44 protein-coding genes, 1 tRNA gene and 2 pseudogenes (1 of these 47 running past the window's edge) are annotated in these 57,671 nt (G+C 53.5%); 21 read left to right on the top strand and 26 right to left on the bottom strand.

Annotated features, from left to right (window positions below):
• The 3 genes from JJL52_RS10310 to JJL52_RS10300 all read left to right on the top strand — a co-directional run.
• Nucleotides 1-163 carry the end of a YsnF/AvaK domain-containing protein gene (locus JJL52_RS10310; protein WP_202052331.1) on the top strand. Its footprint begins 821 nt before the window's first position, so only the last 163 of its 984 coding nucleotides appear in the window; the start codon falls outside the window, past its left edge; the stop codon is at nt 161-163.
• 514 nt (nt 164-677) lie between these two features.
• A complete protein-coding gene (locus JJL52_RS21790) occupies nt 678-836 on the top strand; it encodes a PEP-CTERM sorting domain-containing protein (RefSeq protein WP_202052330.1) in 159 nt (52 codons plus the stop codon).
• 29 nt (nt 837-865) lie between these two features.
• Nucleotides 866-1,351 (top strand): DUF192 domain-containing protein, encoded by a 486-nt coding sequence (locus JJL52_RS10300; protein ID WP_202052329.1) that lies wholly within the window; start codon nt 866-868, stop codon nt 1,349-1,351.
• Nucleotides 1,352-1,533: 182 nt separating this feature from the next.
• Here JJL52_RS10300 and JJL52_RS10295 read toward each other — a convergent pair.
• A tRNA-Ser gene (locus JJL52_RS10295) sits at nt 1,534-1,624 on the bottom strand.
• A 370-nt stretch (nt 1,625-1,994) separates the two neighbouring features.
• On the opposite strand from JJL52_RS10295, the gene JJL52_RS10290 reads away from it, so the two are divergent.
• The 3 genes from JJL52_RS10290 to JJL52_RS10280 are packed head-to-tail and all read left to right on the top strand — an operon-like array spanning nt 1,995 to nt 5,586.
• Nucleotides 1,995-4,145: an adenosylcobalamin-dependent ribonucleoside-diphosphate reductase gene (locus JJL52_RS10290; RefSeq protein WP_202052328.1), complete on the top strand. Its 2,151-nt coding sequence runs from the start codon at nt 1,995-1,997 to the stop codon at nt 4,143-4,145.
• A gap of 14 nt (nt 4,146-4,159) precedes the next feature.
• The gene (locus tag JJL52_RS10285; RefSeq protein ID WP_202052327.1) at nt 4,160-4,849 is read left to right on the top strand and encodes a TSCPD domain-containing protein; all 690 of its coding nucleotides are present in this window, start codon (nt 4,160-4,162) and stop codon (nt 4,847-4,849) included.
• Nucleotides 4,850-4,896: 47 nt separating this feature from the next.
• Nucleotides 4,897-5,586, top strand: coding sequence for a DUF4062 domain-containing protein (locus tag JJL52_RS10280; RefSeq protein WP_202052326.1), 690 nt, complete (start codon nt 4,897-4,899; stop codon nt 5,584-5,586).
• Between the two features lie 23 nt (nt 5,587-5,609).
• On the opposite strand, the pseudogene JJL52_RS21355 reads toward JJL52_RS10280, so the two are convergent.
• Together JJL52_RS21355 and JJL52_RS10275 are read right to left on the bottom strand one after the other, a co-directional pair.
• Nucleotides 5,610-5,732 (bottom strand): annotated as a pseudogene (locus tag JJL52_RS21355) (IS110 family transposase); the annotation flags it as partial.
• Nucleotides 5,733-5,819: 87 nt separating this feature from the next.
• A complete protein-coding gene (locus JJL52_RS10275) occupies nt 5,820-5,969 on the bottom strand; it encodes a hypothetical protein (RefSeq protein WP_202052325.1) in 150 nt (49 codons plus the stop codon).
• A 1-nt stretch (nt 5,970) separates the two neighbouring features.
• Here JJL52_RS10275 and JJL52_RS10270 point away from each other — a divergent pair, with 1 nt between their 5' ends.
• Nucleotides 5,971-6,444, top strand: a complete 474-nt coding sequence (locus tag JJL52_RS10270; RefSeq protein ID WP_202052324.1) for a YaiI/YqxD family protein — start codon at nt 5,971-5,973, stop codon at nt 6,442-6,444.
• Between the two features lie 103 nt (nt 6,445-6,547).
• On the opposite strand, the pseudogene JJL52_RS21785 reads toward JJL52_RS10270, so the two are convergent.
• Nucleotides 6,548-7,078 (bottom strand): annotated as a pseudogene (locus tag JJL52_RS21785) (REP-associated tyrosine transposase).
• Between the two features lie 156 nt (nt 7,079-7,234).
• On the opposite strand from JJL52_RS21785, the gene JJL52_RS10260 reads away from it, so the two are divergent.
• From JJL52_RS10260 to JJL52_RS10240, 5 genes are all read left to right on the top strand, one after another.
• Nucleotides 7,235-7,558 (top strand): transposase, encoded by a 324-nt coding sequence (locus JJL52_RS10260; protein ID WP_202052323.1) that lies wholly within the window; start codon nt 7,235-7,237, stop codon nt 7,556-7,558.
• A 75-nt stretch (nt 7,559-7,633) separates the two neighbouring features.
• Complete coding sequence (locus JJL52_RS10255; protein WP_202052322.1) at nt 7,634-8,203, top strand: hypothetical protein; 570 nt, start codon at nt 7,634-7,636, stop codon at nt 8,201-8,203.
• Between the two features lie 72 nt (nt 8,204-8,275).
• Nucleotides 8,276-8,650 (top strand): hypothetical protein, encoded by a 375-nt coding sequence (locus JJL52_RS10250; protein WP_202052321.1) that lies wholly within the window; start codon nt 8,276-8,278, stop codon nt 8,648-8,650.
• A gap of 101 nt (nt 8,651-8,751) precedes the next feature.
• Entirely contained in the window at nt 8,752-9,594 is an 843-nt protein-coding gene (locus tag JJL52_RS10245) for an alpha/beta hydrolase (protein ID WP_202052320.1), read from the top strand.
• 327 nt (nt 9,595-9,921) lie between these two features.
• Nucleotides 9,922-12,090, top strand: coding sequence for a hypothetical protein (locus JJL52_RS10240; RefSeq protein WP_202052319.1), 2,169 nt, complete (start codon nt 9,922-9,924; stop codon nt 12,088-12,090).
• 115 nt (nt 12,091-12,205) lie between these two features.
• On the opposite strand, the gene JJL52_RS10235 is transcribed toward JJL52_RS10240, so the two are convergent.
• Nucleotides 12,206-12,559, bottom strand: a complete 354-nt coding sequence (locus JJL52_RS10235; RefSeq protein WP_202052318.1) for a YceK/YidQ family lipoprotein — start codon at nt 12,557-12,559, stop codon at nt 12,206-12,208.
• A 201-nt stretch (nt 12,560-12,760) separates the two neighbouring features.
• Nucleotides 12,761-13,228 carry a CreA family protein gene (locus JJL52_RS10230; RefSeq protein WP_202052317.1) on the bottom strand — a complete coding sequence of 156 codons (468 nt, stop codon included), beginning with the start codon at nt 13,226-13,228 and terminating at the stop codon, nt 12,761-12,763.
• Nucleotides 13,229-14,139: 911 nt separating this feature from the next.
• On the opposite strand from JJL52_RS10230, the gene JJL52_RS10225 reads away from it, so the two are divergent.
• On the top strand, nt 14,140-15,870 hold the full coding sequence (locus JJL52_RS10225) for a peroxidase family protein (RefSeq protein ID WP_202052316.1): 1,731 nt from the start codon (nt 14,140-14,142) through the stop codon (nt 15,868-15,870).
• A 374-nt stretch (nt 15,871-16,244) separates the two neighbouring features.
• On the opposite strand, the gene JJL52_RS10220 is transcribed toward JJL52_RS10225, so the two are convergent.
• Nucleotides 16,245-17,507: a dicarboxylate/amino acid:cation symporter gene (locus JJL52_RS10220; protein ID WP_202052315.1), complete on the bottom strand. Its 1,263-nt coding sequence runs from the start codon at nt 17,505-17,507 to the stop codon at nt 16,245-16,247.
• 540 nt (nt 17,508-18,047) lie between these two features.
• Between JJL52_RS10220 and JJL52_RS10215 the strand changes: the two genes are divergently transcribed.
• Nucleotides 18,048-18,773, top strand: a complete 726-nt coding sequence (locus tag JJL52_RS10215; RefSeq protein WP_202052314.1) for a YidB family protein — start codon at nt 18,048-18,050, stop codon at nt 18,771-18,773.
• Nucleotides 18,774-18,795: 22 nt separating this feature from the next.
• Nucleotides 18,796-19,659, top strand: a complete 864-nt coding sequence (ypfJ, locus tag JJL52_RS10210) for a KPN_02809 family neutral zinc metallopeptidase (protein WP_202052313.1) — start codon at nt 18,796-18,798, stop codon at nt 19,657-19,659.
• 146 nt (nt 19,660-19,805) lie between these two features.
• Here the strand turns inward: ypfJ and JJL52_RS10205 are convergent, their stop codons facing one another.
• Nucleotides 19,806-20,450, bottom strand: coding sequence for a DUF2959 domain-containing protein (locus tag JJL52_RS10205; RefSeq protein ID WP_202052312.1), 645 nt, complete (start codon nt 20,448-20,450; stop codon nt 19,806-19,808).
• 52 nt (nt 20,451-20,502) lie between these two features.
• A complete protein-coding gene (locus tag JJL52_RS10200) occupies nt 20,503-20,727 on the bottom strand; it encodes a hypothetical protein (RefSeq protein ID WP_236994183.1) in 225 nt (74 codons plus the stop codon).
• A gap of 418 nt (nt 20,728-21,145) precedes the next feature.
• Here JJL52_RS10200 and JJL52_RS10195 point away from each other — a divergent pair, with 418 nt between their 5' ends.
• Together JJL52_RS10195 and JJL52_RS10190 are read left to right on the top strand one after the other, a co-directional pair.
• The gene (locus tag JJL52_RS10195) at nt 21,146-22,348 is read left to right on the top strand and encodes a glutaredoxin family protein (protein WP_236994182.1); all 1,203 of its coding nucleotides are present in this window, start codon (nt 21,146-21,148) and stop codon (nt 22,346-22,348) included.
• A gap of 324 nt (nt 22,349-22,672) precedes the next feature.
• Complete coding sequence (locus JJL52_RS10190) at nt 22,673-24,208, top strand: hypothetical protein (protein WP_202052310.1); 1,536 nt, start codon at nt 22,673-22,675, stop codon at nt 24,206-24,208.
• A gap of 174 nt (nt 24,209-24,382) precedes the next feature.
• On the opposite strand, the gene JJL52_RS10185 is transcribed toward JJL52_RS10190, so the two are convergent.
• The 5 genes from JJL52_RS10185 to JJL52_RS10165 all read right to left on the bottom strand — a co-directional run bounded on the left by JJL52_RS10185 (nt 24,383) and on the right by JJL52_RS10165 (nt 33,223).
• Nucleotides 24,383-25,831, bottom strand: coding sequence for a TolC family protein (locus tag JJL52_RS10185; protein ID WP_202052309.1), 1,449 nt, complete (start codon nt 25,829-25,831; stop codon nt 24,383-24,385).
• Nucleotides 25,818-28,994 carry an efflux RND transporter permease subunit gene (locus tag JJL52_RS10180; protein ID WP_202052308.1) on the bottom strand — a complete coding sequence of 1,059 codons (3,177 nt, stop codon included), beginning with the start codon at nt 28,992-28,994 and terminating at the stop codon, nt 25,818-25,820. The genes JJL52_RS10185 and JJL52_RS10180 overlap by 14 nt, the downstream gene beginning before the upstream one ends.
• Nucleotides 28,995-29,016: 22 nt before the next feature.
• The gene (locus JJL52_RS10175; RefSeq protein WP_202052307.1) at nt 29,017-30,102 is read right to left on the bottom strand and encodes an efflux RND transporter periplasmic adaptor subunit; all 1,086 of its coding nucleotides are present in this window, start codon (nt 30,100-30,102) and stop codon (nt 29,017-29,019) included.
• Nucleotides 30,103-30,578: 476 nt separating this feature from the next.
• The gene (locus tag JJL52_RS10170; RefSeq protein ID WP_202052306.1) at nt 30,579-30,716 is read right to left on the bottom strand and encodes a hypothetical protein; all 138 of its coding nucleotides are present in this window, start codon (nt 30,714-30,716) and stop codon (nt 30,579-30,581) included.
• A gap of 386 nt (nt 30,717-31,102) precedes the next feature.
• Nucleotides 31,103-33,223: a molybdopterin-containing oxidoreductase family protein gene (locus tag JJL52_RS10165; protein ID WP_202052305.1), complete on the bottom strand. Its 2,121-nt coding sequence runs from the start codon at nt 33,221-33,223 to the stop codon at nt 31,103-31,105.
• Nucleotides 33,224-33,554: 331 nt separating this feature from the next.
• On the opposite strand from JJL52_RS10165, the gene JJL52_RS10160 reads away from it, so the two are divergent.
• Nucleotides 33,555-34,955, top strand: a complete 1,401-nt coding sequence (locus JJL52_RS10160; RefSeq protein WP_202052304.1) for a hypothetical protein — start codon at nt 33,555-33,557, stop codon at nt 34,953-34,955.
• 499 nt (nt 34,956-35,454) lie between these two features.
• Nucleotides 35,455-36,330 carry an EamA family transporter gene (locus JJL52_RS10155; RefSeq protein ID WP_202052303.1) on the top strand — a complete coding sequence of 292 codons (876 nt, stop codon included), beginning with the start codon at nt 35,455-35,457 and terminating at the stop codon, nt 36,328-36,330.
• 82 nt (nt 36,331-36,412) lie between these two features.
• Here JJL52_RS10155 and htpG read toward each other — a convergent pair whose 3' ends face one another.
• The 3 genes from htpG to JJL52_RS10140 all read right to left on the bottom strand — a co-directional run bounded on the left by htpG (nt 36,413) and on the right by JJL52_RS10140 (nt 39,623).
• Entirely contained in the window at nt 36,413-38,341 is a 1,929-nt protein-coding gene (gene htpG, locus JJL52_RS10150) for a molecular chaperone HtpG (protein ID WP_202052302.1), read from the bottom strand.
• A gap of 340 nt (nt 38,342-38,681) precedes the next feature.
• The gene (locus tag JJL52_RS10145) at nt 38,682-38,909 is read right to left on the bottom strand and encodes a type II toxin-antitoxin system HicB family antitoxin (RefSeq protein ID WP_202052301.1); all 228 of its coding nucleotides are present in this window, start codon (nt 38,907-38,909) and stop codon (nt 38,682-38,684) included.
• Between the two features lie 477 nt (nt 38,910-39,386).
• A complete protein-coding gene (locus tag JJL52_RS10140; protein WP_202052300.1) occupies nt 39,387-39,623 on the bottom strand; it encodes a type II toxin-antitoxin system HicB family antitoxin in 237 nt (78 codons plus the stop codon).
• A 359-nt stretch (nt 39,624-39,982) separates the two neighbouring features.
• Between JJL52_RS10140 and JJL52_RS10135 the strand changes: the two genes are divergently transcribed.
• Nucleotides 39,983-40,660, top strand: coding sequence for an SOS response-associated peptidase (locus JJL52_RS10135; RefSeq protein WP_202052299.1), 678 nt, complete (start codon nt 39,983-39,985; stop codon nt 40,658-40,660).
• 74 nt (nt 40,661-40,734) lie between these two features.
• On the opposite strand, the gene JJL52_RS10130 is transcribed toward JJL52_RS10135, so the two are convergent.
• From JJL52_RS10130 to JJL52_RS10095, 8 genes are all read right to left on the bottom strand, one after another.
• On the bottom strand, nt 40,735-42,543 hold the full coding sequence (locus tag JJL52_RS10130; protein ID WP_202052298.1) for a hybrid sensor histidine kinase/response regulator: 1,809 nt from the start codon (nt 42,541-42,543) through the stop codon (nt 40,735-40,737).
• 15 nt (nt 42,544-42,558) lie between these two features.
• Entirely contained in the window at nt 42,559-43,260 is a 702-nt protein-coding gene (locus tag JJL52_RS10125) for a response regulator (protein WP_202052297.1), read from the bottom strand.
• A 35-nt stretch (nt 43,261-43,295) separates the two neighbouring features.
• Nucleotides 43,296-48,488 (bottom strand): trifunctional serine/threonine-protein kinase/ATP-binding protein/sensor histidine kinase, encoded by a 5,193-nt coding sequence (locus JJL52_RS10120; RefSeq protein ID WP_236994181.1) that lies wholly within the window; start codon nt 48,486-48,488, stop codon nt 43,296-43,298.
• Nucleotides 48,489-49,029: 541 nt separating this feature from the next.
• Nucleotides 49,030-49,641, bottom strand: a complete 612-nt coding sequence (locus JJL52_RS10115) for a hypothetical protein (RefSeq protein ID WP_202052296.1) — start codon at nt 49,639-49,641, stop codon at nt 49,030-49,032.
• Nucleotides 49,642-49,843: 202 nt separating this feature from the next.
• Nucleotides 49,844-50,149, bottom strand: a complete 306-nt coding sequence (locus JJL52_RS10110) for a hypothetical protein (protein WP_236994180.1) — start codon at nt 50,147-50,149, stop codon at nt 49,844-49,846.
• A complete protein-coding gene (locus JJL52_RS10105) occupies nt 50,149-50,367 on the bottom strand; it encodes a type II toxin-antitoxin system HicB family antitoxin (RefSeq protein WP_202052295.1) in 219 nt (72 codons plus the stop codon). The genes JJL52_RS10110 and JJL52_RS10105 overlap by 1 nt, the downstream gene beginning before the upstream one ends.
• Before the next feature lie 412 nt (nt 50,368-50,779).
• Nucleotides 50,780-51,406, bottom strand: coding sequence for a response regulator transcription factor (locus tag JJL52_RS10100; protein WP_202052294.1), 627 nt, complete (start codon nt 51,404-51,406; stop codon nt 50,780-50,782).
• Nucleotides 51,403-53,790, bottom strand: a complete 2,388-nt coding sequence (locus JJL52_RS10095; protein ID WP_202052293.1) for a PAS domain-containing sensor histidine kinase — start codon at nt 53,788-53,790, stop codon at nt 51,403-51,405. Before JJL52_RS10095 ends, JJL52_RS10100 begins: the two co-directional genes overlap by 4 nt.
• Before the next feature lie 608 nt (nt 53,791-54,398).
• On the opposite strand from JJL52_RS10095, the gene JJL52_RS10090 reads away from it, so the two are divergent.
• A complete protein-coding gene (locus tag JJL52_RS10090; protein ID WP_202052292.1) occupies nt 54,399-54,824 on the top strand; it encodes an OsmC family protein in 426 nt (141 codons plus the stop codon).
• A 573-nt stretch (nt 54,825-55,397) separates the two neighbouring features.
• Here JJL52_RS10090 and JJL52_RS10085 read toward each other — a convergent pair.
• Entirely contained in the window at nt 55,398-57,395 is a 1,998-nt protein-coding gene (locus tag JJL52_RS10085; protein WP_202052291.1) for a beta-propeller domain-containing protein, read from the bottom strand.
• Between the last annotated feature and the right edge of the window lie 276 nt (nt 57,396-57,671).

Genomic DNA, 57,671 nt, shown 5'->3' with positions numbered 1-57,671 from the left:
ATTGACCGAACATGCTGAAGTGCCGGTAGTGAGTAAAGAAGCCCGCGTCGTGGAGGAAGTGAAAATAGGAAAAGAAATAGAAGAACGAGAAGAAGTCATCCGAGAAAAGCTGAGAAAAACCCAAGTTGATGTAGAAAGCGGAAAAAGGCCTTCTAATAGGTAATTGCTTTTGTAAAAAAGCGGGAAAAAGCAACCGCAACTTAGATAATCGGCTTGCAAAATTTTCCAAGATTATGGGGAGGAAACAAATTTGAAAAGTTTTCTCCCTCAATTATTCAATAGCCGGTTTTTTGTCGAAGAATTCTAGTGCAGCATCATCCCCCCCCTGTCGGCGCTATAAAAGTAGGCAGGATGACCGGACAAGACGATGAGAAGGCAATGGTGGACAAGTTTTATCGAGTGATATTGACAGATGCGGAGCAGTGTACTCACCCTCATTAACCGAGGTAAAGGTAAGGCACGGAAATTTGATAATGCGCGGATTCTCTTGCAGGCCGACTTGGCGACCCCAAACGAATCACTCCGTTCAACCCAATAGAAACTTTTCAATTCTGATTGATAACGACCACTCCTGATTTTTAGTTGTAGATACTTCGTAATGGGAGTATAAGTAGATCGGGCATGTGCAGCGCGCCCGGCGTTTTGGCACCGCCATTTGTTGCCATTTGGGAGCATTTATGATGACCGTAAAAAAAATCGCCGCACTGGCTTTAACCCTACTTCCCGCTTTTCCCGCTTTGGCTCAGACGGTTCCAGTCCCCGAACCCGAAATCCTACCGCTTTTTCTGGTGGGAACGGCAGCGTTTATTCTGACTCGAAGGAGTAAAAAAAGGTAGAAGAGTAATAAACAAAGGCAAGGAATCGAATGGATCGCTTATTGAGGGCCAGGGATGGCCGGATTTCTATTAAACGGCTTTTCGGCGTTGCCTCCATGGCGATAATAAGCCTTGTCGTCACAGGGTGGGCTTTTCTTGTTTTCTCGCCCGAATTTAAAGAACGGACATTAAATATAGGCTTCAGCCGACTTCAGGTTGAAGTAGCCGATAACGAGACGACTCGAACACGCGGAATGATGTTCCGTCTGGTGCCGAACCCCAGTCAGGGCATGCTTTTTGTTTTTCCTACCGTCCAACCTGTCTGTATGTGGATGAAGTACACTCTTGTCCCCCTGTCCGTCGCGTTCATTCGGGATAACGGGAGTATCGCGAATATAGCCGATATGAACCCTCTTCAATTGGAAAGACACTGCGCTCGCGAACCGGTGAGGTTTGCCTTAGAAGTTTCGCAAGGATGGTTTGCCGCAACTACAGTAGATACCCGCACTCAAATCACCGGCCTTCCTCGTTTTTGAAAATCAAAAAGAAATTAGTTTATTCCGGCATGGAATATATAGAACTTGCATCCAGAGTAATCGGCAACGATTGCAATCGGATTATCCCGTGCTATCCGCATCAATACAGGCTTTGCTGGGTGGGTAAAGCGGAGGGCAAAAACCTAAAAATCAATACAAGTTATTGATTTTTATAGAGTGAATGGCGGAGAGACAGAGATTCGAACTCTGGGTGGGCTACAAACCCACGACGGTTTTCAAGACCGCTGCCTTAAACCACTCAGCCATCTCTCCGTGAGCCCAGTATAATAACCTATCCAGATATTATTGCAAGTACTCTGCTCTATTTTTTTTACTGTCCCGAGCGCAGCCGGTGCGGTCTTTTTTCGGCTTTACCGGATCCGTCTTAAGTCTTTTTCGTTCGCCTTTTCCGAACTTATTCAATTCCCTCTTTGATTCTAAAAGTCTTTTTTCAAGGAGATTTTTTTTCCGTTCCGGGGATCGCGAACTTTCCTTTTCACCCTCTTTCAAACACAATATATTGTGGTAATATAAATATAAATATCCACATATAGACATTTTTCAGCATATCTTTTGTTCTTCTAACTTGCTGATTTAATGTCATTTATTATTCTTCACCCACGGACTTAACAGAGAGATCGCCATGACAGCACTTCTTCATGTCATCCCCAACAACGTGACCGATATTCCTTTTCAGGATGCCTCGCTCGATATCTGGGACACTAAATATCGCCTGAAAACCAAAGAAGGCACGGCAATCGATGCGACGATGGACGAGACGTATCAACGGGTCGCGAAGGCGCTCTCCGAAGTCGAAATCGGCAAGCCGAAACAGGAAAAATATTACAAGGAATTCCTGTGGGCGCTGCGCCAGGGCGCGATTCCGGCCGGGCGAATCGTTTCGAACGCGGGTGCGCTGGAGCACAAGCCGGCGACCTCGACGATCAACTGCACCGTCTCCGGCATGATCGCGGACTCGATGGACGACATCCTGGCGAAAGTGCACGAGGCCGGATTGACCCTGAAAGCCGGCTGCGGCATCGGCTACGAATTTTCGACCCTGCGTCCGAAGAACGCCTATGTGTCCGGTGCCGGTGCTTATACCTCGGGACCGCTGTCGTTCATGGACATCTATGACAAGATGTGCTTTACGGTCTCCTCCGCGGGCGGTCGGCGCGGCGCGCAAATGGCAACGTTCGACGTCGGCCATCCGGATGTGGTCGAGTTTATCCGGGCCAAGCGCGAAGACGGGCGGCTGCGCCAGTTCAACCTGTCGCTGCTGATCACGAAGGAATTCGTCGAAGCGGTCAAGAACGACCAGCCCTGGGCGCTGTCGTTTCCGGTCACCGAGAAGGAAGTTAAATCCGACAAACTGGACCTCAGCGACAGCAAGTTGATCATCTGGCGCGACCTGCCCGGCAAGGAAGGCTATATCGTGAACAATGACGGCCTGGTCGCCTGCCGGATCAGCAAGACGATGCCCGCGCGCCGCCTGTGGGACATCATCATGAGCTCGACTTACGATTATGCGGAACCCGGCTTCATTCTGATCGACAAGGTCAACGAGATGAACAACAACTGGTTCTGCGAAAACATCCGCGCAACCAACCCGTGCGGCGAACAGCCCCTGCCCCCTTACGGCAGCTGTCTGCTCGGCTCGATCAACCTGACTCGCTTCGTGGTCAAGCCGTTCACCGCCGAAGCGCATTTCGACTGGGATACCTACCGCAAGACGGTGCGCATTTTCACCCGGATGCTCGACAACGTGGTCGAAATCAACGGCCTGCCGCTGTCTAAGCAGCGCGACGAGATCTTCAGCAAGCGCCGCCACGGCATGGGCTACCTTGGCCTCGGCTCGACGGTGACCCTGCTCGGCATGAAATACGGCGACGCCGAATCGCTGCGCTTTACCGAAGAAGTGACCAAGGTGCTCGCGGTTGAAGGCTGGAAGGAAGGCTTGGCATTGGCGAAGGAAAAAGGTGCTGCGCCGATCATGGAGCAGCTGTTCACGGTGACCGGCGAAATGCTGCACAAACGACCGGAAATGATCGCGGACGGCTACAAGCTCGGCGACCAGATCCTCGGCAAGGTGCTGCACGCGAAATACAGCCGCTACATGCAGCAATTGGCCGACGCCGAACCCGGCTTGGTCGCCGAGCTGGCGCAGACCGGCGCGCGCTTTACGCACCACAGTTCGATCGCGCCGACCGGCACGATATCGCTGTCGCTCGCGAACAATGCCAGCAACGGCATCGAGCCGAGCTTCGCGCATCACTATTCGCGCAACGTGATCCGCGCCGGCAAAAAATCGAAGGAAAAGGTCGACGTGTATTCGTTCGAACTGCTCGCTTACCGGGAAATGGTTAATCCGAACGCGATGCCGTACAGCGACGATCCGGGCCATAAGTTGCCGGATTATTTCATCGCCGCCGACGATATCACGCCGAAGCAGCATGTCGACATCCAGGCCGCGGCGCAAAAATGGATCGACTCGTCGATCTCGAAGACCGCGAACGTGCCGACCGACTACCCTTACGAGGATTTCAAGTCGATTTACGAATATGCCTACGAAAAAGGCCTGAAAGGCTGCACGACCTTCCGCTTCAATCCGGAAGTGTTCCAGGGCGTCCTGGTCAAGGAAAAGGATCTCGAAAACACCACCTACCAGTTCACGCTCGAAGACGGCCACGTCGTCGAATTCAAGGGCAACGAAGAGGTCGAATACGACGGCGAAATCCATACCGCCGCGAACCTGTTCGATGCCTTGAAAGAAGGCTACTACGGCAAGTTTTGATTGAGGATACCGCCATGACTTTACACAAAATCAGCAAAAAAATCGTCGGCTACAAAGTGCTGACCCAGGAAGACAAAGCCGCCGCCGAACAGGCCGCTACGGAAGCGAAGCAGCGCGACGTCGAGCGTATGCACGAAAACCTCGAGCGCCCGGAAGTGCTGGTCGGCTCGACTTACAAGATCAAGACCCCGCAGTCCGAGCACGCGCTGTACATCACGATCAACGACATCATCCTGAACCAGGGTACCGAGCACGAAGAGCGCCGCCCCTACGAAATCTTCATCAACTCGAAGAACATGGAGCATTTCCAGTGGGTCTTGGCGTTGACGCGGGTCATCTCGGCTGTATTCCGGAAAGGCGGCGACGCCACATTTTTGGTGGAAGAGCTGAAGGCGGTATTCGACCCGCGCGGCGGCTATTTCAAGAAAGGCGGGGTGTTCATGCCTTCACTGGTCGCCGAAATCGGCTACGCGATCGAATCCCATATGAAACACATCGGCATGATCAAGCCGGAAGGCTTGAGCGATCATCAGAAAAAACTGATCGACGAGAAACGCCGCGAGTTCGAAGCGCTGCACGGCGCCTCTGAAGGCCAGGCGTTTCCCGAAAAGGCCGTGCTCTGCACTAAGTGCAGCACCAAGGCGATGGTGTTAATGGATGGGTGTATGACTTGCTTGAATTGCGGGGAGAGTAAGTGTGGGTGATGTTTAGCATTCAGCTAAAAAATTATTTATCATATTGGAGAGACTGAATGAACATAAACCGTAATACCTCACATCCATCAGCCTTTATAAGCTCTACATTTCTTGATTTTAAAGAAGAACGGAAAGCTGTTGCTGGGATACTGCAAGAGTATAATTTAAACGTTAATGCTTTAGATATAAAGCCAGCATCTAATAATAACTCTAAAAAAGAGATTTTGAAGGGCATAAACGAAAGTGATTTTATTATATTAATTGTTGGTCATCGCTATGGATCAATAATTCCTGAAATTACAGGTTCAAAAAATCACAGTATTACAAAATGGGAATATTTACAGGCTAGGCTAATGCGAAAAGATATTCTTGTTTTCTTTAAAGAGCAAACTAGGGAAAATCTTGTTGATAATAAAGTATTATTGGATGAGTTTAAAAATAATCTTTCAAGAACCCATAATCCGAAATATTTTTCTACAGTTTCAGAGCTCGAGGATGAAGTAAGAAAAGCGCTAATTCCCGTTTATAGAGCTGGTGTTGCCTCGTTATTATCAAAGCAAGATCAGCTTAAAAGTGAAAACACTCGATTAAGTCAAGAAAACCAGAAATTAATCGAAGAATATTCTAAAAAGCCAGATTCAGGTGGAATTTCAAATATTAATAGAGCTCTTGGTTTATTTAATATTAGCCCACATGCTCCGACAGGATTATTAGGTCAATCAATTGGTAGAAAGATAGACCTATAGACCCATAGATACTGTTATCCGCGTCAAGCGTTATGAAGAGCCGGATCGAAGGCTTTTCCCGATTTCAAGACGCCGAAGGCGACATGGACGAGCTTGCGCATCATCGCACCGATGATCAGCTGGGGCGGTTTGCCGGCATCGGCTAGACCTATAGGATGGGCTGAGGTACGAAGCCCATCAATCGCGAACGATGGGCTTCCTTCGTCAGCCCATCGTATTGAAATCGCGCTTGATTATTCGCCGACGTCCAAATCAATCTCGCCGTTATAGCCCCATGCCGCGGGATACACGCCAAGCCTTACATAATGGTGAAAACTTGAATAAGGCCAATCCACAGACAAAGAAAATAATCCATTCCCTAAATCTTTCAATTTCAGACTCATCATGCAAATCTGGGTAGATGCCGATGCCTGTCCCAAGGCGATCAAGGATATTTTGTTTCGAGCGGCGGAACGGTGTCGGATAACGACGACGCTGGTGGCGAATCAATCGCTGCCGGTGCCACCTTCGCGTTACATTCGCATGCTGCGCGTCAGCGGCGGCTTCGATGTGGCGGATAACGAGATCGTTAAGCGCATGGCGGCTGGCGACTTGGTGGTAACCGGCGACATTCCGCTTGCCGCGGAAGCCATCGCCAAAGGCGGGCATGTCATCAATACCCGCGGCGAATCCTATAGCCAGAACAATATCGGCGAGCGCCTGGCGATGCGCGACTTTATGGACGGCCTGCGATCCAGCGGCATCGAAACCGGCGGGCCGGCGGCGTTGAGTTCGCGGGAGATTCAAAACTTTGCCAACCGATTGGATCGATTTTTAACGCATTCCCAGCCGGCGGATGGGAAGACCATAGGACCATAGGATGGGCTGAGGTACGAAGCCCATTCAATCGCGAACGATGGGCTTCCTTCGTCAGCCCATCCTATAACAATTTCTTACACGGTATCAAAATCAAAGAACAATTTTATTCTCCGGCATCAAAATCAAACTCGCCGGCATAGCCCCATGTCGAGGGGTAAACGCCGAGTCTTACATAATGATGAAAACTGGAATAAGGCCACTCCGCTACTTGTCTGGCCTTGCCGTGTTTTACCGGATTCCAATGGATATAATCGGCATGCCGGTTGAAATCTCCTTAATCGGTGATCAGGTGGGCCCAAAACCGACGTTGCCATATTCCCCGCTCTCTTTTGCCGATACGGCTTGCCGAAACCCGTTCGCCTTTTTCGACAGAGCGGGAGAATTGCCCCTTGAGCAAATTCCACCGGGTCGAAAAATCTGCATCGTCCTCGGGCAATGTCCAGAGGCAATGCAAATGGTTGGGCAACACCACAATCGCATCGATATGAAATGGATGTCTTTGTTTAACGTGACGAAATGCCTGACGCAGCGGTTCTATCTTATCGATCAATAAAGCATTATCGCGCCGTTGCGCAAGATTAACCGTAAAAAACCATGTGGCGCCCGGCGTTTAAAATCGACGATAACGGGTCATATTGTTTTTTCTGTTGAATAATGGTTTTTCAGCTCGTAGGATGCGCTGAGGAACGAAGCGCATCGGTCGAGTGAATCCCCATCGATGCGCCTCCTACGTTGGAACATCCTACTCAGCCATGCGCCCTACGGTTGAATTCATTTTTTGGAGGTCGGTTTGCTCAATTATCGCCGATATTATGTTTCGGGCGGATCGTTTTTCTTTACCGTAATGAGGGAACGGCGGGCGGGGATTCTGGCGAACGAACGGGCGCGGGATTGTTTGCGGGAGGTGATCGGGTATTGCCTCGGTCGCTTGCCGTTTCATGTGGATGCCTTGGTCATTCTGCCCGACCATGTGCACACGATCTGGACGATGCCCCCGAATGACGGCGGCTATTCAAAACGTTGGGGCATTAGTAAATATCCGCCCGGCAAAGCCGGCGGATATTTACTCAAAACACAATCCCATTGCACACCGCCTTTCGGGATAACGGCTTAACTGCAGTGGCATCCGCCATGCTTATGCGTTAGGATAGGAGCCGGTGAATCGATGAAATCAATCAGGATCGGTAGCATGCAAATGAAAAATCGCCGTTTCCGCTTGCCGAATTACCGCCGGCCGCTAATCGGTTTATTGACAAGTGCTCTGGCCGCGGGCTGTACGTCGATGGAGTCCCGGTTATCCATCGAGCCCTACACCAAAAACAAATCGGCGCGGAACTCGCTCGAAGATCTCGCGGAAGCCTATTGCCGGGAAAAACGCGCCGCTGCTCCTACGCAGCCCGATTTCATTTTCACGACCGACGGCTGCTCGCGTTGGCCGGACGAAACCTGGGCTGCCTGCTGCATTGCGCATGACATCGCGTATTGGTGCGGCGGCAGCGGCCGGGACCGGGATTACGCGGACCGGGAATTGATGCGTTGCGTGAACGCGAAGGCCAACGGACTCGGGAACATCGTCTATGCCGGCGTCCGGCTGGGCGGGATGCCCTGGCTGCCGACGCCCTGGCGCTGGGGGTACGGCTGGGATAATTGGCCGGCCGGTTACGAAACCCTGCCGCCTTCTCTGCCGGTGCAGCAACTTTTCGAAAAATTTAACGTATATGAATCGATCGAGCGGCACCTGAACGGAAGCGCGCATTGAGACGGGTGCATATCGCTTGATTTCCGCCAATCCTCGCCGAGATGTCGGCGCTAATCGACTGGAGTAAAACCGATGAACAACGATGCTCCCGGAATGCGAATGGTTTATGAAGGACCATTACAGATCGGCATTTATGCCTTTATTTTTTTCGGCCTGTTCGCGGTGGCCGTCACGCTGTGGATACTGTATAAACAGGACACCTTGAGATCCAAGTATCTCTTGCTGGTCGCCTGGGGCATCCTGCCGCCCGTCTGGTTTGTCGTGGAGTATTTCTTTATCTTCTTACCGTACGGTGCGCCGGGCTCGTTCGGTTTTTTTCAATACGGCCAGGACATCGCCTCGAAGCTGTGGGCCGGGGTATTCGCGCTGATTTCGATCGACCTTTACAAGGCCAGCGAAAAAGCGAAAGAGGCCCGAAAACGCGAGACTTCGGAGGATTATGGCTAACCGCTTTTGCCGTTCCTGCGGCCCGGCAATTCCCGCCGGGCCTCGCTGCATACCGCTTCCTTAAATCCAGCGCAGCTCGCTTCCACGGAAACTTCGTAAAAATGGGATTTTTTCAGACCCGGGACCGCCTGTCCCTTTTTTATACGGCCCGCCCGGCGGCTTCGCCGAAAGCGTCGATCGTGTTTCTGCATGGCGTGGGCGAGCACATCGGCCGCTACGAGCCGGCTTTTCAGGCATTCGCAGCCCACGGATACTACTGCTACGGCTTCGATCAACGCGGCTTCGGCCGCTCCGAAGGCAAACGCGGGCATGTCGATGCCTTTCAGGACTACGTCGACGATGCAGCAGAGTTCATCGCGCAGGTCGCCGCCGAAGAAGCGGCCCGTCCGCTCTTTCTGTTCGGGCACAGCATGGGTTCGATCGTGATGCTGAACTATGTGCTGCAGTACCCGCAAGCCATCCGAGGAGTGCTGGTGTTTTCCTGCCCGCTGCACTTGGTCGGCCGGCTTGCCGATTACGGCGGCGCTTTAGCCAAAAAATGCTCGAAATACGCGCCGCGGCTCAGGATTCCTTCCCTGATCGACCTTAACGAACTGACCGATAATCCCCGCGTAATCGACGACTTCAAGCACGACCCCTACCGCCTCTCTACCGTCACGCTCGGCTGGCTGAATCAGTTCACCCTGGCCCGCGAGCAGATCGGGCGCCACGCCGGCCGTATTGCATCGCCCGCTTTGATTTGCCACGGCGGCAAAGACCGGATCGCCGCCCTTTCCGGCGCAAAGGCCTTGTACGCGCGGCTGGGGAGCGAGGATAAATCGTTAGTCGTTTATCCCGGTTTCAAGCACGAACTGCTCAATCATCGGCCGGCCGAATCGGCGCAGGTATTGGAGGAAACCGTCGCTTGGCTGGACAAGCGCCTGACGGCCTTCCCGAAGATCTAAAGATTTGGCCGATATTAACTTCCGGGTATGGGTGGTAGACCTGCCGGGTTTTTAAAACCTGGCAGCTTGGGCGGAGAAGTGATTTGGAGCCGAATCCTAACCTAATTCTCCGCGGATCAGGAAAGATATATCGAAAATCTTTATTTCCAACTTTTCGCCCTCAGGCTAAAACGGGACTTTCGGCGCTTCCTTTCGCCCTCTTCCTAAATCCTTATTTTTGCCGATTTGCCAAAAGTCGTCCCGAACCTCAAAAAAACGGCAACGCCATCCGCCATTCTACTGTCATATGACTGAAACCGGTTTTGGTTTTGGAATTAAGGAGAATGCATGGACTCGCCTTTCCGACTCGCCCTGGTCATAAACTGCTGTATGGTGCTGCTGCTGTCGCTTACGGGGTGCGCAGAAAAACATCTGCCGCCCTACGAGCCGCATAAAAAAGAATCTTACACGGTGCGCGGGCACAATTATACGTTCGCCATTTACAACGGCGACCACCGCCTGTTGACCCATCCGGTCGAGGATCTATTGGCCGAGTTGAAATGGCGAAAGGCGGTGAACAAACCTTTGATCAGCGACATTTATCTGATCTCGCACGGCTGGGATTATACTCTGCCGCTGGCAATCGCCAATTATCACAATTACCTGGAGCGGATCGATCAATTCATCCGGGATAAAAAACCGCCTTCGACCTTCCAGCCGTATTTCATCTTCGTCACCTGGACTTCGACGACCCGGCCCACCACCAATATGGTCAAGGCGATCCTGCCTTTCGGGATGGATTCGGCCGCGGAACCCTTTACCAACCTGATCGACAAAGTCCCCCTACATTTTCTCAGTGCCTGGAAGCAAAGCCTGAATGCCTCGCAAAACGCATTGGGCCCGCATTATCCCAACGATTACCTGGGCGTGGATTGGAAAGAAAACGCTTACGGCTATTTCAACACCGGCCTGATTCGAGACGCGGATGCCATCATGGGCGAGGATGTTCCGGTGTCGGCGCTGCTCTACCGTTTGATTAAACAGAAGCAAATCCCGCCGGACGCTCCTGTTCAAGCGGGAAAAGACTGCCAGATGCCGGATCCGCTCGATCCGGGCGACGATGTCTGCGTTTCGATGGCGAAAACCCGCCTGCATCTGGTCGGGCACAGCTATGGCGCCAAACTGGTCACGATAGCCGGAATGGAAGCCATCAGACGATGGATGTTGGAATCGATCGCCGCCCACCCGGAACAATTTCTGGCCGGTTGCGGTAAGAATGGGAGCGCTCCGGACGAACGGCTTAAAAGCCTGGCAATCTGCGATCTCACGGGGCACCGCAAGCCGTTCGAAGAACTCGAAGTTGCATTCGAGGGCCTGGATAAGCCGCCTTTGTTAAAGGCATGGTACGAGCAGACTGCCGAAACGCCGATCGATTCGCTGGTGCTGTTCAACCCGGCCTTCCATCCGGGCGAATTATCCTATCCGGTCGATATCGTCCATTTCGCGCCGACGCAGACGCTCCGGTTCATTCCGCGCAAGGCGATCGTTTATAGCGCGAGCGACTACGCGAACGGCGCGTTATTCAGCCTGCGCGAGGCGATTTTGAATAGCCAAATCACTCAAATGGGAAACCAGGCCAGTAAAAAGTTGGATCAATTCTATTTTCAAAATGATAACCGGTGGCTCAAGCTGCCGACCTACCTGTTGCAGTGGGCGATCGGCCCTCTGGATCTCGCCTATAGCCTCGCTTATACGCAGGTTGGCCAGGCATTTTACAGTCTGATCAACCTACCCTGGGATTTCTGGCATCATGTCCAGACCGGTACGTTGGGCGGCCTCTACGAATCGCCGTCCGTTTCGGGCTTCGGTTGGCAGAGCATCGCCAAAGGGATGGCGAATACGGTGGATTTTTTCCTGCCGACCAATATGCTGTATCGAAACGAATCCGGGCAGGGGCTGTTTCGGCTGAACAAGCCGGGTCTCGGCAAGACCGGCCTGAACCATTTGGCGGCCGGGCGCTGGATTGGCGCGAACTTATGGGGACTGGAAGACTACTACTCATCAAGAAAGCCGTTCGGCAACCCTGCCTGTTCTAACGACAACGGGTGCCGGAAAATGCTTGCCGACTTAAACGGCCTGCAAAGACCGCCATTTGCCCCGAATATCGGTCCTTACACTTTCAGCCGCTTCAGCGCCGAGCCCTTTGTGGCGGACATGGACTCGGATTTCGGTCCCAGCGAAATATTATGGCAACGCGAGAAATTTTATTCGTTCGATGCCGGGCAGGTTTACGACACCCGCCTCTCGCTTACGGGATCGCATAGCGACCTGCGCAAACCCGAGAGGCCGGATAAAAAGGTTTGCATGGAGGAGTTCTACGATTGCAAGGAACCGGGAAAACGCGACGCGACTTTTAATTTCGTACTCAACTTTACCAAAACCCATTTTGAACGCAAATTTTGCGAATTGAATCCGCAGGAAATTCAGGAATTCGGGGTTAATTGCCGATCCAGGTGAAACGATTGGCCTTCCCTGCTATCGCCGGATAATCGTCCCTGATACAAAGGACTTGGGACTCCGCTTCATGCTCTGGGACTCGCCCTGTGCCTCTATCGCTACCTTAGAAAGCACGTCATTTATCGGTCGAGGCACGGTCGTTTTTACGGAACGCTTCCGGATTGTAAATGCGATAGAGGTCATAAGGCACCACAACCGTATCGAAAACGGTCGAAAAAGGCAGATCGAAAGCCAGAATGAAGCCGACAATCCCGTTGATCCATCCCGGCTGCACACCTTCCTCATCGGTTTTCAAAGGCTGGCCTTTCATTAGTGTTCCGAAATCGTTCACATCCTGCCGAACGCCGGGATAAACCCGCCATTTATCGTCTTGATCAACAATGTCGGTTCTAGCCCGTATGCTCGAACAGCCGAGCATCAGCAAACTCAGGAGAATCACCGTAGCCCATCTTCCAGTATTGAACTTCATCGCTCTTTCCTACCCTGCAATGGAAGCGTTCCCGTTCCGGAAAAATCCATCGGGGAAAACAACCCGAACGTCGTCAACCGGCTGCCGTCCGCGAAGCGGTTTGCGCTGCCGCGCCGCAAGCCTGTCACCTGTTTTATCAGACCCGCAAGTCCTTCCGCAGGTTCGATACGATCCCCCCGAACCGCTTCATCGCGTCCGAATTTAGCGCCAGGCTTGAATCGGTACGGCGGAAACGCTGTTTTTCGGCGAGCCCTTCAATACCCGGTCGCTGTAGACCATATAAACCAGGGTATTGCGGGTTTTGTCGAAAAATCTGACTACCTGCATCGACTTGAACACCAGCGAGGTGCGTTTTTTGAACACGTTCTCGCCGTCGCGATCGCCCGATTTGATCTTAGGGTCGAGATTGATCGCGCCGGTCTGGTGGCAGGACAGCGACGCATCGGAAGTATCTTCAGCGACGCCGACGGCCCCGGAAACTCCGCCCGTTTTCGCCCGGCTGATGTAACAAGTCACTCCGGCGACTTCCGGATCGTCAAATGCCTCGATCACGATCTTGTTGTCGGGGCCGATCAGCTTGAATTCGGTATCTACGGAGCCGATCGTGTCGGCCAGCGCGGTTGTGCCCCAAGCGATCAATAACAGACTGACGATGCTTCGTTTTTTCATAGTGGTCTTCCCGAAATGGTTAAGGTAAAACAAAAAGTAATCCGCTTATTCTCTATTAAACCGGAACCCTGACATTTTTCAAGCTTTTCGACGGCATTTACGGATGCCGGTGATGCGGATAGTTTTTGTTAAAGTCGCGTCAGCCTGGGCGAAGCAGAAGGCGATCCGCGAAATCATCGAATAGGCTCTGGGCATCAGGTTCTCCCATGCTGCAAAACACCTTCGACGACGCCAGGGTCGGAAGTTGCTATTCACTCGATCTTAAAATGCTCTAGTCCGCACGCGATCGCTCCAATTTATATAACAGCTATTCCATATCAGTTAATCGATTCCCTCGCCTCGGCTTCCGTTAAGTAACTATTATAAATATTCAGCCTTTGTAATATAGGTAAATTACTTGTCGTGATTAAATAGATCATAGACAAAGGAAAAAATAAATACATTATATCCCCATTTTTTATCTGTTCTATATCATTCTTTATGAGTATCATTCTAGAGACATTCGCTATAAACTCTGCCTCATCAAAGTCTAAGGTATTTTTTCATTAAAATTCATCTTTCGTGATCTCCCAAATAAGGAAACAACAGCAGATGATTTTGGGAAAGAATTTTTGGAAAGAAAGATCTATATCTCCAAAAAAACAACCTTCCTTATTTAAGCTTATAAGCAACTGAACATGTACGTTTTAAAGTAAAAGTATAGTTTGAGCCATATGCCAACGATGAGCGCGTTCTAAATAACATTGCCACCTGAGTTTGAGCGGCAGTCTTAGTTATTTATTGAATCGCAGCATAGTAATCTCTCATACCGCGAAATGGCTGCAGCAGCTTTTTCGTCCACGTTTCGCTTTATGTATGGGTAACCTCAATACAAGCAGGATCGATTTTTAATTTAGAAAAGGAGGATTTTTATGAAGACTTTACCCGGTAAGAAAAACTCATCGCACGGCGCTGTCCGCGGAGCCGATTTTGATCGCCGCTCTTCCCAGGCAGAAGGACGTTTCGGGCGTATATTCCGTAATTTGCCCGCCGCCGAGTGGCCGGAAGAGGCGCTGCGCCAACTTGCCGGCAATGGACATGACGAAGGAGGAATGGCTTCAGATCCAGAATTGGCAGAAGGGACAAACCTTCCTTTCGCACCGAGCGAAGAAAATCAGTCGACCCGCCTGCACGATGATGAGGAGAACAGCGGTATCGATGCCGGTTATACTTATCTCGGGCAATTTATCGATCACGACCTTACCTTCGATCCCGCTAGCAGTCTGCAGAAACGCAATGATGTCGATGCTCTGGTGGACTTCCGTACTCCGCGTTTCGATCTTGATTGCCTTTACGGCCGGGGGCCGGATGATCAACCTTATATGTACGAGGGTAATGGGCGCAAGTTTCAACTCGGCCGTGAATTATTGGAAGGACCAAACGGCAAAGCCATTGCACATGATTTGCCTCGTCATCGCTGGGTTGATCCAGACGGTACAGTACATAATCGCGCGTTGATCGGCGATAAGCGCAACGATGAAAATGTGATTGTCAGCCAATTACATTCGGTTTTCTTGCAGTTTCACAACCGGCTAGCCGACGATAATTCACGCATTGGCTTCAGTGAAATTCAGCGGTTGGTCCGTTGGCATTACCAATATGTCGTACTGCACGATTTCCTCTATAAAGTCGCCCGCCGAGACATTATCGAAAGCGTATTGCCGCATTTGGCTAGTGGGCGATCCATTTTTGAAGATAAGCCGCGGCTCTTGTTTTATAAACCGAAGAACGAAGCCTTTATGCCGATCGAATTTTCGGCAGCCGCTTACCGTTTCGGGCATTCGATGGTGCGTCCGATCTACCGTTTGAATACTCAACTAAGCGGAGGTAATCATCCCGATGATACTCAACCTAATGAACGTGAACGAGGTATTGACGGTCGGCAATTCATTTTTGCCGGCCTCAAGCAGCGCGGTTTGAACGGCTTTGATGAATTTCCGAAGGAATGGGGTATCGACTGGAACTTGTTCTTTGACCTCACCGGCAACAAAGACAGTCGTATCGGCAAGGATCGCACGCAACCCGCATATAAAATCGATACTTCACTGGTGAATCCGTTAGCTTTCTTGGCGGAGTTTTCCAAGATCGACATGTCGACGCCAGCGCCGCCGTTAACCGATATTGCGCAGCTTCAGCCTAAACCTTTGGATGGTAAAGAGATACCGAATTTGGCTTTACGTAATCTCTTGCGCGGCATGGCGATGGGGTTGCCTTCCGGCCAGGATGTTGCGCGGGCGATGGGACTTGAGGCGCTCCCAGACCACGTATTGAAAATCGGCAAGGCGACTAACGCCGATGATTATAAAAAGCTCGATAGCATGGACGATCTCGCACGCAAGTTTCCGAGTTTCGTCGGCAAGGCGCCTTTATGGTACTACGTACTCGCCGAATCGCAACACGACTGGTTTGAGAAAGGCGGCGAAGAGGATACACCGGTGCAACTCGGTCGAGTAGGCAGCCGTATTATCGTTGAAACTTTCGTCGGTTTAATGCTGAATGACGGTCATTCTCTGCTTCGGCAAGCACCGGCGTGGTATCCCACTATAGGCAAAAGAAAAGACTTCGATATGCCCGACTTCGTTAATTATGCATTGGGAAATTAATTTTGACGTTCCATCTAATGCGGTAATCGTGTCAACGATGCACAATACGATTTCTGTATACGATGCCGATAAAAAGCCGACAAAGCCTCAATCCCAAGATGCATTGATCCGGGCGCAGTGGCTGGGCGAACCCCCAACCCGAGAATCCTTCTTTCGACAGTCGGCACACGAATTTCCCTGAATACGGAATCCTAAACACCCCGGTGAGTAAATATCCCCCGGCTTTGCCGGGGGATATTTACTAGACCTTTACCTAAGTATTCTCGGTTGAACAAAAGCCATTTTTAAGACACAACCGGCTTAGCGTACTCTGTGATCCGAATTCTGAGACGCCCCCTCTCCATGCGGTGCGGCTGCCTACTTTCTACTCACTTTTAGCGCAGCGCCTTTTCCCAGCGGCTCACCACGGCCGCCGCGATGCTGTTACCCAGCACGTTCGTCGTACTGCGCCCCATGTCCAGGACCTGATCGATGCCGAGCAACAGCAACAGGCCTGCCTCCGGAATGTGGAACATTGACAAAGTCGCGGCGATGATGATCAGCGACGCGCGCGGTACGCCGGCCACGCCTTTGCTTGTGAACAACAATACCAGTAACATCAAGAGCTGTTCCGAGAGCGGCATGTCGATGCCGTAGGCCTGGGCGATGAACAGCGACGCAAAGGTCATGTACATCATGCTGCCATCGAGGTTGAATGAATAGCCCAGGGGCAACACCAAACCGCAGACCTTTTCATCGCAGCCGAAACGTTCGAGCTGCTGTAAAAGTTTGGGATAGGCGCTCTCGCTGCTGGCGGTGCCGAAAGCGAGCAGCATCGGTTCGCGGATGTGACGAAGCAGTGACGGCAGGCGGCGTCCTAAAAACACCCAACCGATACCGGCGAGCAGGCCGCCGAGCAGCAACAACGCGAAATAAAATTCGCCGATGAATTTGCCGTAAGAGAGCAATACCGTCATGCCGTTTTGCGCGACTACCGACGCGATCGCCGAGAACACGGCCACCGGCGCGTAATGCATCACGTAGCTGGTGATTTTCAGCATGATGTGCGCCAGCGAGTCGAGGAGCAGCACCATCGGGTGGGCCAGATCGCCCAATGCGGCCGAGGCTACGCCGAAGAAGATCGAAAACACGACGATCTGCAATATTTCATTGGCGGCCATCGCCTCGAAGATGCTTTTCGGAAACACGTGCGCTACGAAATTCTGCAAGGTCGGCTCGACCTCCGGTAGGCCGGTGGAGGCGCCTTCTGGCGGAAACGGGATGTGCAGCGAAGTGCCGGGCTGAAACAGATTCACGAGCAGCATGCCGAGCAATAGGCTAAAGATCGACGCCGAAAAAAACCACAGCATCGCTTTAATGCCGATGCGCCCAATGACCTGGATGTCGCCCATTTTCGCCATGCCGACTACCAGCGTCGCGAACACCAGCGGCGCAATGATCATCTTGATCAGACGCAAAAAAATATCGGTCAGCACCGTCAATACTGCCACGACCTGCTGTAAGGCTGGGCTCGGCTCGGGGCCGGCAAAGGCCAAATTCAAAAGCTCGCCGGCTACAATGCCGAGAATCAGCGCGGCCGCGACATACAAGGTCTGGCGATTGGGTTTTTGTTCGTGGTGATGCGTGTGAGGCGGCATTGGTATGTCCTTAATAGTTAATCTTTGCTTGGGCGGGGCTTTGCGCCGGTCTATGGAGGCGCTTCAACGTTATCAACAACGGGTATTTTAGGCTCTTAATCTATTAACTGTACCTAAACAGGGCGGGAGCGTAAATTGAGAACCTGACCGAGTCGTACAGGGAGCAGAATCGCATAAGAGGCAAGGACAGGTAAAGATTATCTTGATATTGGGGGCTTTGCGAGGACGGGAGGGTCAATGACCGGATTTCTGACTCGAACTGCGGGATTGGGATGGCTTTATTGCATATTTTCGTTTTGTGAGCTGACTCTGCCATTTAAACCAATTCGATAGATTGAACCGGACGCGATTATTCCGCCACTCTGAACCCTCGATTGCATTCATTGCTCTTAAATGTTATTCCCGATGCAATCGGGCCTTAAGTCCGGTATCGGCAATGGCAGGTTTACGGATTTTTGAATCGTCCTGAAGCAAAAATCGCCTGTAATTGATCCGCAACCGCGTTTTCGATTTTTTCATCCGGTTATCGAGGAGGTCGTGATGAGTTTATTTAACGAAATCGTCAAATCCGCTATCGGCGCAAATAACGACGAGGAAGCCGAACCCAAGACCCAAAATCTGGTAAACGGCACCCTGGGCATGCTGGAGTCGATGGGAGGCATCGGCGGGCTGGTCCGGAAATTCCAGCAATCCGGACTCGGAGAGGTGGCCTCGTCGTGGGTCGGCACGGAAAAAAACCAAAACGTACAGCCGGACCAATTGAAACAGGTATTGGGTGAGGACCAAATCAGAAACCTGGCCCAACGTGCGGGTATTCCCGAATCCGCAGCGCCCTCTGTGCTCTCGAAGATCCTGCCCGATATGGTCGACAGATTGACGCCGGAAGGCAAGGAGCCTGAATCGGGCAATCTGGCGACATGGGGCAAGATGGTTCTGGGCGGGGCGGGCATCGCCGCAGCAGCGGCTGCAGCGGGCGTCTATTTCGGACGCCAGGACAAAGAAGAGGAGCAGTTCTCGATCAAACCCGAGCAACCCACGCCATCGCCGACTGCCACGGGAATCAAAGCCGACGCGCCGGCCGCTCCGGCATCCCCTGCCCCGCAGCCGCCGCGCACTTATAAAGTCGCGAGCGGCGACACGCTTTCGGGAATCGCGAAGCAGTTTTACCATGACCCGAACCAGTGGCCACGCATTTACGAGGCGAACCGCGACATTCTGAACAACCCGGACCGGATATCCCCGGGCCAAAGTTTGCGCATCCCCTAACGATACCACACAGGTAAGCGGTATGTTGTGGAAGAAAGGCAGACGGAGCGAAAATGTCGAGGACGTGCGCCACGCCCGTTTCGGCGGACCGAGAATAAAGCTTAGCGCCGGGATGCTGGCGGTCGTAATGCTGATCGCTTTCGCGCTGGGGGAAAATCCGCTGGAACTGCTGGCCTTGCTGACGCGAGGCGGCGGCAGCGCCGGATTAACGGAGGAGTCCCCGCGCCCGCCCGCCCCTGTTGACGATGAAACTGCCCAGTTCGTTTCCGCGATCCTCGCGGACACCGAAGACACTTGGCATGCGATTTTCCCGCGTCTCGGCAGGCGTTATCAGGAACCCAAGCTGGTCCTGTTCACCGATCAGGTCGCATCCGCGTGCGGCTTTACCTCTTCCGCCACCGGACCGTTTTACTGTCCCGGTGACCGGAAAGTGTACCTGGATCTCGGATTCTTCAGGGAGCTGGGCCGCCTGGGCGCGCCGGGCGATTTCGCCCAGGCTTATGTGATCGGCCACGAAGTCGGGCATCATGTGCAGAATCTGCTGGGCGTTTCGGGACAGGTGCATGACCTGCAACGCCGCGGCGCGCCGGCGCAGGCCAAGGCTCTCTCGGTCTTGCTCGAATTGCAGGCCGACTGTTTTGCCGGCGTCTGGGCGCACCATGCCGATAAATACCGCCAGATGCTGGAACCGGGCGATGTCGACGAAGGTTTGAATGCCGCCTCGGCGATCGGCGACGATCGGTTGGCGCACCAGGCCGGGAGAAGCATCAGTCCCGATTCGTTTACACACGGTTCATCGCAGCAGCGCGCTTACTGGCTGCGCAGAGGCATGGAAAGCGGCGAAATCACCGCCTGCGACACCTTTTCCGCCTCTGCAAAACAATAGGTGCCCGATGCCAAGAGTCCGCTTCGATAGCGTAAGAGCGCCGAAGCATCAGGAAGAATGATAAAAACGAAATGGGATAGACGATGGCGCTCAGCGTCCGCCGGGTTTCCCTGCTTCCTGCCGGCTAGCCTGATAAAGACGGTCCGTTATTTGTTTTCCATCGTGCGGATAAACGCATTGGCCTCGTTGATCGACCGCTCCATGGCGGCGATCAGGTTCGAGACGTCGTTATTGATCGAGCCCAATTCGGTTTTCAGCGAGGCGATCGCCTGAGCGTTCAAATTATGCTTCAAAAACATCACCTGATCCCTGAACACCGTCAGCACCGGTTCGATTTTCGCCTCGGCGTTTTTCATCGCGTTAATCAATTGACGGTACTGGGTTTTCGTGTCCCGAAGCTTGGCCTGGCTGCTGCGCTTGAGCGACGCATTGCTGTATTGGGTGATTTCGTTTTTCCACTCGTTGAACAACGCGTCCGAGACATCCTCGATCTCCCGGATCCGGTACCTGACCTCTTCCGCTTTTTTAGCGCTGGCTTCATACTCGCCGTTCAGTCTGTCATAGGTCGCTTCCAGATCGCCGCCCTGGAAGCGCGTTACCGCCCGGAACTGGTCCAGCGCGGACTTAAACTGCTCTTTCGTCTCTTCCTGGGTATCACGCGCTTTCTCGACACGGTGGACCATCACCTCCCGCTTCGGGATGCCGATTTTTTCCAAGCCGCTGTAATATAGGCCGGAACAGGCACTCAGGCTGAAAAGCAAAGGAAAAAGCAGACGCGGCAAACGGTTCATCGATCTCTCCATAAGTGATTTTCGGGCATTATAGAAGATCATTCCTTGAAACTCAGCCCCTCAACGTCTTTTCCAATTTTTTCGCCTGGCCGGCGTCCAGCCACCGCTCGCACCAGGCATTCAAGGAACCGGCGCTTCTTTTCATCAGCTCGAACTCCCGCTTGGCTTCTCCCGGTTGCTCCTTGGGCCACCAGCTGTGCGCGATAAACTGGCCGGCGATATAATCGCGGGCTTTGGATAATTCGGCGTCCGTGATGTGGATTTTTTTCGAGGTCATCGGGTTCACCAACCTGAATTGAAGAATAGTGGGACGGGTAAAGTTGTAATACTCCGACCTTATTTTTCGGCAATAGTTGATTATTAAGATGACGGAAATGACAGGCGAACGCATCTTTGGTCTTGAATTGCCCGCTGTACCCATATCCCTCATACATAAGAAGGACGAGATAGATCGCGTCGGGAACACGCGATCTACCTCGCCCTTCCTTGGGCTCGTACCTCTGTCCATAGACCACCCTTTAGTGCTGGCATCCATGCAGTCGTGGATTCCGGCACACATCTGTCTGGAACAGATTTGCCTGGCCCCGAAGGGTGCTAAGTTTTCCTGTCTGGCATCCTTCGGGTCCATGTCGGAATGACGAATTGGTGTATAAAGGCATGCAATGAAAAAGCTCAGATTTTTACTTGTCCGTTCAATGCTGATCGTCCTTGCCTTGCTGGTCGGATTTGCCGCCTCGGTCGGCGCAGCGCCTCCAGCGGCCGCGCCTGAAGCCGAATCCGATCGGATCGCGGCGCAGAAGGACATCGCTGTCGAAGTGTTCATTCGCAAAGGCTGTCCCCATTGCGAGAAAGCTAAATCATTCCTGACCGCTTTGGCGGCCGAGCGGCCGGAGATGCGGATTTTGCTGCGCGATGTCGGCCAAGACGCGGCAGCGCTTGAGCGCTTGAGAGAGTTGGCGAATGCGCAAGGCATCAGCAAACCCGGCGTGCCGGCTTTTTATATCAACCAGCGGCTGATGATCGGATTCTCGGATGAGGCAAACGCCGGAAAACAGCTCCTGAGTGCACTGGCTGATGCAAAACGGCCGCAACCGGCTACCCCTCCGGAAAGCTGTACCGTCGATCAAACCCAGGTTTGCGAAAAACCGTCAGAGCCTGCCGGCTTCGAAGTCTCGCTGTTCGGCCATACGCTCGGCCTGGATCGAACCGGCTTGCCGCTGTTCACGCTGGCGATGGGCCTGCTTGACGGCTTCAACCCCTGCTCGATGTGGGTACTGATCCTGATGATTTCGCTGTTGGCGCCGATGCGGGACCGCTGGCGCATGTTCGCGGTCGCTGGAACCTTCATCGCGGTCGAAGGGCTGGCCTATCTGGTTTTCATGGCGGCCTGGCTAAATCTGTTCTTGCTGGCGGGATTCTCGCGGGTCTCGCAGCTCATCATCGCGGCGCTGGCGATAGGCGCCGGGGCGATTCATATCAAGGATGGGCTGGCCTTCGGCCATGGGATTTCGCTGTCGATACCGCAACAGTCCAAACCCGGCATCTACGCGCAAATCCGCCGAATCCTTCAGGCTGAAAATCTGCTCGGCGCGCTTCTCGCCGCCGCGGCGCTGGCCGTTTTGGTGCAGATCGTCGAGTTCCTCTGTACCTCAGGCTTTCCGGCGCTTTATACCCGAATTCTGACCCTCCAGCAGCTGGGTCCCTGGAGTTACTACGGCTACCTGCTGCTATACAACGCGGCTTACATGTTTGACGACGCGCTCGTACTCGGGGTCGGCATTTTCACACTCAGCCAAAGGCGGCTCCAGGAAAAGGAAGGCCGCTGGCTTAAGCTGATTAGCGGCGGCGTGATGATCATTCTCGGCGTCTATTTATTGGCGGCACGGCATTCGGGTTGAGCGAAATCATGCCTCGACTGAACCGGCGGCATGTCAATCGCTCTGTACTGCCTATGAAAGCTATGTTCCGAAACGGCATGGCTATTGCGGAACCAGCCGCGTTCGCAACTCCCGCTCCGCAGCGTGCGGCTAATGACACCAAGAGCCAGCTGATTCAGGAGCTTGTAGGCATTTCTTCGTCGTTCATGGCATCATTAACGGCAGTTGGTAAAAATTCATAGCAAAAGTTCAATCATTTCCTATCGGCGCGCTTATAATTCTTCAAAACCGTATGATCTTTTCCTATTCGACATCTTCTAAAAAGTACCCAGGAGCAGTTACGCGATGACGGCCGAACTCCTCATTCTCTCGGCGGTGCAGTTGCTTGGAATCGGGGCTGCCTTCCTTCTGGCCTATCGGTCCTTCGAAAAACGCCGCATCAAGCTGGGCGCCGAACCGACGCTGCCGCAATACTTTATCGACCGGAACACTTACACGGCCGGAATCGCCTTTTATTGCACGCTGATGGCGACGTTCTACGGCCTGTTGACGTGGCAATGGCTGCCTCTCGAGCCCCTGGTGACGCTGACCGTCAAGAGCCTTCGTGCCGGAGATTGGGTAACCCTTTTGAACGGCTTGGGCGGCAGCACATTGGTCCCGTTGATCATCGCTGCACTGCTGCTGTTTTTCATTGCCTGGGAAAGCAAGTTCAATCCCCTGCTGATATTGCGCGACAGCATCCACGACGCCTTCGCGATTCCGACCAAGGCGGTCGAGGTCTACAATGCGCTGGTAACCTCAAGATTGTCCGCGATCGACGACCGTTTGAAAGAGAAAATCGCCGCTCGTCTGTTGGTACCGAGCATCGATCCCGGCGATTTCCAAAAATCCGATGCCACCGTCGAGTATAAATGGGCGCACAATTGCCTGCTTTTCGATGAAATCCAAAACTACGCCGAGCAAACGTCCTTTCGCCGGTTTTTCAACGAACCGTCGCTGAAATGGGGAGAAATCTGCATCTCCTACAACGCCATGTCGGAAAGAGTCGCCGTCTGGAAAGAAGCGGAGCCGCACTATACCAAGACGGTCAAATTGCTGAAGGATCTGGACCACTTGACCGGCCTGCTCTGCCGCCTGCTCGCGTCCCTGATCGTGTTCGGCAGCGCCAATGAGAACGACATTTGGTCCGCTGTGAAGCGGCTCGGCGGCAACGTGCGCGAAGCTCGGCTGGAACACACCTATAGATACATCCTGCTGTTTACCGCCGCCGCCGCAATTGGAGTAATGCTGGGACGGGAAATCTCGGTCTTGCTGCACAATACCTTCCTGTTTCCGGAAAGGCCGCTTGCGCACTTCGACTACACCACCCTGCGCTGGGTTGCCTATGCGATTCCGATGTATGTGCTGCCGATCGCGCTGGTCTTCGTTTCGCGGACGTTCGTTTTCAGGCAGCATCGCGGGCAATCCGACCGATACTACGGTTTTTATATGTCGGTGATGATATTGGGCTTCATCGTCAGCACCGCGGTATCGGCACTGGTGCTCGAATTGACCTTCTACCGCAGGGAGCATTTCAATTTTCTGGAAAGCTTCATCCAACACATGCGTTGGGGAATTCTACCGGCGCTCGTGTGCGGCTTCGTGGCGTATCAGATGGACAGCCCCGCCAGCGCATCGGAATCGGTCGGCCGACAGGTTTTGGCCGCCCTACTGCGGTTTTTCGGCTGGGGGGCGGTCGCCGTGATTATCATGTTGTATGCAACGGACGACCTGCCGGTCGAAGTATCGAACCTGCGCTTCACCTTGGTCGGCACCGCGTTCTTTATGATCGGCCTGTTGGGTGCGGCTGCTTACTTCCAAACGCCGAGGGCTGATGATTAATCCGCCTCATATTCACTATCCAGGTGCCAGCCTGTAGGTCGGGCACGCTTTTTGTGCCCGACAATATCGATACTTCAATCGGGTAATGGTTTTGAGTTATTCGTCCTATTGGGGCATGGCTCTCGGCCAAACGTCGGGCAACGGTGAAGCTGTTGCCCGACCTACTCACTACAATTACACATTCTGCCACCCACCCCCAAGCGCCTTATACAAATCCACCATCGCGCCCATTTGCTTCTGTTTCGTTTCGATCAGCTCTTTTTTGGCGTCCAGGGCATCTCGTTGCGTCAATAAAACCTCCAGATAATCGGCGCGGGCCGAGAGGAACAACTGGTTGGCCACGTCGATCGATTGGACGAGCGAGTCCACCTGGTTGCTCTTGAAGCGATAGTTTTTGTCCAGGTTATCGATGTTCGAAATTTGATTGGCGACTTCCATATAGGCTTTGATGATGCTTTGCTCGTACTCGTAGGCCGCCTGAATCTGCTTGGCGTTGGCGTTTTTGTATTCGGCGATGATCGCGCTTTTGTTCACCAGCGGCGCGACCATTTCGCCGGCGATGGTCGCCGCCAGCGATTCCGGCGTGTTGATCAGGTATTTGAGCGCGAACGCCTGAAAGCCGATGCCGGCTTTGATGCCGAAGGTCGGGTAGAAATTTGCTCTCGCCACTTTGATGCTCAAATCGGCCGCCGCTAGCTCCAGTTCCGCTTGCTTGATATCGGGCCGGTTTTGCAGCAGTTGCGAGGGTATCCCCGCCTGGAGCATTTTCGGTTTGATGTCCATGAAGCCGGTCGAGCGGCGCTTGATCGGCCCGGACGTTCGGCCCAATAAAAAATTGATGCGGTTTTCAATGACGCTGATCTGCTGTTTGATCTCGTATTTTTTGCTCTCGTTTTTGGTCACTTCCGCGGCGTAACGTTTGACCGCGAGCGCATTGGATCTGGCATAAATCTGCAATTGCTTGACCATCTCCAGGCCGTTTTGCAGAATGGCGATGTATTGTTCCAGGTTCTCGAGCTGGTTGTCCAACGCGAGCAGTTCGTAATACGAATGCGCGACCTCGGCGACCAGATTGGTCACTAAAAAGTGCCGGCCTTCGATCGAGGCCATGTAATCCAGCACGGCCACCTGTTTCTCGTTTCTGAGCTTTTTCCAAACGTCGATCTCCCAGGTCGAAAACAGCCCGAATTGATAATCGCCGAGCAAGGTCGGAAACGATTCGCCCGGCCGTATCTCCAGATTTTCTTCGACCGCGCCGCTGCGCGTAAACTGTCCGACCTTGTCCGCGCCGGCGCCCGCGCCGATGCTCACAAAAGGCAGATAGGCGCCTTTACGCCGTTGAATTTCATTTTCCGCCACGCTGATGCGCTGCAGCATGATATTCACTTCCTTGTTGTTCGCGATCGCCGATTTGATCAAAGCGATCAAATCGGGATCTTCGAAAAAGTCGGCCCAATTCGCGGTCGCGGTATTTTTCTGTGCCGAAACACCCGGCGTATTCTTGAAATGGCCCGGCAGCGCGGTGTCGGCCTTTTTCGCGGTCATGGCCGGAATCCCGCAGCCTTGCAGCGTCAGCACCAGGCATCCCCATGCCAGCGTATGATAAATCTTACTCTTTGACATCGTGCGTACCGTACTGATAGGTTTCGGTTAATGGATTGAAGTCTTCATCCCGGATCAAGCGCTTGCCCTCGATCATCTTGGCGAAGACGTAAAAGAGCCCCGGAATCAGGACCACGCCGAACATGGTGCCGAACAGCATTCCGCCCAGCGCGGAGGTGCCGATCGTGCGGTTGCCGACCGCCCCTGCCCCGGTTGCGATCGCCAGCGGAATCAGGCCGGCGATGAACGCGAACGAAGTCATCAGGATCGGCCGGAAACGCGCTTTGGCACCTTCGATCGCGGCCTCTTTGACGGACATGCCCTGGGCCTGCTTCTGCACCGCGTATTCCACGATCAACACCGCGTTTTTGCCGAGCAAGCCGATCAGCATCACCAGCCCGACTTGGGAATACACGTCGTTGGCAAGCCCGGTTTCTTTCAGCAGCAGGAACGATCCGAAAATGCCCGCAGGCAGCGACAGCAGCACGACCAGCGGCAACACGAAGCTTTCGTACTGCGCCGCCAACACCAGGTAGACGAAGATCAGCACGACCGCGAAGATCACCAGCGCTTCGTTGCCGCGGGCGGCTTCGTCGAACGACAACCCTTCCCAGGCAATGTCGTAACCTCTGGGCAAGGTTTTGGCGGCGACTTCCTTGACGGCCTCGATCGCATCGCCCGTGGTATAGCCGGGTGCGGGCTCCGCGCGAATCGCCGCCGAGTTGTAGAGGTTGTAGCGGGTGATTTCGTTGGGGCCCTGCCGTTTCTTCATGGTCATGAACGAGGAGTACGGCACCATCTCGCCAGCTTCGTTTTTCACGTAGTAATTCAATACGTCGGTCGGGAAGCGCCGGAACTCGGGCAAGGCTTGCGCGTAGACCTTGAAAAAGTTGTTGAAGCGGATGAAGCCCTGCTCGTAAGTGCTGCCGATCATGATGTCGAGGTTTTCCATCGCCTTGTCGATGGAGACGCCTTTTTGCATCGCAAGCTTGTTGTCGATGAGCAGTTCGTACTGCGGATAATTGGCCGCATAGAAGGTGAACAGGCCGGTCAATTCCTTGCGTTTGCGCAGCTCAGCCATGAAGTTCTGATTGATCTTGTCGAACTCGTGGTAATCGGTGTTCACGGTCTTGTCCAACAACCGCAGCGCCAGTCCGGACGCCGCGCCGTAGCCCGGAACGGGAGGCGGCTGGAAGAACTCGATCACCGCGCCGAAGTCTTTGCTCTTTTCTTCCAGTTCCTGAATCACTTGTTCGACCGAATGCTTGCGCTTGGACCAGTCTTTCAGGTTGATGATGCAGGTGCCGGCGTTCGAACCGCGCCCTTCGGTAAGCACTTCGTAACCCGCCAGCGAAGACACCGATTGCACGCCGTCGATTTTTTCGGCAATCGCTTCGAGCTGCCGCGCCACTTTGTTGGTCACTTCCAAGGTCGATCCGGGCGGCGTTTGAATGATCGCGTAAATCATCCCCTGGTCTTCGCCGGGAATAAAGCCGGCCGGCAAGGTTTGATTGACCATGAAAATGCCGAACGAAAACCCGCCCAAGGCCAGAAACGTGATAATGCGCCGGGCGACCACCACGTTCAGCAGCTTGACGTAGCGGCCGGTAACTTTTTCGAACATATAGTTGAAAGCGTCGATGAACAGGCCGATCGGCGTTTTCCGTTTCGGGTGGCCGTGGGTGTTTTTCAGAATCATCGCGCATAAAACAGGTGCCAGCGACAATGCGACGATCGCCGAAATCACGATCGACGAGGCCATCGCGATCGCGAACTGCCGGTAAAACACCCCGACCGGACCGGTCATGAAAGCGATTGGGACGAACACCGAGGTCATGACCAGGGTAATCGCGATAATGGCGCCGCCGATTTCGCCCAAGACTTTATGCGAAGCGACGAAGGGCGAGACGTGTTCGGCCTCCATTTTCGCGTGCACTGCTTCGACCACTACAATGGCGTCGTCGACCACGACGCCGATCGCCAGCACCAACGCAAACAGGGTAATCAGGTTGATCGACAGCCCGAACGCCGACATCACGGCAAAGGAGCCGATCAGCGAAACCGGCACCGCCAGGATCGGAATCAAGGTGGAGCGCCAATCGCCCAAAAACACGAACACCACCAAGGCCACCAGTACGAAGGCTTCGCCCAACGTGTGCAGGACTTTTTCGATCGACGCATCGACGAATCTGGACACATCGTAGTTGATCTCGTAGTCCATGCCTTCCGGAAAGGACTTTTTCAATTCCTGCAATTTTTCCTTCACGTCCTCGATGACCTTGCTGGCGTTACTGCCGTAGTTTTGTTTCAGCACGATCGACGCCGACGGATAGGAATCCTTGTCCGAATAAATATCGTAAAACTCGCTGCTCAGGTCGACCTTGGCAACGTCTTTCAGGCGCAGCATCTCGCCTTCCGAGTTGGCGCGGATGATGATGTCTTCGTATTGTTCCGGCTTGTTGTACCGGCCTTGGTAGATCAACACGTACTCTTTGGATTGGGCGGCAATCCCGGTGCTTTGGCCGATGCGTCCCGGCCGGCCGATAATGCTTTGATTCGCGATGGCGTCCATCACCTCGTCGATCGACACCTTATAGGCGCGCATCCGGTCCGGATTCAGCCAAATCCGCATCGCATACTGGCGGCTGCCCAGGATTTTGGCCTGGGCGATCCCGTAAACGCGCTGGACTTCCGGAATTACGTTGACGTTGGCATAGTTGAATAAAAATTTCTGGTCGGCGTTCTTGTCCTTGCTGTACAGGTTGATGTACATCAGCATGCTGGGCTGTACCCGCTCGACGATCACCCCTTCCAGTTGCACCAGCTTCGGCAGCCGGTTCATCACCTGATCCAGGCGCGTCTTCACGTTGACCATTGCAATGTTCGGATCGACGTTCAGATCGAAAATCACCTGAATGACCGCCTCGCCGGCGCTGGTCGCGTCCGAAACGATGTATTTCATGCCGGGAACGCCGTTGATCGCGCGTTCGAGCGTAATCAGCGACGACTGCACCAGCACGTCGGCGCTGGAGCCGGGAAACGCCAGGGACACGATCACACGGGGCGGCGCGATATCCGGAAACTGCGAGATGGGCAAGGACCGGATCCCCAAAAAGCCCATGAACAGGAACAGCAGCGATAACACGATCGCCATGACGGGGCGTTTGATAAAAATATTAAACATGGCTTAGCCTCTTCCGGCAGGGTTATTCCGTATACAGATCCAGCTCGGAACGGACTTTTTCCGGCGGCCTGAAGTCGGTTTCGATTTTTTGTCCGGCATGCACTTTGCGCAGACCGTCGAGCAGGACTTTGTCGTCCTCTTTGAGGCCGTCTTTCAGGATGAATAGATGCGGCACCGAGGCTTCGATATTGATCAGCCGCTGTTCGAGCGTACCGTCCGGTTTGACGACGTAAACGTAGGTTTTATCGAGAATTTCGAACGTCGCTTTTTGCGGAATCAACAACGCGTCTTTGTAAGCTTTCTCCATCAGGATCGTGCCCGTTTCCCCGTGCCTGAGCAGCATGTCCGGATTCTGGAAGGTGGCGCGGAATTCGATGTTGCCGGCGGTATTGTCGAAATCCGCTTCGATCGTCTCGATTACGCCGGTTTGATTGTAAACCTGGCCGTTCGCCATCCTGAGCCGAACCTGAGTAGGCGCGCCGATTTTTTGGTGCATTTTGTAATCCAGATACTCGGCTTCCGGCACGTTGAAATACACCCACAATTTGCTGATGTCCGACAGCGTGGTCAACAGCGCCCCTTCATCGAGAAGGCTGCCGTTTCTGACGTCCAAATGGTCCATAATTCCATCGAAAGGGGCATTGATGTCGGTGAAGCCCAAATGGGTTTCCGCCAGTCTCACTTCCGCATTGGCCTTGTCCAATTTTGCTTTCGCCAACGCCAGCTCGTTCAACGAAACGATTTGTTTATCGGCCAAACCTTTGGTATTGAGGTATTCGATATTGACGGTGTTGGCTTCGGCTTTCGCTTTTTGCAGTTCGGCTTGATAGATGTTGGGCATGATTTTGAACATGGGTTGCCCCTGTTTCACTATCTTTCCTTCATCCACAAAAATATTCTGCAAGTAGCCCCTTTCCAGCGCTCGCACCTCGATATGTCTAATGGCATGGATCTGGCAAACGTATTCCTTGACGACGGATGTGTCTTCCCGTAGCGGTGCGGTTACTTCTAATTTTGGCGTTTCTTCCTTTGGTTCGGCTTCCGGCTTATAGCAACCGCTCAGGAGAACGGCCGATAAGCCTAAAATTACAGAGGCTTTAGTAATCATTTTTATGATCCTGAGGGCTCGATGAAACAAAAAACTGTTGTTAATAAAAATCGATCTTTTCACGCTAAATGCATGCATGAAATTCGTTTGCAATCGCCAACCGCTAGTCTTGTGGCGGTTACCCTACCCTCTTTGCATTATCGGCAGGGGGATGGGGGCTCCCGATTCATGACACTGGACTTGGAGCGGTTTGCGCCTATGAATCATGGTTGAGAAAGCAGCTGCGCGATGATTACGTATTGAGGGTTCAGCAAGTTATATGCCACATAAAAATTCTTACTGTTTGCCGGAGGAAAGCCAGCGTTCACAGTCGGGCGTTATGTGAAGAAATAAAGTGATAAGGGGAGTTGACCCGCTGTTAGCGGTTGAAATACACCATCGACCAACCCCCTAAAATGCGTAGCGTTTTGGCCTAATACAGAAGGGTGCGTTAGAAGTTATGCTTGCGAGTTTCGGATGGCGGTTTTCGAGGAGGGTCAGTTTGCCGTTATCCAGGACCGGCAGAGCTCTTCAATCCTATGGCTTAAGGTCTGACTGCGGAAGACGCCTCCGTTAACCAGCAATGCATCGGGCGCGCTGCCGTGCCCCAGGGTGGCTTCGCGCGGCGCTTTCATGCAGTTTCAAAAACGCTGCGATATTAAAGTTGCGGATGAAGGGAAGGGGAAAAGCGGTACATTCTTGTCGTAGCTTTTCAGCGTGTACGCGTTCAGTCCCCTCTTTGAAAAAGACGACTGCATGGATGCAGGAGGTAGAGTAACGCAGGAAGCAGTTACCGAGGGGTTAGGGGGGATTTTTTAAATAAATCCCCCTTGATCCCCCTTTTTCAAAGGGGGAAGTGAGCGTTTATTCCAGCCTATCCTTAGCCTACCGATTTCGGGCCTAAGTGTCAGGCGGAGCGATTGAGGGTTTCGTGATCGGTTGCGGCTTTGAGGGCTTGAACAAATGGCAGCGGGGCGGATTATGATGAAGCGCATTCAAAGCCGCAACCGCACCCTGGAGATTAAAGCGCTTCCACCTGCACCAAATTATCCGAAAACGACGGCGCATTGCCCATATTGACCAGCTCGGCGGAGCTGATGCTGTTCACGGTTCCGTGATTCAACTGCCGCCAATAGCCGAGCGTTGCAACGACCAATCCCGGCTGCACGTCCTCGGTGATTCTGGCGACACCGGCAAAAGCGCCCCGCCCGTTGAACACCCTGACCTTGCCGCCGTGCCGGATGCCGCGCGGGTCGGCGTCCGCCTGATTGATCAGCACGAACTGCTCGCCCTGCCCTTGAATCTTGTGTTCCATGTTCGCGTAACAGGAGTTCAGGAAACCGTGGCTCTTCGGCGAGACGATGTTCAACGGGTATTTCGCAGCCAGTTCGGGATTCGTCGCAGCCGACTCCCGAGGCGGCACGTAGTCCGGCAGCGGATCCAGCGCTTCGCCCGGTTGGAAACCTTCGTACATCTGGCGGAAGGGCCCAGGAACGAAATTGGTCGCTCCCTCGGCGATCAGTTGGCATTTGCCGGACGGAGTCGGGAAGTTGCCTTCCCGGTGCGGCGCGCGGTCGTCCTTGCTGCCGACGTTCAGGCGCGCGAAGCCGTGCTTACGTAGCGTATCGAGCGTAATACCCTGACAGGCAGGCGCATTCCAGTCGACGTAATGTTCCAGACATTCGGCGTCGGACCACTTGAAATTATCTTCCTCAAAGCCGAACCGTGCGGCCAGGCGCCGGAAGATTTCGTTGTTCGGAACCGCTTCGCCCGGCGATTCGACGCATTTAGCGTTATAGGTCAGGTACAGATGGCCCCACGACAGGATGATGTCTTCCATTTCCGCGCCCATCGACGCGGGCAGCAGGATGTCGGCATAGAGGGCGGTATCGGAGATGAAATGTTCGGCTGAAACCAGGAACAGATCCTCTCTCAGCAAGCCTTCGACGATTCGATCTGTTTCCGATGCCTGAGTGACCGGGTTCGCGTTCCAGCACATCATCGACTTGATCGGAGGGCCCGCCGGCGGCTCGGCGGTGAGTGCGCGGCCTATCTGCAGCGCATTGATCACGCGGGTGCCTTCCGGGATCAGGTCCGGCCGGCAGATCACGTCGAATTTGTAAGGATGCTCCCAAACCGGAAACTGCAAAATGCCGCCGCCGACATGGCGCCAGGCGCCGGTCAACGCAGGTAGGCAACAGACTGCCCGGATGGTCTGGCCGCCGCCGTGGTGCCGCTCCAGCGCGACGCCGATGCGGATCGCGGCGGGCTGAGTGGCCGCGTATTCGCGGGCAAGTTTGCGGATGTCGTCTGCCGGCACGCCGGTAATTTCTTCGGCCCATTCCGGCGTCCGCGATTCAGCATGTTCCGTCAGTTCTGCAAAACCGACCGTGTAGTTATCGACATAATCCCGATCGGCCAGCCCTTCCCCGATAATCGTATGGATCATCGCCATCGCCAGCGCCCCGTCGGTGCCCGGTTTCGGCGCGATGTGCCAGTCGGCTTCTTTCGCGGTCCGCGAAGCGTAGGCGTCGATCACGACGACCTTGGCGCCCTGCTTCCGCGCTTCCTTGACGATATGCCAGTGATGCAGGTTGGTGCTGACCGAATTGCAGGCCCAAATGATGATGTATTTCGCATGGATGAAGCTTTCCGGATCGACCCCGGCAGTCGGCCCCAGCGTTAAAAGCCAGGCGGTGCTCGAACCTTCGCCGCAAAAGGTCCGCTCGGTCACTGTCGCGCCGAACCGGTTGAAAAATGCATCGCCGCCGTTCAGCCCATGCACCAGTCCCTGATTGCCGAGATAGCTGTAAGGCACGATCGCTTGCGGGCCGTGCTCCGCGATGATCGTCTGCCAGCGGCTGACGATTTCGTCCAGCGCTTCGTCCCAACTGATTCGAGCGAATTGTCCGCTGCCTTTCGGGCCGCTCCGCCGCATCGGATACAGCAGACGGTCGGGATGATAATGGCGTTTTTCGTAATCCTTCAGCTTGACGCAAAGCCCTCCCCGCGTCATCGGATGATCGGGATTGCCTTTAACGCCGGCCAGTCTGCCGTCCTCGACTTCGAAGATCATCGCGCAGGTATCGGGACAATCGTGCGGGCAGGCGCCGGGATGTTTTGTTCTTATTATTTCGGCCATGTGTTTATTCGATTGGAAAAAAGCCGATGATAACTTATTGACGAGGCGGGGTCATGTATTTCGGAGTCGATATATGGAAAGTACGACCTGAAAACCGTTAAACCAATACTAATTGATACGGATGGTACAACATTGCAGGGTGAATAAGCGAAGCATATCCCCTACCCTATGATCGCCGGATGCGCTTCGCTTATCCGGCCTACGCAATACCTTAAACATGCCCCGCCCGGACGGGGGGGGAACCCCGCATCGGCCTGAACTCTGGCGCCTCCATACAATCCAATGAAATTATTGGAAATTTTAGGTTACCGGACAGGGAGTCGATGTTCTAATGCACGCAAAGCTTCAGCTTTCCGGCCCAAGCGTCCGTAAAAGAATACCCCAAGCGGCTCTGCTGTTCGCTCTGGCCTTAAATGTCGGCGGCTGCAATCTGATTAAACACACCCTGGAATTGCCCGAGAAAGGGATCCGTTCCGTTTTTTCACTCGGCCGGGAAAAGGAGGAAAAAATCGACCCGGTCGAACTGCAATCCCAATTGCTCCGCTTTGCGGACAATTCCATCAATTCGCTCAACCTCACCGCCGGCCGGTTGCAGCGGGAAGGAGAAAAAGTGAAACAAAGCCGCAGCATCTTATTGCGCCGGATCAATACTACCAATGATATTATCGCGATCGCGACCGGTGCCAACGCCTACGCCAATCTCCTCGATATGATCATCTTCGCTGCCCTGAACCGGATGAATATCGAGGATTACTGGATGCCCAAGTTTTTCGGCGACTCCGCCAAGCCGTATCTGCGCGCCGCTCAAGACGTAGAAAAAGAAATTTGGAGGATTGCCGGTACCGTGCTGAAAAAAGAACAGATGTCGGAATTGCGTGCGGCTATCGAGAACTGGCACAAGCAGCATCCTACCATGCGTTCACCTCGCGATCTCGGCTCAATGGGTTTTGCAGCCGAGATCGCGCAAATGAACCGGCGTGCCGACCAACCCGGAATAACCGCCAGCGTCTTCAATCTGCTCGTGATCGATCCTTTGGCCGAGCTCGACCCGGCTACCCGCGAACTGGCTAATACCCGGCTGTTTGCGGAACGCGGCCTGTTTCTGGCCCGCTATTTGCCGACCTTGATTCGTTGGGAAACCGAACTGTTGGTGATCCAGGCCGGGGAAACGCCTAAGATGGAGCAACTGCTGTTTAATACCGATCGACTGACCGAAGCGGCGGACCGGTTCAGCCGGACAACGGAGCGCCTGCCCGGATTCATCAGCGCCGAACGCCGACAGCTCATCAATGCCCTGAGCCGGCAGCAGCCGGAACTCGCCGAGCTGGCCACTCAAACCGAAAAGGCGCTAGTCGCAGGCAAAGTAATGTCCGATGCTTCGACTGTCACGCTAAAGGCATTTCAGGATGTGGTAAGACAACTGCAAGCCAGACCGCCCAGACCGGGCTCGGAGCCTTTCCGGATCACGGATTATACGGTCGCCGCGACCCAAATGGCCATAACAGCGCAAGACCTGGCCCGATTGCTGCAAACCCTGAATCAGGCCCTTGCGCCCGACAACTTTGACGAACTGACTGCCCGATTCGACTCGCTAAGCCGACAGATCAAAGAATTGATGAATTATACGTTCAGGGAAATCGTAGTGCTGGGGTTGATTCTGATTGGATCAGCTTGCGCGATGGTGCTGGTTTCGGCCGTGGTTTACTGGAAACTGAAAAAGAGATTTTTCTGATTATCGGGATCAGTTGCAGATAATGCGGAGCGGTATTAGCGCGTTCAAAAGTGCGGGGGTATTTAAGTAAGAAGCCATAATAAGCTTCTATTATCAGATAATATTTTAATAATGCTTGCCGATTATAGATATGGAAGTGATGTTGAATATCGGAGGCACGTAAAGCGAAATAATAAAGCAGGAATGTTTGAAATCCCCTCCCCCCGGATAGAGCTTTTTAGAGGCAGGTTTATAATATAGAATCTATTATCAGATAATAGTTTTATAAGAAATACAAGATCAACGATCAGGTACGCACAGCATATCTACGGATTGACATACCGATCATTAGCTTTAACGCCTCGCAGCCCCCACCACGGAAGCGATACCCACATTTTCAGCGATCGCCTGGCGTCAACGGGTAGCCAAGCTCATCAATTTATCGGTTTTCTTTTGAGGTAAGAACCATTAGAATGCGCCCCCTTTGACCATTCAAGATTCATATTAAGGGAAACCGCTTTTGGAAATCGTATTCGTTTTCGGGCGGCTGTTTCTGTCTTCGGTATCCAACGTCTTTCAGAAACAGCTGTCGCATCAAGGTCTGCATCCGTTTTACATCGTCGCCACCACCTATGCGGTACTGTCCGTACTCTCCCTGCCGTTCGCCATCAACACGGCCTTTTCGCATTTAGGGCCTTCTTTCTGGATTAATGTGTTTATGGCCTCCCTGCTCGATGTGGGCGGCTGGATATTTATGGTGATGTCGCTTTCCAAAACCGACCTTTCGGTGTTCGGGCCGCTCAATGCTTATAAGGTCGTGATTTCGATGCTGTTGGCGATCGTATTTCTCGGCGAGGTGCCGACCCTGCAGGGATTTGCAGGAGTCGCGGTCATCGTCGCAGGCAGCTTTTTGCTGTTGCCCCCATCTGGGGGTGCAGCGCCGAATGGGTTGAAGCAGCTTCTGCAGGAGCGGGGCGTACAGGCGCGTTTTCTTTCCATTCTGCTGTTTTCGATCGGCACGCTGTTCCTGAAAGGCTCGCTCGAACATTCCACGCCGCTGGAAACCCTGATTTTCTGGTCATGGTTCGGATTGCCGCTGATCCTGCTGGCGAACGCTTTTTTAAGCGCGGACCATTTAACTGACAATGTCAAAAAATCGCAGCCGCATGTTTCCTATATCACAGCGATCGGAGCGGCGGTCTTCGTGATGCAGTACCTGACGCTGGTGCTGATGGCGCAAATGCTGATCGCCTATACGCTGGCGTTGTTTCAGCTCGGCATGCTGTTCCAGGTGTTCCTCGGCTACAGGATATTCAACGAACCGCACTTTGTACGCCGACTGGCCGCAGGCTTAGTAATGGTGGCAGGCAGTGTGATGGTATTGCTGGTGCGCTAGCCGGCACGGAAAAAATCGTCCGATGCCGATAACGTAGGGTAAAGAAAAAAGGCCGGATATTCCGGCCTTTTTTGTGTTGCGATTAGTGCAGAAGCCCCTGCAGCAAGCCGTTCAGCTTGTGTACGAAAGCGGCCGGATCGTCAAGCTGGCCGCCTTCGGCCAGGATCGCCTGGTCGAACAGGATCTGTGCCAAGTCTGCGAAGCGCGTATCGTCCTGCTCGGCCTTCAGGCGCTGCACCAGCGCATGGTCCGGATTGATTTCGAAGATCGGCTTTTTGCCGAAGTTCATCTTCTGGCCGGTTTCCTTCATGATCCGTTCCATGTTCAGGCTCATCCCGTAAACATCGGAAACCAGACAGGCCGGCGATTCGGTCAGGCGGTGGCTAAGCCGCACTTCGCTAATCTTGTCTTTCAGGGCTTCCTTGATTTGATTCAGCACCGACTCGAAATCCTTGCCGACTTCTTCCTGATGCTTTTTCTCTTCCTCGTCGTCCAGCTCGCCTAGATCCAGTTGGCCCTTGGCGACCGATTGCAGATGCTTGCCGTCGAATTCGTCCAGACTCGAAACCAGCCACTCGTCGACGCGGTCGGACAACAGCAATACTTCGATGCCTTTCTTGCGGAAGATTTCCAGATGCGGACTGTTCTTTGCGGCCGCGTAGCTGTCCGCAGTCACGTAGTAGATCTTTTCCTGGCCTTCCTTCATCCGGCCGACGTAATCTTCCAGGCTGACCGATTGCTTATCGCTGTCGCCATGGGTCGAGGCGAAACGCAGCAATTTGGCGATGCGTTCCTTGTTCGCATGATCCTCGATCGGGCCTTCTTTCATAACTGCGCCGAATTCGGCCCAGAATTTCTCGTATTTTTCCGGCTCGTTCTTCGCCAGCCCTTCCAGCATGCCGAGCACCTTCTTGACCGCGCCCGATTTGATCGTACTGATCTGCTTGCTTTGCTGCAGAATCTCGCGCGACACGTTCAGCGGCAGCGAATTCGCGTCGATTACGCCCTTGATGAAGCGCAGATAGCGCGGCATCAACTGCTCGGCGTCGTCGGTGATGAACACCTTGCGGATGTACAGCTTGACGCCGTGCTTGTTGTCGCGGTCCCATAGGTCGAACGGCGCACGGGACGGTACATAGAGCAGCAAAGTATATTCGTTGGTGCCTTCGACCTTGCTGTGCACATAGGTCAGAGGATCCTGAAAGTCGTGGCCGACGTGCTTGTAGAACTGGTTGTAATCGTCTTCGGAAATGTCCTGACGCGCCTTGGTCCACAATGCCGAGGCACTGTTGACGGTTTCTTCCTCGACCTCTGGATTGGGATTTTCGATCTCTTTGCCTTCGTCGTCGTAAGACGGCGCGGGCTCCTTGTCCATCACGATCGGCAGCGAGATATGGTCGGAGAATTTGCGGACAATAGAACGGATGCGCCAGCCGTCCAGGAATTCGGTTTCGGATTCTTTCAGGTGCAGGATGATTTCGGTGCCGCGTTTTTCCTTCTCGACCGTTTCGAGCGTATAGTCGCCCTCGCCTGCCGACTCCCAGCGCACGCCTTCGCTTTTCGGCGCGCCGGCCTTGCGGGTGATCAGGGTGACCTTGTCCGCGACAATGAATGCGGAATAGAAGCCGACGCCGAACTGGCCGATCAGCTCGCTGTCTTTGGCCTGGTCGCCGGTCAGCGATTCGAAGAACTGCTTGGTGCCGGACTTGGCGATCGTGCCGATGTGTTCCTGCACTTCGGAGCGGGTCATGCCGATGCCGTTATCGATCACCTTAATGATGCGCTTGTCCTTGTCGAATTCGAGGCGGATCTTCAGGTCGCTGTCGCCTTCGTACAGGCTTTCGTCGGATAAAGCCGAAAAACGCAGTTTGTCGGCCGCATCGGAAGCGTTCGAAATCAGCTCGCGCAGAAAAATTTCCTTGTTGCTGTACAAGGAGTGGATCATCAGGTGCAACAGATGCTTGACTTCGGTCTCGAAGCCCAGAGTTTGTTTTTTTGCTTCTACTGTCATATGTGCTCGTTCCGGTTAGAAAAAAATGGATGAGCACTACATTGGGGCCGGAGATTTTCTTTTTCAAGTGCCGGTTCGGACAAAGGCCATTCCGATGCCCGATTGACTCTTGAGCTTGACGTTGTAGTCATACAGGCCCTATTGGCCCGGCAATTAAAAATAGTTGCAAGGATACTCGCTACCGGAAAGACTACGGGCAAATCTTTCGCGCTGATTAATTGCCGGGCCAATAGGGCCTGTATAACCGAATTAGCTAATTATACGAAGGCCCGCTTAAGACCCTTGAAGAATGCTCGCAATTTGCACTTGTCGTACATAGAGAAATTGAAAATTACATCATTCAGCGATCATTACCTAAGGATGTAATTTCGATAATCGCTGTCTTGCAATAACTCTGCGGAGTTTCCAATCCGACTTGTTTCAGTTTCTTTATATGGCGTTTAAGCGCTTCTTTCAGCGCTTCCGCCGCCTTTTCTTCCGTTAAACTATTGACCGAACATACCGGCAGATCTGGACTATAGGCAGTAAATCCATTATGGGTAGGTTCGATAATTGCTACATACCTCATTAAAAAATTCCTTGAAAATTATGTTCTAATACATTGTATTTTTAAGATATTTAATAAATCTTTTTTTGTCACGGGCATAGTTTATAGTCGAATCCATACTATGTAAATTTAAAATAAGGGTAAATAGATGATATAAAATAGATAGAGTTTATACCCATTTGAATAGGTATAAATATTTGCGGAAGAATATTTATGTTAGTCGAGGACGGCCTGAAAAAAATTGAGTTTTATAGGAGACCGGATTTAAAGGGGGTAAAAATGCGGCTGTCGTGCATTTTAGAGAACATCTTACGGAGGGCGCAAACACAGAATTCGCGGCGCTGCTTTGCCGCCGAAGCGTATGTCCCTGGACATATAAATATTATTGAGTTTTAGCTCCCGGCTGGAAATTTAACTGCAACTGACTACAAACTGCATATTGAAGAACTCCTTTATCCGCTAATCCGTTTACCAACGGCACAAGAAAGGTATTATTTTTCATTCTTCTGTTGGGGGCGCGATTTCTATGATTCGTGCCTTGCAATAGCTTTTCGGAATCTCGAAGCCCCCTGCCGTCAATGTCTCAATACGGCAGGCAATCACTTCCCTGAGTGCCTGTACGGCATTTTCCTCGGTGGTTCCTTTTGCCAGGCATCCCGGAATATCCGGGCTATAAGCCGAAAAACTTTTTGATAGCCCTCTGCTGCTGGGTTGGATGATGGCTACATATTTCATAAGATTTATTTTTTACCGCTGTCCTTGTTCAAATAAAGAATTACTGCATCCATCTCACCTCGCGGAGTGCTTTAAAGTTTATATTTTCGGATAATGGGTTGTAAACGCATAAACAAGGGTATTTTAGAGATATTAAATCGATAAACCGGATATCATTTTCAACAATGATTGCCGAGCTTGAGTTTCCGCCACATTTCCGAAATTTTCTCGAGGGGAAGGGTCTGCGTCTCGAAAATAGTAAACGCCGAGTAGCAATGGTAGAAATTTACTAAAAACGGGCTGCTCAAGTGATAAAACCGACAGAGAAATTACAGACAGAATGGTAATATCAACGAAGTTATTTTATTGAGGCCATGGCCATGTGCGGCAGATTCGCGCTTTTTAGCCAACCCGAGATTCTGGAACAGCATTTCGAATGCAAAGCCCTTCCGGGCATGGAAACCGCACCGCGCTGGAACATTGCTCCATCGCAAACCATTGCCGTCGTCCGGCAGGAAAACGGAACGCGGCGTCTGGCGCCCGTTCGCTGGGGCCTGATCCCGGGCTGGGCGAAGGACGGCAAGATCGGCTACAACCTGATCAACGCGCGGGCGGAAACAGTCGCCCATAAACCGGCATTCCGTAATGCCTTCCGGCACCGGCGCTGCCTGATTCCCGCGGACGGGTTCTATGAATGGCAAGTCATACCGGGCGCCAAAGCGAAACAACCGTGGTTTATCGCGCTGCGCAGCCGTTTACCGATGGCTTTGGCCGGACTCTGGGAAACCTGGCAGAGCCGGGAAGGAACAAAGATTGAAAGTTGCACGATTATCGTCACGGAAGCGAATGATTTGATGCGGCCGATTCATGACCGGATGCCGGTGATTCTACCCTCCGGCGATTGGAGCGCATGGCTGGAAACGGCGGACCATGATGCAAAGTTTCTGCAAAACTTTCTAAAACCTTATCTGAATGATGAAATGACGGCCTGGAAGGTAAATACGTCCGTCAATAGTCCGCGAAACGATACGCCGGAGTGCATCGAGGCTTCGGAATGAAGCTCGTGTACCTCAGCCGAAGCCGGTTAATTCGCTTAGGCCGGTCTTGCTTTGCCTATGCCACTCCCCGGCGGCTAACTCGGCCTGTCTGCAAATTCCGTTTCCATCAGGCTGCATAAGGCATTTAAATTCAAGGGTTTGACCAGGTGATGATCAAAACCTGCCTCCCGAGAACGGACCAAGTCTTCCGTCCGTCCATAGCCGCTTAACGCAATCAGCAGCAGATCGCCGCCGCCGGGCAGGCGCCTGATGCGCTGAGCAACTTGATAGCCGTTCTCTCCGGGCATTCCGATGTCCAGCAGCACTACATCGGGATGGAATGTGCCGATCAGCGTGATGGCCTGCTCGCCCGAATCGGCCGTTTTGACCTCGTAGCCATTCAGTCCCAGAAGCAGAGCCGTACTCTCCCTCACGTCGGAATCATCGTCCACGACCAGCACCCGAATGCCTGCATGAAGCGATGGCGTGGGTATCTCGGAGGCAGAAAGAGGAACCGTACCGGCCAGCGTCGGTAACCGGATGCTGAAAGTGGAGCCGAGTCCGGCGCCAGGGCTTGATGCCGTTACCTGTCCGCCGTGCAGCTCCACCAGCTGCTTGACCAAAGTCAGACCGATGCCGAGGCCCCCCTGAGATCGGTCCAGGGTGCGCGTACCCTGTTGGAACAAGTCGAAAATCGTCGGCAAAAGTTCCGGCGAGATACCGGTGCCGTGGTCCCGTACCTGGATCTCAACCTCGGCCCCGAGCAATTGGACAGTCACCTCGATTCGGCCTTTTTCCAAAGAATATTTGCTCGCATTGTCGAGCAGGTTAAGCAACACTTGAGACAGACGGACGGGATCGCCTTCCACCAGGATCGGCTGCTCCGGCAAACGGACCTCAAGAGATTGCCGTTTAGGCAGGATGAAGCCGCGCGCCGTCTCCAGGACAGCCTTAATCACTTCTACAAAGTCGAGCCGTTCTTTTTTCAGTGAAATTTTGCCCCGCGCGATACGGGAGACATCCAGCAGATCGTCCACCAAGTGAGTGAGGTGCTTCACTTGCCGCTTAATGATTTCCGTCGCCCAACCGAGCCGCGGATCCTCCAATTTCAGCCTATCCAAGATATGGGCGGCGTTGTTGATGGGGGTCAGCGGGTTTCTCAGTTCGTGAGCCAGCATGGCGAGGAATTCATCCTTACGTTGGCTAGCCTCGTGCAAGGCAGCCTTGACCTGTTTGCTGACGGAAATATCACGGCTCACGGTGGCAAAACCTATCGGCTCGCCGGTGCTGTCTTTAATCGTGAACACGTTGTAATGCATCCAGATGGCGTCGCCGCTCTTGAAATGCCGGAATCGGATTTCCACATCGGCGTGACCTTCGCTCATTACGCGCGGGAAGAATTCATCCAGGATAAAGCGCTGATCTTCGGGAAAGAAAAATTCCCGGACCGGCGTTTGTATGCCCTGCTCCAGGCTGTCGAGACCGACCAGATGCATGCCGGCTTCATTGATGTAGAGTGGAATCATGTTCATGTCGGACATTCCGATGAACTCCATGCTGTTGTCGGCCAGCGAAACGAACTTTTGCCTTTCCAACTCGATGTACTTGCGTTCGGTAATGTCGCGCAGGGCAATAACATAGCCGGGCTGACCGCCCCAATCCAGCGGCGCGGAACGCATTTCCGCCCAGGCAAGTCCGTCCGGACGGATCAGATTAATGTCCTGATAACCATTTTTGTCAGGATTGACGGGAATCGCCAGCGATTGACCGACTATCGGGCGGCGCGCCAACAGTTTTTCGGCAGCCCGGTTGGCATAGAGCACAACGCCCTGACCGTCCACTACTAAGACGCCGTCGGTGATCGTATCGAGAATCAGGTCGAGTTTAGAACGCTGAGTAACCATAGTTGTTGAGTTTGCTCAAACGATGACGGTTTGTACGCCGACTCCTTTTTCTTCGGTGGTAACGGCTGCAATGACCGAAGGTACCCGCGACAGGTCGCCGAGCAGTCTCAGCACGGGCTCCGGCACGTCGCGCACCAACATCGGCGTCGCAAACACATCTTTTTCCAGCGCTTTTTCCGGCATGTCCAATACTTCGACCACATTCAAAACCCAATTCCCGGGATCGTATAGTTTGGCGAGCGCAACGCCGATCTCTTCGACCAAACGTCGGGTTTCGCTGTTCAACGACACTACGTACAGGGTCAGAACCAGTTTGTACGGCCGCCCGCGCCGAACTTCCTGAGGAAGGTCGTTACGGGCACTCCGGGCGATATTGCGAATTTGTTCGGAAGACAGCGGCTTGCTGGCCAGTTCGAACTGAACCCCTTCCTCATGGATGCCCTTCAGTTGCTCCATGTATTCGGCGGCAAACGCGGTGACGATATAAATGCTCAGCGTTTGGTCGGCGGCTTTTAGGCGGCGCAAGGTTTCCACGCCATCTATGCCGGGCATGCGCAGATCGAGAAAAATCAGATCGGGACTTTCGGCAAGGGCTATTTCGATGCCTTGCAAACCGTTCTCGGCCTCGTAAACCGCGAAGTTGTCTTCTTCCAAAATCAGTTTGAAGGCATTGCGCACCGCGGGATCGTCGTCTATTACCAGAATTTTGCTTGCCATATACCGTGCCTCTTGTGGATCGGAATCTCGCTATTTCAAACACAGGGGAAACGCAAGCGCATAGAGCAGCCGTGTCCCGGCGAGCTCTCCACCTGTATATTACCGCCTATATCCTGAACAAGGCGGCGAATAACCGATAACCCCAGGCCGGTCCCTTTACCGGGAGGCTTGGTGGTAAAAAACGGATCGAAAATTTTCGATTGCATGTCCTGCGGAATGCCCGGACCGTTATCGGTCACGTTCAATTCCAGCATTTCCTCGATGGGCCTGACGCAGATTTTGATTTGCGGCTGCCGGTTGTCGGCGAGCGCGTCGCGGGCATTCAGGATCAGATTGACCAAAATCTGCTGCAGGCTGTCGGCGCTGCAACGAATGGCCGGCAGGTCGCCGGGGGCATCGACCAGAATCTCAACGTTGCTTTTTCTCAACTCGCCTTCCAGAAGCAACAGGCTCTGCCTGATCACTTCTTCCATCCGGCACTCGCCGCTTGGAGTCGTCCGGTTGTGGACGAAGACCAGCATGTTGCTGACGATCTTTTTAATGCGGTGGATTTGCTGCAGCGCCTGATCGAGAACTTGCTTCGATTTTTCGTCGGTGCTTCTGTCCGCGACGAATTCGACAAAATTCATCACCCCCATCAGCGGATTGTTGATCTCGTGCGCCACGCCGCCGACCAGCGTTCCCAAAGCCGAAAGCTTTTCCATTTGCAGCATGTGTTCCTGGTTTTCCTGCAGTTTAGTATAGGCCTGCCGGGTTTGTTCCAGGAGCCGGGCGTTTTCCAGTGAAATCGCGACCTGGGCGGTTAACAGTTCGGTCATGTCGGTTTTCTCGACAGTAAATACGCCCGGCGACAAGCGGTTTTCCAGGTACAGCAGGCCGATCAGTTCGTTTTGCTTAATGACCGGCAGACACAGCACCGAACGCAGATTGAGCGCCTGCACTTCCGACGTATTCTGAAACTCGCCTTCGGCCATCGCATCGTGCAGCAACACCCTTTTACGCGTACGCAGCACGTAATTGACGATGGCGCGGCTGATGCTGCCGTGGTCGCGGTCAAGCCTGAGATACCGGCGGTTGATGATATGCTTTTTACCCGCATGGCTTTCCGCCGCCACCGACAGCGCATCCTTATCCTTGATCAGAAGGTAGCCGTGCTGAGCGCCCGAGCTTTCCAGCACCACGCTCATGATTTTTTGCATAAGCCGGTTCAGATCCACTTCCGCCGACAGGGCCAGCGCCGATTTGATCAGATAATTGAAATCAAGATTCGGCAACGTAGCCGGCACCTCGCGGGCAACGGCCTTTTCCATACGGACGGCCTCATCCGGGACAGGATAAGCATGGCGCTGCTGCAGCAGCGCGCTTTTGCGGTCGGCATGACACCTCCGGTACATGCGCTGCGCCGCGCCGTAATACAGTTCGGCATCGCCGAGACGGCCGAGCGTCACTACCTCGGCGAGCGCCTCGTACAAATGCCCGGTGAGCAGGTCGTAGTTGTGCGCCTGGGCGACCGCAATGGCATCCAGGTACAAATTGCGGGCGTCGCGCATGTGCTGTTGCGCACGGGCAATTTCGGCATGAACAAAGGCCAGGAAAGGCTTCAGCAAAGGGCCCAGGCGGGCCCAGTTTTCCAGTTCGGCCAAGAGCGGCGCGATTTCCGCCTCCAGCGCCGGCCAGTCGGCACCCTCCGGCCAACGCAGGCGATTGACGATCCGGAAGACATACCAGAGGCGCTTCAGCACGTTGTCGGTCAGACCATGCAGATAGCGTTCCACCGTTCGCAGGGAGGCGGCCGCCGCGGCATAATCGCCCAGATAATGCTGAGCAAACCCCAACAAAGCAAAATAGCTGCCGGAAGCGGCAACGTAATTGTCGGCTTCCCAGCGCGCCAGGGTCTCGGTCATATCGATCGGCCGGTAATCGGGTTTCATCGGCGCTACCCAGCCGGCCAGCACCGCTTCGGCCAGGCCGACCGAGAACGACAGCTGGTTCTTGCGGGAAAACTGCAGGCATTCTTCGGCGGCTTCTTCGACCAGACGCAGATTTTTGCCCTGCACCTGCAGATTCCACATCAGCGGTCCGTAGGAAAGGCCGGCGTTATACAAATCGCCGCAATTCTTGCCGCACTGGATGGCTTTGTGGCAGTAATCGACGATCTCGGCCGGGTGGCTCCGCGAATGCATGTTGCACCAGACAATGCCGTTCATGCCGCGGGTAGCGCCGAAGGTATTCGGGTATTTCGCGCACAGGTCGTGGGCCAGATCCTGGTACAGGAAGGCCTGCTCGAATTTGCCCTGCTCGCCGAGATTGAGACCCATGATCGAAAACGAATAAATCACCGATTCGTCCATGCCCCCGTGCAAACAATGCAGCGTCGATTGCGCCGCGGACAGATACAGCTGCGGCACCAGGCCGGACATATAAAGATCGGGAATCAGCTCGCTGTAAAACGCCAGCTCGATCTTGCTTTTGCGGTCCTGGGTAAACGGTATGTGCAGGATCGTCGTCCAGACATCGCCTTGCTGTTCGACTTCCGCCATTAAAGCCAGCATCCGCTGCCTAGCCGTCTCGGGCTGTTCGGGAATCGACTTATCGAAATAGGCCAGGCCGCGGTTGGCCGTCTCGATCGCTTTGTTGAAGTTGCCGAATGAGGATAGCGAAGTAGTCTGTTCCGCCAGGGCTTCGGCCTTATCCAAGTCGCTGACGGCATGTTCGATCAGATGATTTAGCAGCACTTCCGATTTTTCGTAATGGCCGCACATCAGCTCGGTCTTGGCTAGGCGCTGGTAAATACGAAAACTCAGATCGTACGCCTGCTGCCAGCAGTTGCCCGGCAAATAGTCGTGGGCTTTCTGGAAAAAATCGTTGGCGGCGTCGGCGGCCAAAGCATCCAGCGCCTTGTTGCCGGCATGAAAGTTGATATCGACCAGCCGAAAGGCCAGCTCCTGACCCATCTCCGCCGGACGGCCCAAATTGAGGTGGGCCGCAATGGTAAACAGGTTGTCGAGGTCTTCGAGATCGGTGCCTGCCGGTACCGCGTGCAGCAGCCGGTTACCGATGCGCCAGTGAATGGCGGGCTTGGCCTCAGGGTCCACCTGCCGCAGCACCGCTTCCTGAACCCGGTCGTGGACGAACTGCAGATCGGCTTTGTTTTCCAGCAGCATGCCCAGATTCAGCACCGGTTTCAAATCCTCGAACAATTGTTCGATACGGATATCCAGCACCAGCGCCACGTCCTCGGCACTAAAGCGGTTGCCCATGCAGGCGCAGTGGTCGAGGATATGCAGGGTTTTGAAAGGCAGCTTGCTCACTTTGGAGCTGAACAGTTCCACCACCGAGGTCGGCATCCGGGTATCGCGAATCCGTTTGATGTCCCAATGCCAGTGTTGTTCGGCGTCGGTATTCAGCAAGCCTTCGTTATACAGCCAGGCCAGACTCTCGCTGACGAACAGCGGATTGCCCTCGGTGAGGTGCGCGATGAATTCCGCCAGATTGGCCGTGGCGTCCAGCGTCGAGTCGAGGATGTAGGCCACCATTTCGTGGCAGTCCTCGTCGGTGAGGGCTTCCAGGCGAATTTCGGCAAACGGCCCTTGGTTTTCCTGAATCTTACGCATCAGCTTGCTAAGCGGATGGCTGCTGTCGACTTCGTTGTGCCGGTAGGCGCCCATGAAGAACAGGAAAGGATGGTCTTCCTGGTTGCCGAACAGATTTTGCAGAAAATCGAAGGTGGCGCTATCGCACCATTGCAGGTCGTCGATAAACAGCACCAGCGGATTGTCCTCGCTGGCCAGGCAGGCGAGAAACCGGCCGAACAGATTATTGAACCGATGGCGGGCTTCCACCGGCGGCAGATGCGGCACTTCCGGCTGAGGACCGATGATGAACTCGAGTTCCGGCAACACATCACTGATGACTCTGCCGTTGTTTTCCACGACGGCGAGTATTTTGTTCCGCCACGCCTGAACCTGTCCGTCGCTTTCGGTCAAAAAGATGCGCATCAGATTGCGCAAAGCCTGGATCAGCGAACTGTAGGGGATGTTTTTCTGGTATTGGTCGAATTTACCGGAAGTGAAGTAGCCGCGATTTTTGACCAGCGGCTTCTGCAGCTCCTGGATCAGCCGGGTTTTACCGATGCCGGACAGGCCGGAAATAAACACCGAACGAAACTTGCCGCGGATCACTTCATCGTATTGTTCCCGTATCAGCTGGCTTTCAGCCTGCCGCCCCACCATTTTCGAGATAAAAATCACCCGGCGGCTGCGATCGTGCTGGCCGATGGTAAACATCGATACTTTGCCCGTCTCGGCATATTCTTTCCTGCAGCGCGTCAGATCGGCCAGCAAGCCGGCAGTGCTCTGATAGCGTTTTTCCGGCTGCTTGACAGTAAGCTTGGCAATAATATCGGCCAGCGATGGGGGAAGCTCGGGTTTGATTTTATTGACTCTGGGCGTTTCCTCGGCCAGATGCGAATGAATCAGCTCCAAAGGATCGCTGGAAAAGAACGGTAGCCGGCCGGTCAGCAACTCGTAAAATACGATCCCCAGCGAATACAAATCGGTGGAAAAATCGACTCGATAGTTGATGCGCCCGGTCTGTTCAGGCGAGGTGTAGGCCAAGGTATGGCGAACGAACTCCGGATCGTAGATGAAATGGCTGACATCGCGGATGTCGAGCGGAGTAATGAAATCGGTCAACCGCAGGGTCAGCGTTCCCGGCTGCACCAGAACATTGTGCGGCTTGACGCCGCCGTGGGTGATGCCGGCATCGTGCACCGCCTGCAGGGTGTCGGCCAAGGTACAGGCCAGCGTGAAAAAATCGTTCAGATCCAGTTTATGCTGCCGTTTCATCCAGCAGTTCAACGGCAGCCCGGCAAACCACGGCTGAACGATAAACTGCAGGTCGCCGTAGGATTCCAGGGCAAGCGGAATACAAGCGCGCGGATCGTGCAGTACTTTCAAGCGTTCGATTTTCTGTCGCAAATGCCGGGACTGGTCGTCCCAGCTCGACAGCAGCTTCAACAGTTTGATGATCAGCGGCTGGTCGGGGACATGCTTGTGGTAGCCCTTGAATACCACGGCCTGCAAGCTTTCCCCCAGCTTTTCGGTGGCGACGAAATTACCCAGTTTAGGCACGCCCTGCAGCGGGTTTTCTTTTATTACCGTTTCGGCCGATTGAAGCAGGCCCTGAGGAATAAAAGGGGATGCGGGTCTTGGCAATGTCATTTTCATGTCAAAGCCCGAGATTTCCCGGCCACGAGTCATGGCAGGGGATGAGTTTAAATAAACGATAGATACGTTTCATAGGCTTTTTTTGGAGATTGATATTGTGAATCGTGCGTACGGGCACCGGTTGCATTTTGAGCGCCGTTTTTACCTCCCGCCTCTAGACGAAGCTCGTTTTTTTCCTCAATTCATCCTTGCCGATGACACCCCAAGAGGGCTCATCGACAATCTCCAGATCGGATGCGTTCCCATCAAGCTGTTGCTCACAGACATTGACCCGATTCGGTTTAAATGGTTCGTTGTCACACAGTAAGAGAGCTTTAGCCTCGGCTAAAGGACGAGCGATTACCGTAGGGAAAGTGCTTCGAAGGCGTATATTATTTGGGCGACAGAAAATCTTTTTAGCCTCGTCAAGCGGAAACAATAGGGTTTCAGAAATGTAAAGTTGGTTGTGTTAATTACAGGTAAGTTCTGTTCTGTGTCCGTAACAGTCAAGATAGGATTGAGCCGTTTTTTTGTCTAAAATCAGTTATCTGTTTGGCTTTATTTAAGCCACAATCGGTTTCCCAGGCATTTGCGGTGGTAACCGATCCAGCCTTTGGGTATCGGCTTTCTTCGCATTCGTTGGAGTAACATCCAAAGCCGCGGTGGACGACATCTCGGCTGATCTTGTCAAAACGAGCTCCCTCTCCTTATGCATCCGATTGAGGACTTCCTGCGCCTCTTTGCGTAATTTGAACGGTCCCTCAAACGCGGCGTGCTCATTAAATCGCCTTACCCGAATTTGTTCCGGCCAGTTGACGACATAATAGCCAGGCGCCAAGGCCTGGCCATGGTTTGTGCAATAATTCCGCTGATAAGACTCAGCATCAATAAGCCAGAAATCACGTATAACTGTGACAATCTCGAAAATATCATAATCCGCATCCATTGAAATGCCCCCCCTTGTAACAGAATAAATTAAAACCGGATGCACCCTATACACGCTCGAGCGGTAAATCCCTGTATTGAAAATCATCGGAAAGGCGGCAGTCGCAAATAGCACAGTCAGCCGGAGTGAATCTGCTTTATGAATAGGCAATACTCGACGATAAATGGAAGGGCTGATGCCGGTTCGGTAAGAGAACCTTTCTAGATTTTTGGAGTAACCCGACTTCATGCTCATTGCCTTCCATAAAGGGTTATCCGAAAAATGACTCAATTTATGGATAGCGTCTGTTCGCTTCCTAACATACAGCTCTACAATAATTTTTGCTGCGTGGCTGATTCACTCCGCTTTACCAGAATGAAAATATGAAAAGTTTTATCTCGATTAAAAACTTTTCCCTATTGATGAAATCTGTCACCAAGGCAAAGTCGTTTCAGCCGGCCCATTCCCCGCCGGCCCACACTCTTTCATAGTCGTCATCCACTGGACGATAGACGCAGGTTCCGGAACCGTCGGTAACGAAATAATCGCCGCGTTTGAATAAATAGCCGGGCAAACGGGCTTCATCATAAATTACGGCGAGACGGTGAACGACCACATCCATCACATCCATGTCAGGTAATGGAGAAGCAATGTCCATTATGATTTTTTTTACGATGGGCTTCATGGCTTCTGAATCCTCTTCAACCTGAATAAAAAATTGATTACATTTCTTTAAGTGACGTTCAGTGGGCGCCATTAAACCTCTAAAACCTGCACTTGCGAATGATTCTTGATGGAGGTGAGCCCAAGTTCTTTACGGCTGTTTATTTGCTGAGTGACGCGGGCTTTCAGGTCCTCGACGGCCTTCTCCGCCGTAGGGGCATGGGCTATGCAGCCCGGGAGGTCGGGGCAATAAGCGGTAAAACGTTTTGTTAAACCCTGGTAAGTCGGTTGTATAACTGCGGCTAATTTCATTTTGCGTAACTTTAATGACAGTTTGATTAAAATTTTTATTCCCCTGCTTTCGAGGAAGTACGGTCGATCTTAACGATCAGCCGGCTTCTGTTCGTAGCATGTGGTTAGGGCGAGTGGGCTTCGCCATTGGGAGCACATTAAAGCGGATATAAGCTCGAGATGAAATACGTGCGGGCGCGTACGTAGTATCACGTATTCAATAGCCGACAAGAAAATAGGGGACATTCATCCCCTGGCAGACGCGCCTGTCTAAATGGAGAAAATTCCCTAAATTGAATGGCAAGAAGCCCTGTACTCAATGCCGTTCAGTTGTGGTGGATGCGCTACGCTTATCCACTCTACAACCGTTAACTTAACGGCATTGAGCCAATACTTTCATTCCTCCAAGAGGAAAATCAGGATCGGGGCAAACTCAGGAATCGGGCAGAGGCGAAGAACGGACGGATTCGCACAGGCGGGCCAGTTCCAACGGATTCGTGGTTCCCGTCTTTTTCAATATCCTGGCACGATGAATTTCGACAGTACGATAGCTGATGCCGAGTTGCCGGGCAATTTCCTTATTGGGACGCCCCTCTACAATCAGCGCCATGATCTCCATTTCGCGCGAAGTAAGACCGTACTGTTGGCTCATAGATTGCGCATGTTCCGCGGCCTGTTCGTTTACCTGCGCTTCATGCTCCAGTACTGTCCGTATCCGTTCGAGCAACAGTTCCCTCGGGACCGGCTTGGTCAGAAAATCGACCGCGCCCGCTTTGATCGCGCGAACCGTCATCGGGATATCGCCGTAGGCGGTCAGAAAAATAATCGGCAAGCGTATCTTGCGGCGGATGAGTTCGGTCTGCAATTCGTCCCCGTTCAAACCCGGCAGGTTAACGTCGAGCAGCAGGCAGCCGGGCTGGCCCGGGCGATAGTTTTGCAGAAAGTCTTCGGCACTCCCGAAAGTCCGGTAAGCATAACCCGCAGTCTCCATCATCAACCCGAGACTATGGCGTACCGGATACTCGTCATCGACAATGAATACACAAGGTGGAATGCTCATGACGCGGCCGGTAAGGTAAAGTGGATACAGATGCCGGCGTCGGCGGTTTGCTCGGCCCACATTTTTCCGCCGTGCGCTTCGACCAAGGCGCGGCTGATGGCAAGGTCCATACCCGAACCGTAGGGTTTGACCCTGTAGAAAGGCTGGAACATGTTTTTCAGCGTGGCGCTGTCCGTTTCGCATTTGCCTTCGTCACCTACCGTCACCTGAATCATGGCCGGTGCTTCATCGGCGCAGCGCGTGGTTACCGTGACCGTTCCTGCACTCATGCCGTTTTCTCGCATGGATTCCAGGCTGTTGCTCAGCAAATTGACCAACACCTTTTCGATCTGCAGGCTATTTCCCCTAACCGGCGGCAAGCCTGCGGCGAGCTCCAGCTCTACGTTAAAACCGTCCAGAGATCCGTTCGCCTTGACCAGATCGAGCGCTTCACGTGCCAAAAAGTTGATATCGATCAATTCTCTTAGGCTGTCGTCTTCATGCAATACCGTCATCAATTGCCGGATGACGCCCCCGGCACGCTGTGCTTGCTGGGCACAAACTTCCATAATCGGAGAAAGTTTTTCCGGATTCCAATTGCCGGCCCGCAGCATATGCAATGCGACCTCGGAATAGGATGAGATCGCTGCAAGGGGCTGATGCAGCTCATGCGCTATGGCTGCCGCCGTCTGGGTAACTGCATATAACCGAACCGATTGTTCCATCTTATCCCGCCGCTCCCTCAATTCTTTCTGCCTCTTGTAGTGGGTAATGTCCAAGTTGATTCCCAGCATGCGGAAGGGACGGTTATTGTGATCCCGCAATAATGCTCCGCGCGTATGAATCCAGCGGTACAATCCGTCTTTGTGGCGCAGCCGGAACTCCAATTCGAAGACCGGCAGAAGGCCTGCAATGTAGTTGTCGGTTGCCTCCAATACCCAGGCCTGGTCGTCGGGATGCAGGCGGCATTCCCATTCTTCCCACTGGTTGAGCAATTCATTCTCTTCAAAACCGATCTGCCGCTTCCATTCGGGAGATAGATAGACGCTGTCCGTATTCAGATCCCAGTCCCAATAACCCGCTTTCACCTCTTCAACAACAAGGGCGAGCCGCGTCTGGGCAGTGTACAACTCTTCCTCGGCCATTCGGCGCGCCGTGATATCTTCGTAAGCAATAATAATACCGCCGATCTCCCCTTGCTGGTCCGTCCAGGGATAAGCGACCCACCGTACCCAATGACGGCTTCCATCCGCCTGGATCCATAAATCATCGTCGTTTTTTAAGAACTCCCCGCCTTGCGCCTTAGCATGAACCTGCTTCCACTCGGCAGAGATATCCGGATTAACCACATAATGATTATGCCCCGTAAGGTCATCGTACCCTCGTCCAAACTCTTCGATCCAGCGCCGGCTTGTGACCAAATAATTCATATTACGGTCGAACATCGCGATACCTATCGGAGCCTGCTCGATAAAAGTCCGAAGCTGGGCCTGGCTCTTTATCAGCGAGTCTTGGAAGCGTTTCAGCTCGGTTACGTCACGCAGGATGGCGGTAAACGATTTTTCGCCATTAATCTCGCACTGGGAAATGGTCGCCTCGACCGGGAACTCTTCACCGTTCGCGCGCAGACCCCAAACAGAAGCCGATTCGCCCATTTTACGGCTGGTGAGGCCGAAGCTCCCGAAAGCGCGAACATACGCTTTATGGACAGCACGAAAGCGTTCGGGAATAAACCGTTCGATGGATTCCCCGACAGCCTCCTCCGCCTTGCAAGCGAACATTTTTTCCGCCGCCGCGTTGAACAGCGTAATACGCTGCTCGGCATCGATCGTAATGATCGCGTCCAACGCGGATTCCACAATTCCGGCATAGCGCTGCCGGCTTTCCTGGAGCGCCAGTTCGTTATGCTTGTAACGGGTGATATCCTGGGTAATACCGAATCCACCTAGCAATTTTCCTTTCTTGCTGAACTCCAACACAGCTTTTTCGCGCACCCATTTCACCTCGCCCGCCACAATCAGGCGGTGTTCGATGTCGTAGGGTGCGCCGCGCAGACCGGCCTGCCACATATGATCGACGTATTCCCGATCATCCGGATGCACGATAGAGAGAAAAGTCTCATAGGTTTGCGGCGTACCTTTGGGGATGCCGAAAATACGATAGTTCTCGCTGGACCAGCGCAATTCATTACGGTGCACATTCAACCGCCAGCTGCCGATCTGCCCGACTTTCTGAGCGAAATCCAAATCTTGCCGGCTTTCCCATAACGCCGCCGTTGACCTTCGATGAAAGCTCGTCGTGACAATCATGCCCACAGACACAAAGCAGAAGCCTGCGTTTAAAACCCATAGGTCATGGGCGCTTATGTGGGCCGGAAACAAAACAAGGACATTAACCGCGATCAAGGATAAGATCATCGCGAACAGGCCGGGATTCAGCCCTAACCAGAAAGCGGTCTGGGCAATCGTAAAGAAAAATAACAGAAATGCGGCCCGTTCGCCGATCACCGAAATAACGCAGGTCGCGATAGCGCCGATAGCGACAGCCAGCACGGCCACTCCATAGCGCAAAAAATCAGGTTGCGCGTCGAAGTAAAGGATGATCGATTGAGTTTTGGATCGGCTGGAGTTCATCCGATAGTGCCCTATTCCTTAAGGAAATTCTGAATTAGCCCCTCTCCCAGAGGAAGTTTGACGGCTTGCTCAGAGTTTCCTTAGGTGCGCAAAGAAATAATGATGTGATAAAAAATCCGATGATTAATTCCGCAAGGCAAAATAAAAAGATATCGATCAAAACGAGAAGGAGTCACAGAGCAATCGTGCCATACTCTCTAATCCTTCGGGTCTATCTAATAGCGCTTGACGGCTTTGTTGCATAAATCCCGGTGAGGGCAAAGTTTCCCCTTTCTCGTTTAACTCATTTGAACTCGAATCACTTCTATTCATCAATTGTTTAAATGAACCGGATCGTTTTTAGAAACGGTGAATTGTCCTTATATGAAGAGGAGGAAACGATGAAACGTAAAGCATCTGCCGCGTGGCAAGGCGGCCTCAAAAACGGGCAAGGCGCGTTGACAACAGACAGCGGCATCCTATCCGGTACGCCTTATTCCTTCAATACCCGCTTTGAAGAAGGCAAAGGCACCAATCCGGAAGAATTGATTGCCGCCGCCCATGCCGGGTGTTTCTCGATGGCTCTTTCCGCCGAATTGGAAAAGAACGGCATACACGCCGAACGGATCGACACCACCGCGACCGTCTCGCTGGAAAAAACCGCGGAAGGCTTTGCCATCACGGACGTGCATCTGGACGTGCGGGCGAAAGCGTCCGGCGCTGATGAACCGGCGTTTCAAAACGCCGCCGAGGCCGCCAAGACCGGCTGTCCCGTCTCCAAGGTACTGAACGCGACCATCACCATGAACGCCCGGCTTGAAACCTGAATTTTGACGTTTTCGCAAATCAGCCGCGGATATTGACCGCTCATGCAGGGCAACGGCAGGTTTCATCAAAATCAGCTCGTCTGTAAGAATGTCAGAGGTTTTTAAATTGCCGGAATTCAGTAACGGCAGCAAAAGATCCCTGTTAAGTGCGTTAGCGAACATCAGGGGGAGGCTTCGGGCCATAAAATCGATCCGGAAATTCGTCCGCAGGAGATAGGTCATGACCACCCCAGAGCATCCTTCCTCAACCCCACCGCCCCCCGTGCAGTGTTGTGCTCATCCCGGCTGCCGCTGCACGGTGCAGCCTGGCCAAAAATACTGTAGCGATGCATGCGAAGGCCTAACGGACACTACGCCCTGTACCTGTGGACATCCGGAATGCATTCAATATACGGAGAATAGCCCATGATAAGCCATCGCGTCGATTAAGGACGAATGGCGTAGCGGTACACGATGTAGAGACAGAAAATAGTTCCCGACCTGCTTCAAGAGATTGGCCGCTCATCGCTAAATCCGGCCGGAACAACGCCGGCCGGAATGCTCGGCAGGGATGCCGAGCGCGGGCTAAGGAAATCACTGCGCCGACAGCGGATCGATCACCGGCAGGTCATCGACCGGAACTTCAGGCGCATCCGCTTCCCATTGCACAAAACCGGTTTGCTTGAAATCCGACAGATTCTGGCTTTGGATTCGGGATTGGGAAACGGTATATAACTGATCGTCGATGGTCAGCAAGCGTTCGATGTAACTGCGGTAATCCCATTGGCCGAAATCGGTTTGGGTTTGATGCGTGATGGCGGCTTTTTGCACAAATCCCTCTTCCGGCGTGAGCCGGTAAACGTAAGCGCCTTCGAAAACCGGCATTCCCCACGCGCCGCTGTCGGCATCGGCGGGAATTTCGGCCACTTCCACCGGAAAGCCCAACAATTGCCGCTCTTTATCGAACCACAAGGCTTTGTGATCGTACAGCAGCGGCGAGTAAGTCCCCCGGTCCCCGATCGTCAGGCTGTGTTCCAGCCGGGGATTGCCGACGTCGCTGACATCGAACAGCGCCAGCTTCAAACCGTCGGTGGCGGTAAAGCCGCCGCTGTCGTCGGTGCTCTGGCCGAAACCGATGATGTGGTCGGCATCGTAAGGATGCAGATAAGTGCTGAAGCCTGGGATTTTCAACTCGCCCAGCACTTTCGGCGCATCCGGCGCCGCCAGGTCGATCACGAACAGAGGATCCACTTGCTTGAACGTGACCAGATAACAGCGGTCGCCAATGAAGCGGGCGGCATAAATCCGCTCGTCCGGCGCCAATTGCTCGAGTTCGCCAACCCGCTGCATCGCGCTGTCGAGCACATAAATATTGCTCCAGCTGGTGTTTTGCGAAGTGGTGCCGTCCCAACTCCAGCTGTCATGGGTCGTGGCGATGCGGAAAAAGCCGCCGTTTTCGTCCATGGAAAATTGATTCAACACGGTACCCGGCACTTCGCCTTGGCGGAGAAAACTGGTTTTACCGTCCTGCAGGGCGAACTTATATATACGGGTGGAAGGGTTGCTGATTTCGGCGCCGTTGGCGTTTGTCGTCGTATAATCCGCCGCCGACAAATAAAGGTTGTCATGGGAGGCATAAACCAGATCGCCGCTGCCGTAATACGCCTTGACGTCTGCAGGAAGAGCCGGCTGGCTCAGCTGAAAACCGGCGACGACCACGTAATCCGGTTCGACAAAATCCGGGAAATAGTAAAGTTTGCTGATCGGCATTACCCGCTGGTCGCCGCCCTTGACGGCCGTATCCGACACGTGCGGGATCAGGTTGTCCTGCGAATTCAACGCTTTGCGCCGGCCCTGGCGGCCCAGCATCGGCAGATACAAGTAATAACGCGGATAATTGCGGCTGACGAAATAAATGCTGTCGCCGATTTTGCGGGAAGACAACAGATCGCCTTCCAGCGCCACCTCCCGTTCCAGGCGAGGGTTGGCTTTATCGCTGATGTCATAGATTTTGGCGGTGGCCAGATTGCTGCCGGACGGCGGCATCCAGAGCAACGACTTCAAGGGTTGCGCGGTGCTCGCGGTGCCGGATTTCACCGTCGGCGCCGGCTCCTCCCATCCTTGCCAGGCGTTGCCCAACACCGCCAGACGAGCGCCTTCAACATACAGCTCGGCCGGATAAAAACCGTCGTCGAAGACCAGTTCCGCCACCTGGGCCAGCGCCTGCGCCGAATGGGCTTTTACCAACCGCACACGGCCATCGGCGATTTGATAGATGTAATCGCCGTCGGTTTTGACGCCATCGCCTTCATCGACGCCCGCCACCTGCACATTCGTTTCGAAATGCGCTACATTCGAGCCGGAAGAAACGGCCTCCGACGCCAGTGAGGCCGCATCCTGGCTGCCGGCTGTTATCTGCTGCGCAATGGCGCTGTAAACAAGGCTGCTGCCCGTTTGGCGCTGGGATAACATCCGCTTGAGTGCCGCGTAGGATTTGACCCGTTGCGGTTTAAGCGATTTGGCGGCATACGCTTCTCCCGCCAGCGCCATCAACAGCACCGGCAGAAAACAAAAGAATTTTAACGATCGCATGATATCTCCTTGGCCGGCAGGAAAAGAGTTTGGAGGCAAGGGAATTTTATAGCGAAAAAACGTCACGGGCTAGGCCGGAAAGTCCGGAGCCGTCCCGTTAACATTTTGATAAACAGGCTCCGGAGACCGGATTCGTTTTCGGCCGCTGCCTTTTAAACACGGCCGCCGGCTCCCTAGGCACAAGCGCATTTCGCTTATTTATAATCATAACTTCTCTCATAGCTCATCACCTATCAGTTTCAGATAAACTATGCCGTGTACACAACTATTGATTCA

Origin of the sequence: Candidatus Methylomicrobium oryzae (assembly GCF_016745425.1) — a bacterium.
GTDB lineage: Bacteria > Pseudomonadota > Gammaproteobacteria > Methylococcales > Methylomonadaceae > Methylomicrobium > Methylomicrobium oryzae.
Note: the sequence above shows the minus strand (reverse complement) of the source record. Positions and strands in the feature narration are given on the sequence as shown.

Bases quoted from the DNA above. Each gene is read 5' to 3' on its own strand.
- JJL52_RS21790 (WP_202052330.1), top strand. From the start codon at position 678: ATGATGACCGTAAAAAAAATCGCCGCACTGGCTTTAACCCTACTTCCC.
- JJL52_RS10300 (WP_202052329.1), top strand. From the start codon at position 866: ATGGATCGCTTATTGAGGGCCAGGGATGGCCGGATTTCTATTAAACGG.
- JJL52_RS10290 (WP_202052328.1), top strand. From the start codon at position 1,995: ATGACAGCACTTCTTCATGTCATCCCCAACAACGTGACCGATATTCCT.
- JJL52_RS10285 (WP_202052327.1), top strand. From the start codon at position 4,160: ATGACTTTACACAAAATCAGCAAAAAAATCGTCGGCTACAAAGTGCTG.
- JJL52_RS10280 (WP_202052326.1), top strand. From the start codon at position 4,897: ATGAACATAAACCGTAATACCTCACATCCATCAGCCTTTATAAGCTCT.
- JJL52_RS10275 (WP_202052325.1), bottom strand. From the start codon at position 5,969: ATGAGTCTGAAATTGAAAGATTTAGGGAATGGATTATTTTCTTTGTCT.
- JJL52_RS10270 (WP_202052324.1), top strand. From the start codon at position 5,971: ATGCAAATCTGGGTAGATGCCGATGCCTGTCCCAAGGCGATCAAGGAT.
- JJL52_RS10255 (WP_202052322.1), top strand. From the start codon at position 7,634: ATGCAAATGAAAAATCGCCGTTTCCGCTTGCCGAATTACCGCCGGCCG.
- JJL52_RS10250 (WP_202052321.1), top strand. From the start codon at position 8,276: ATGAACAACGATGCTCCCGGAATGCGAATGGTTTATGAAGGACCATTA.
- JJL52_RS10245 (WP_202052320.1), top strand. From the start codon at position 8,752: ATGGGATTTTTTCAGACCCGGGACCGCCTGTCCCTTTTTTATACGGCC.
- JJL52_RS10240 (WP_202052319.1), top strand. From the start codon at position 9,922: ATGGACTCGCCTTTCCGACTCGCCCTGGTCATAAACTGCTGTATGGTG.
- JJL52_RS10235 (WP_202052318.1), bottom strand. From the start codon at position 12,559: ATGAAGTTCAATACTGGAAGATGGGCTACGGTGATTCTCCTGAGTTTG.
- JJL52_RS10230 (WP_202052317.1), bottom strand. From the start codon at position 13,228: ATGAAAAAACGAAGCATCGTCAGTCTGTTATTGATCGCTTGGGGCACA.
- JJL52_RS10225 (WP_202052316.1), top strand. From the start codon at position 14,140: ATGAAGACTTTACCCGGTAAGAAAAACTCATCGCACGGCGCTGTCCGC.
- JJL52_RS10220 (WP_202052315.1), bottom strand. From the start codon at position 17,507: ATGCCGCCTCACACGCATCACCACGAACAAAAACCCAATCGCCAGACC.
- JJL52_RS10215 (WP_202052314.1), top strand. From the start codon at position 18,048: ATGAGTTTATTTAACGAAATCGTCAAATCCGCTATCGGCGCAAATAAC.
- ypfJ (WP_202052313.1), top strand. From the start codon at position 18,796: ATGTTGTGGAAGAAAGGCAGACGGAGCGAAAATGTCGAGGACGTGCGC.
- JJL52_RS10205 (WP_202052312.1), bottom strand. From the start codon at position 20,450: ATGAACCGTTTGCCGCGTCTGCTTTTTCCTTTGCTTTTCAGCCTGAGT.
- JJL52_RS10200 (WP_236994183.1), bottom strand. From the start codon at position 20,727: ATGACCTCGAAAAAAATCCACATCACGGACGCCGAATTATCCAAAGCC.
- JJL52_RS10195 (WP_236994182.1), top strand. From the start codon at position 21,146: ATGCTGATCGTCCTTGCCTTGCTGGTCGGATTTGCCGCCTCGGTCGGC.
- JJL52_RS10190 (WP_202052310.1), top strand. From the start codon at position 22,673: ATGACGGCCGAACTCCTCATTCTCTCGGCGGTGCAGTTGCTTGGAATC.
- JJL52_RS10185 (WP_202052309.1), bottom strand. From the start codon at position 25,831: ATGTCAAAGAGTAAGATTTATCATACGCTGGCATGGGGATGCCTGGTG.
- JJL52_RS10180 (WP_202052308.1), bottom strand. From the start codon at position 28,994: ATGTTTAATATTTTTATCAAACGCCCCGTCATGGCGATCGTGTTATCG.
- JJL52_RS10175 (WP_202052307.1), bottom strand. From the start codon at position 30,102: ATGATTACTAAAGCCTCTGTAATTTTAGGCTTATCGGCCGTTCTCCTG.
- JJL52_RS10170 (WP_202052306.1), bottom strand. From the start codon at position 30,716: ATGAAAGCGCCGCGCGAAGCCACCCTGGGGCACGGCAGCGCGCCCGAT.
- JJL52_RS10165 (WP_202052305.1), bottom strand. From the start codon at position 33,223: ATGGCCGAAATAATAAGAACAAAACATCCCGGCGCCTGCCCGCACGAT.
- JJL52_RS10160 (WP_202052304.1), top strand. From the start codon at position 33,555: ATGCACGCAAAGCTTCAGCTTTCCGGCCCAAGCGTCCGTAAAAGAATA.
- htpG (WP_202052302.1), bottom strand. From the start codon at position 38,341: ATGACAGTAGAAGCAAAAAAACAAACTCTGGGCTTCGAGACCGAAGTC.
- JJL52_RS10145 (WP_202052301.1), bottom strand. From the start codon at position 38,909: ATGAGGTATGTAGCAATTATCGAACCTACCCATAATGGATTTACTGCC.
- JJL52_RS10140 (WP_202052300.1), bottom strand. From the start codon at position 39,623: ATGAAATATGTAGCCATCATCCAACCCAGCAGCAGAGGGCTATCAAAA.
- JJL52_RS10135 (WP_202052299.1), top strand. From the start codon at position 39,983: ATGTGCGGCAGATTCGCGCTTTTTAGCCAACCCGAGATTCTGGAACAG.
- JJL52_RS10130 (WP_202052298.1), bottom strand. From the start codon at position 42,543: ATGGTTACTCAGCGTTCTAAACTCGACCTGATTCTCGATACGATCACC.
- JJL52_RS10125 (WP_202052297.1), bottom strand. From the start codon at position 43,260: ATGGCAAGCAAAATTCTGGTAATAGACGACGATCCCGCGGTGCGCAAT.
- JJL52_RS10120 (WP_236994181.1), bottom strand. From the start codon at position 48,488: ATGAAAATGACATTGCCAAGACCCGCATCCCCTTTTATTCCTCAGGGC.
- JJL52_RS10115 (WP_202052296.1), bottom strand. From the start codon at position 49,641: ATGAAGTCGGGTTACTCCAAAAATCTAGAAAGGTTCTCTTACCGAACC.
- JJL52_RS10110 (WP_236994180.1), bottom strand. From the start codon at position 50,149: ATGGCGCCCACTGAACGTCACTTAAAGAAATGTAATCAATTTTTTATT.
- JJL52_RS10105 (WP_202052295.1), bottom strand. From the start codon at position 50,367: ATGAAATTAGCCGCAGTTATACAACCGACTTACCAGGGTTTAACAAAA.
- JJL52_RS10100 (WP_202052294.1), bottom strand. From the start codon at position 51,406: ATGAGCATTCCACCTTGTGTATTCATTGTCGATGACGAGTATCCGGTA.
- JJL52_RS10090 (WP_202052292.1), top strand. From the start codon at position 54,399: ATGAAACGTAAAGCATCTGCCGCGTGGCAAGGCGGCCTCAAAAACGGG.
- JJL52_RS10085 (WP_202052291.1), bottom strand. From the start codon at position 57,395: ATGCGATCGTTAAAATTCTTTTGTTTTCTGCCGGTGCTGTTGATGGCG.